At 53.1% G+C, this 43,282-nt stretch carries 33 protein-coding genes and 4 pseudogenes; 21 read left to right on the top strand and 16 right to left on the bottom strand.

Annotated features, from left to right (window positions below):
• The coding region (locus NP603_RS17870; protein ID WP_305891470.1) for a calcium-binding protein at nucleotides 1-585 on the top strand (585 nt) is incomplete at its 5' end.
• A gap of 153 nt (nucleotides 586-738) precedes the next feature.
• On the opposite strand, the gene NP603_RS17865 is transcribed toward NP603_RS17870, so the two are convergent.
• The 4 genes and pseudogenes from NP603_RS17865 to NP603_RS17850 form a co-directional block, all read right to left on the bottom strand.
• Nucleotides 739-2,289, bottom strand: a complete 1,551-nt coding sequence (locus NP603_RS17865) for a TolC family protein (RefSeq protein ID WP_256612239.1) — start codon at nucleotides 2,287-2,289, stop codon at nucleotides 739-741.
• A complete protein-coding gene (locus NP603_RS17860) occupies nucleotides 2,279-3,622 on the bottom strand; it encodes an HlyD family type I secretion periplasmic adaptor subunit (RefSeq protein WP_256612238.1) in 1,344 nt (447 codons plus the stop codon). The genes NP603_RS17865 and NP603_RS17860 overlap by 11 nt, the downstream gene beginning before the upstream one ends.
• The gene (locus NP603_RS17855; RefSeq protein WP_256612237.1) at nucleotides 3,619-5,844 is read right to left on the bottom strand and encodes a type I secretion system permease/ATPase; all 2,226 of its coding nucleotides are present in this window, start codon (nucleotides 5,842-5,844) and stop codon (nucleotides 3,619-3,621) included. Before NP603_RS17855 ends, NP603_RS17860 begins: the two co-directional genes overlap by 4 nt.
• Nucleotides 5,845-6,217: 373 nt before the next feature.
• Nucleotides 6,218-6,492, bottom strand: a pseudogene (locus tag NP603_RS17850) (transposase); the annotation flags it as partial.
• A gap of 377 nt (nucleotides 6,493-6,869) precedes the next feature.
• Between NP603_RS17850 and NP603_RS17845 the strand changes: the two are divergent.
• From NP603_RS17845 to NP603_RS17825, 5 genes are all read left to right on the top strand, one after another.
• Nucleotides 6,870-7,490 (top strand): recombinase family protein, encoded by a 621-nt coding sequence (locus tag NP603_RS17845; RefSeq protein WP_054761719.1) that lies wholly within the window; start codon nucleotides 6,870-6,872, stop codon nucleotides 7,488-7,490.
• Between the two features lie 44 nt (nucleotides 7,491-7,534).
• Nucleotides 7,535-7,735, top strand: coding sequence for a WGR domain-containing protein (locus tag NP603_RS17840; RefSeq protein WP_064023704.1), 201 nt, complete (start codon nucleotides 7,535-7,537; stop codon nucleotides 7,733-7,735).
• Between the two features lie 142 nt (nucleotides 7,736-7,877).
• Nucleotides 7,878-8,264, top strand: a complete 387-nt coding sequence (locus NP603_RS17835) for a type II toxin-antitoxin system RelE/ParE family toxin (RefSeq protein WP_054761721.1) — start codon at nucleotides 7,878-7,880, stop codon at nucleotides 8,262-8,264.
• A complete protein-coding gene (locus NP603_RS17830) occupies nucleotides 8,245-8,562 on the top strand; it encodes a helix-turn-helix domain-containing protein (RefSeq protein WP_054761722.1) in 318 nt (105 codons plus the stop codon). The genes NP603_RS17835 and NP603_RS17830 overlap by 20 nt, the downstream gene beginning before the upstream one ends.
• Nucleotides 8,563-8,642: 80 nt before the next feature.
• A complete protein-coding gene (locus NP603_RS17825) occupies nucleotides 8,643-10,022 on the top strand; it encodes a hypothetical protein (RefSeq protein ID WP_064023703.1) in 1,380 nt (459 codons plus the stop codon).
• A 7-nt stretch (nucleotides 10,023-10,029) separates the two neighbouring features.
• Here NP603_RS17825 and NP603_RS17820 read toward each other — a convergent pair whose 3' ends face one another.
• The 7 genes from NP603_RS17820 to NP603_RS17790 all read right to left on the bottom strand — a co-directional run bounded on the left by NP603_RS17820 (nucleotide 10,030) and on the right by NP603_RS17790 (nucleotide 18,900).
• Nucleotides 10,030-10,656 carry a PIN domain-containing protein gene (locus NP603_RS17820; RefSeq protein ID WP_064023702.1) on the bottom strand — a complete coding sequence of 209 codons (627 nt, stop codon included), beginning with the start codon at nucleotides 10,654-10,656 and terminating at the stop codon, nucleotides 10,030-10,032.
• Nucleotides 10,653-10,991, bottom strand: a complete 339-nt coding sequence (locus NP603_RS17815) for a CopG family ribbon-helix-helix protein (protein WP_082409821.1) — start codon at nucleotides 10,989-10,991, stop codon at nucleotides 10,653-10,655. Before NP603_RS17815 ends, NP603_RS17820 begins: the two co-directional genes overlap by 4 nt.
• Nucleotides 10,992-11,446: 455 nt before the next feature.
• Nucleotides 11,447-14,533 (bottom strand): efflux RND transporter permease subunit, encoded by a 3,087-nt coding sequence (locus tag NP603_RS17810; RefSeq protein WP_231879489.1) that lies wholly within the window; start codon nucleotides 14,531-14,533, stop codon nucleotides 11,447-11,449.
• Entirely contained in the window at nucleotides 14,530-15,474 is a 945-nt protein-coding gene (locus NP603_RS17805; RefSeq protein ID WP_231914933.1) for an efflux RND transporter periplasmic adaptor subunit, read from the bottom strand. The genes NP603_RS17810 and NP603_RS17805 overlap by 4 nt, the downstream gene beginning before the upstream one ends.
• Nucleotides 15,475-15,593: 119 nt before the next feature.
• Nucleotides 15,594-16,916 (bottom strand): TolC family protein, encoded by a 1,323-nt coding sequence (locus NP603_RS17800; RefSeq protein WP_064023700.1) that lies wholly within the window; start codon nucleotides 16,914-16,916, stop codon nucleotides 15,594-15,596.
• On the bottom strand, nucleotides 16,913-18,238 hold the full coding sequence (locus tag NP603_RS17795) for an ATP-binding protein (RefSeq protein ID WP_064023699.1): 1,326 nt from the start codon (nucleotides 18,236-18,238) through the stop codon (nucleotides 16,913-16,915). The genes NP603_RS17800 and NP603_RS17795 overlap by 4 nt, the downstream gene beginning before the upstream one ends.
• Nucleotides 18,235-18,900 carry a response regulator transcription factor gene (locus NP603_RS17790; RefSeq protein ID WP_064023698.1) on the bottom strand — a complete coding sequence of 222 codons (666 nt, stop codon included), beginning with the start codon at nucleotides 18,898-18,900 and terminating at the stop codon, nucleotides 18,235-18,237. The genes NP603_RS17795 and NP603_RS17790 overlap by 4 nt, the downstream gene beginning before the upstream one ends.
• 269 nt (nucleotides 18,901-19,169) lie before the next feature.
• Between NP603_RS17790 and NP603_RS17785 the strand changes: the two genes are divergently transcribed.
• From NP603_RS17785 to NP603_RS17775, 3 genes and pseudogenes are all read left to right on the top strand, one after another.
• On the top strand, nucleotides 19,170-19,355 hold the full coding sequence (locus NP603_RS17785) for a hypothetical protein (RefSeq protein ID WP_054761739.1): 186 nt from the start codon (nucleotides 19,170-19,172) through the stop codon (nucleotides 19,353-19,355).
• A gap of 50 nt (nucleotides 19,356-19,405) precedes the next feature.
• On the top strand, nucleotides 19,406-19,585 hold the full coding sequence (locus tag NP603_RS17780; RefSeq protein ID WP_140911825.1) for a hypothetical protein: 180 nt from the start codon (nucleotides 19,406-19,408) through the stop codon (nucleotides 19,583-19,585).
• A 327-nt stretch (nucleotides 19,586-19,912) separates the two neighbouring features.
• Nucleotides 19,913-20,226 (top strand): annotated as a pseudogene (locus tag NP603_RS17775) (transposase); the annotation flags it as partial.
• A gap of 321 nt (nucleotides 20,227-20,547) precedes the next feature.
• On the opposite strand, the pseudogene NP603_RS17770 reads toward NP603_RS17775, so the two are convergent.
• Nucleotides 20,548-21,226 (bottom strand): annotated as a pseudogene (locus tag NP603_RS17770) (IS5 family transposase); the annotation flags it as partial.
• 63 nt (nucleotides 21,227-21,289) lie between these two features.
• Between NP603_RS17770 and NP603_RS17765 the strand changes: the two are divergent.
• From NP603_RS17765 to NP603_RS17735, 7 genes are all read left to right on the top strand, one after another.
• Nucleotides 21,290-22,087, top strand: a complete 798-nt coding sequence (locus NP603_RS17765; protein ID WP_157198338.1) for a hypothetical protein — start codon at nucleotides 21,290-21,292, stop codon at nucleotides 22,085-22,087.
• A 275-nt stretch (nucleotides 22,088-22,362) separates the two neighbouring features.
• Complete coding sequence (locus tag NP603_RS17760) at nucleotides 22,363-22,614, top strand: type II toxin-antitoxin system Phd/YefM family antitoxin (RefSeq protein ID WP_064023694.1); 252 nt, start codon at nucleotides 22,363-22,365, stop codon at nucleotides 22,612-22,614.
• On the top strand, nucleotides 22,604-23,092 hold the full coding sequence (locus NP603_RS17755; protein WP_064023693.1) for a putative toxin-antitoxin system toxin component, PIN family: 489 nt from the start codon (nucleotides 22,604-22,606) through the stop codon (nucleotides 23,090-23,092). Before NP603_RS17760 ends, NP603_RS17755 begins: the two co-directional genes overlap by 11 nt.
• 439 nt (nucleotides 23,093-23,531) lie before the next feature.
• Nucleotides 23,532-23,786, top strand: a complete 255-nt coding sequence (locus NP603_RS17750; RefSeq protein ID WP_064023692.1) for a hypothetical protein — start codon at nucleotides 23,532-23,534, stop codon at nucleotides 23,784-23,786.
• 228 nt (nucleotides 23,787-24,014) lie between these two features.
• Entirely contained in the window at nucleotides 24,015-24,425 is a 411-nt protein-coding gene (locus NP603_RS17745) for an alkaline phosphatase family protein (protein ID WP_064023691.1), read from the top strand.
• 19 nt (nucleotides 24,426-24,444) lie between these two features.
• Entirely contained in the window at nucleotides 24,445-25,101 is a 657-nt protein-coding gene (locus NP603_RS17740) for a DUF1614 domain-containing protein (RefSeq protein WP_064023690.1), read from the top strand.
• Nucleotide 25,102: 1 nt separating this feature from the next.
• A complete protein-coding gene (locus NP603_RS17735) occupies nucleotides 25,103-25,882 on the top strand; it encodes a M90 family metallopeptidase (protein ID WP_064023689.1) in 780 nt (259 codons plus the stop codon).
• Nucleotides 25,883-25,972: 90 nt separating this feature from the next.
• Here NP603_RS17735 and NP603_RS17730 read toward each other — a convergent pair.
• Nucleotides 25,973-26,206 (bottom strand): annotated as a pseudogene (locus tag NP603_RS17730) (integrase core domain-containing protein); the annotation flags it as partial.
• The gene (locus NP603_RS17725) at nucleotides 26,167-27,288 is read right to left on the bottom strand and encodes an NAD(P)H-dependent oxidoreductase (RefSeq protein ID WP_082881127.1); all 1,122 of its coding nucleotides are present in this window, start codon (nucleotides 27,286-27,288) and stop codon (nucleotides 26,167-26,169) included. The pseudogene NP603_RS17730 and the gene NP603_RS17725, both read right to left, overlap by 40 nt.
• A 687-nt stretch (nucleotides 27,289-27,975) precedes the next feature.
• On the opposite strand from NP603_RS17725, the gene NP603_RS17720 reads away from it, so the two are divergent.
• The 5 genes from NP603_RS17720 to NP603_RS17700 all read left to right on the top strand — a co-directional run bounded on the left by NP603_RS17720 (nucleotide 27,976) and on the right by NP603_RS17700 (nucleotide 39,353).
• Entirely contained in the window at nucleotides 27,976-28,878 is a 903-nt protein-coding gene (locus tag NP603_RS17720; RefSeq protein WP_064023687.1) for a WYL domain-containing protein, read from the top strand.
• Between the two features lie 121 nt (nucleotides 28,879-28,999).
• Nucleotides 29,000-32,560: an exodeoxyribonuclease V subunit gamma gene (gene recC / locus NP603_RS17715; protein WP_064023686.1), complete on the top strand. Its 3,561-nt coding sequence runs from the start codon at nucleotides 29,000-29,002 to the stop codon at nucleotides 32,558-32,560.
• A complete protein-coding gene (gene recB, locus NP603_RS17710; protein ID WP_064023685.1) occupies nucleotides 32,557-36,270 on the top strand; it encodes an exodeoxyribonuclease V subunit beta in 3,714 nt (1,237 codons plus the stop codon). Before recC ends, recB begins: the two co-directional genes overlap by 4 nt.
• Nucleotides 36,267-38,273 carry an exodeoxyribonuclease V subunit alpha gene (gene recD, locus NP603_RS17705; protein ID WP_064023684.1) on the top strand — a complete coding sequence of 669 codons (2,007 nt, stop codon included), beginning with the start codon at nucleotides 36,267-36,269 and terminating at the stop codon, nucleotides 38,271-38,273. The genes recB and recD overlap by 4 nt, the downstream gene beginning before the upstream one ends.
• Before the next feature lie 333 nt (nucleotides 38,274-38,606).
• Nucleotides 38,607-39,353: a sensor histidine kinase gene (locus NP603_RS17700; RefSeq protein WP_256612234.1), complete on the top strand. Its 747-nt coding sequence runs from the start codon at nucleotides 38,607-38,609 to the stop codon at nucleotides 39,351-39,353.
• On the opposite strand, the gene NP603_RS17695 is transcribed toward NP603_RS17700, so the two are convergent.
• A complete protein-coding gene (locus NP603_RS17695) occupies nucleotides 39,284-42,313 on the bottom strand; it encodes a Tn3 family transposase (protein WP_256612233.1) in 3,030 nt (1,009 codons plus the stop codon). The genes NP603_RS17700 and NP603_RS17695 overlap by 70 nt on opposite strands.
• Nucleotides 42,310-42,903: a recombinase family protein gene (locus tag NP603_RS17690; protein ID WP_256612232.1), complete on the bottom strand. Its 594-nt coding sequence runs from the start codon at nucleotides 42,901-42,903 to the stop codon at nucleotides 42,310-42,312. The genes NP603_RS17695 and NP603_RS17690 overlap by 4 nt, the downstream gene beginning before the upstream one ends.
• Nucleotides 42,904-43,282: the final 379 nt, after the last annotated feature.

Genomic DNA, 43,282 nt, shown 5'->3' with positions numbered 1-43,282 from the left:
TTGCTGAACACCAAGGGGGTTGTAAAGGGCGGTACAGATGGTAACGATACTCTAAATGGCGGAGAATTCATTCATTATCTCTATGGCGGTTCGGGCAACGACACCATCAGCGCGGGTTCAGGGGATGACTATTTGAATGGGGGGACAGGTAACGATACCTTGAACGGATTCACTGGTACCGATTTGCTAGAAGGAGGTACCGGTAACGACACTTACATTCAGGGTCGCGGTTACGGCGCCGACACGGTGGTCGAGAACGACGCGACGGCGGGTAATACCGATGTAGCCCTATTCCTCAGCGGCGTAAGTGCCGACCAATTGTGGTTTAGCCATGTGGGCAACAACCTGGAAGTCAGCATCGTTGGCACCTCGGACAAGTTGATCGTACAAAACTGGTATAGCGGCAACGCGAATCACGTCGAGCAATTCAAGACCACGGATGGCAATTTGACCTTGCTGGACAGTCAAGTCGAGAGTCTGGTGTCTGCGATGGCGGCCTTCGCGCCGCCGGCGTCGGGCCAGACCACCTTGCCGACCGATTATCAAGCCGCGCTAGCGCCGGTGATTGCGGCCAATTGGCGCTAATAGACGGTATCGCGAGTCTGTCCCCGAGGCGTTTTGCCTTGGGGACGATTAGGTTTCGGGCATCGATATTGTTACCAATTATCAGATTTCGTCTTTGTTTGGCTTATTCGACAAGCTTTAGTCGTCGAATACGCGAACTCCGATCCTTTGAGTTCATCTTTCTGGAGTGACGATGGCCGGCTGACCTTTTGCCTTTGGCCCTTCGGCCTGTTCGATCATGTCTCGGCCCAGAAGGCCAGCGCTGGTGAACAAGCGCAAGCGGGCCGCTCGCCAGTCGGCCAGGGTGCGCAGGCGCTCCTGGCGGGCGTCGGCCAGTGCGGTCTGGGTATTCAGCAGTTCCAGGATGTCGGCGGCGCCTTTGTCGTAACGCCGCTGCGAGCTGGCGACGGCAGTTTGCGCGCTGGCCAGCCAAGTTGCCGAATAGCTCAGATTACGCAGCGCGGCTTCGGCTTCGGCGTGGGCCTTGACCACGTCCAGCAGGGTTTGTCGCTCGGTGTCGGCCAGTTCGGCCGCGCGTTGTTCGGCTTGGGCTTGCGCGCCGCGGATTTTGTAGGTACGGGCAAAGCCTTCGAACAGCGGGATGGTCAGGTTGATGCCGATGGTTTCCACCCGGGTTTGGCTTTGCGACAGGGCTTGATTGGGGTAGCCGTTTTGGTAGGCGTTCAGGCTAAAGTCCAGCGTCGGCAGGCCTTCGGACCGGGCTTGCACGATGCGCTGCTTGGCGGCTTCCCATTGGGCCTGGGCCGCGACGATGGCCGGATGGCGACGTTTGGCTTCGGCCAGCCAGATTTGCAGGTCGCGGCCGTCTTGGGCCAGCGTTTCGCCGGTTTGCTCAGGCTCGGCATTCTCCGGCAGGGTCAATACCGTTTCCGGGGCGATCCCCATGGCCTGGCGCAGTACCGCCAAGGCTTTGCGGTAATCGCCGTCGGCCCGGCTGCGCCCCAATGCCGCCTTGGCCAGGGCGGTTTCGGCTTGCAGAGTATCGCTGCGGCTGCTGGCCCCGCTGGCCTCGCGGCGGCGGGCGCTGGCCAGGGTTTGGCTGGCCAACGCTTCGCTGTCGGTCTTGGCTTGTCGTTGGGCGTTGGCGGTTTGGGCGTCGAAATAGGCTTGAATCACGCCGTCCAGCAGGCGTTGAAACACCGCGTCCTGGTTGGCCAAGGCCTGGGTCAACAGCCAGTTGGCGGCGGCCAGATTGGCGGCACGGCCGCCGAAGTCGAACAAGCGCCAACTCAGATTGCCGTACAAGGTAAAGCCGTCGGTTTCGCTCGAAGGGAGGGGCGAGTCCGGATATTGGTAATAGCTGTTCAGATGGTTAACCGCCGCGTTCACGGTCGGCCAATAGCCGGCCTTGGCCACACCGAGATTGGCGGCCTGGATCTTGAGCTCGGCCCAGGCGGCTTGGGCTTGCGGATGGTGGCACAAGGCCAGATCCACCGCCTCGTCCAACAGCAACGGCACGGTAAAATCCTTTTCGACCGGGCAAAGGATACCGCGCCGGTCGCCCGGCAATACCGCGCCTTGCTCCAGCACCGGCGGCCGGGTATCGAGCGGATCGTCGAGTAGGTCGGGGATGTTGGGTACGGCGGCTAAATCAAAACTCAGCGCCGGTACCGGTAACAGACTCAGCGCCAAACCCAGCGTGATGACTTTGCTCGAACGGCGGGGGTGGCACGCGGTTCGCGCCGTTCCGGACTTAACGCTCACGCAAGCTTTCCCGGCCGTGCTGCAACAGTGGCGTCAGTACGTATTCGATGACCCTGCGCCGGCCAGTTTTGATGTCGGCCTGGATCGACAAGCCGGGCGACAGCGCCGCATCGTGGCCGTCGACCGCCAGCGTCGCCTGGTCGAGGGCAATACGCACGCTGTAGATCAAGCCTTTTTTCTCGTCTTGAATCGCATCGCGCGAGACATGGGCCACCCGGCCGGTGACGGTGCCGTATTTGGTATAGGGGAAGGCGTCGATCTTGACTTCGGCGCTTTGCCCTTCCTGGACGAAGCCGATGTCCTTGTTTTCCAGGCTGGCTTCCACTTCGACCGTGCTGTCTTGCGGCACGATCTGCAACAAGGGTTGGGCCGCCGCGACCACGCCGCCGACGGTGTGGGCCGCGAGTTGCAGTACGGTGCCGGCCACCGGCGCGCTCAGTTTGAGCAAACGGCCATGGGCGTCGGCGCGCGCGGCGTCCTGTTCGGCGTCGCTGGCCAGTTTGCCGGCTTGGGTGTGTTCGTCGAAGGCCAGTTTGCGGGTTTCGGCGATCAGCGCCGCGCGTTGGTTTTTGGCGCTGTCGAGTTGGCCTTGCAGTTCGATGCGGGCCTGTTCCTTTTCTAGATAAGCGTGCGGGGCGACATCGTGGGCCTGGGCCAGGGCTTGGAAGTCGCGGGCTTGTTGCGCGACCAGCGGCAGTGCCGAGGCGTAGCGGGCGATATCGCCATCCAGGCGTTGCCGCTTGGCGGTGAACTCGCGGTACTGGCCCTCCAGATGCGCCAATGCGGCTTGGTATTTGGCCTCGACTACTTGTTCGGGCCGAATCAAAACCGGCGGCCTGCCGCGGTCGATGGCGTCGATCAACGCTTGGGCTCTGGCCTGTTGCAAGCGGGCTTCGACGACATTGGCCCTGGCCTTGTCGCGTTCGGCATCGAAGGCGCTGCTGTCCAGATCCAATAGCGGCTCGCTTTGGCGGACGAATTGGCCTTCGCGGACGTAAATCGCCGCGACGCTGGCGGTATCGACCGAGGCGATGGTTTTGGTGCGGGCGCTGGGGATGATTTTGCCGGCGGCGTTGACGATGATGTCCACTTCGCCGAACCAGGCCCAGGCCAGCGTCGCGGCGACCAGTGCCATCAACAACCAGGCCACGCCGCGGCCCAGTGGCGAAACCGGTTGGGCCTGCAAGGCCAGGGCGGCCGGCAGAAATTCGGCTTCGTCGTGCGAACGTGGCGGACTATCCAGTTCCCGCCGTTGCCGCCAAAAGTAACGGAAGGTGTCGCGGTAACGGCCCCACAGTTCGGCGTAGGCTTGCCAGCGGTAGCGCAGACTCATGCGCCGGCCTGCTGCAATTGGTAAAGGTGGGCGTAGATGCCGTTCGGCACTTGCAATAATTCCTGATGCCGGCCGGTCTCGGCGATCTGGCCGCGCTCCATGACCACGATACGGTTGGCATCGCGCACCGCCGACAAACGGTGGGCGATGATCAATACGGTGCGGCCTTGGCAGATGCGGCGCATATTGTCCTGAATGACTTTTTCAGACTCGTAGTCCAAGGCGCTAGTGGCTTCGTCGAAGATCAGGATGCGCGGGTTGCTGATCAACGCCCGGGCGATGGCGATGCGTTGGCGCTGGCCGCCGGATAAACCGGTGCCGTGTTCGCCGACCAGCGTGTCGTAACCTTCCGGCAATTCGCAGATGAACTCGTGGGCGCCGGCCAGTTTGGCGGCTTCGATCACGGCTTCGAACGGCAAGGCCGGGTTGACCAAGGCGATGTTGTCGCGAATCGAACGGTTGAACAGAGTATTTTCCTGCAACACCACGCCGATTTGTTGGCGTAGCGAAGCGGTGTCAATGATGCCGATGTCGTGGCCGTCGATCAACACCCGGCCGCGGTCCGGTACGAACAAGCGCTGCACCAGCTTGGTCAAGGTGCTTTTGCCGGAGCCGGAGCGACCGACGATGCCGATCACTTCGCCCGGCGCGATGCGTAAGTCGACCCCGCGAATCACGTCCGGCGCATCCGGCCGGTAACGGAACGACACCTGGTCGAACTCGATCGCGCCGGCAATCCGCGGTAGCCGGGTCTTTTGGCCCATGACTTCGCTGCGGGTATTGAGAATGTCGCCCAAGCGGCGCATCGAGATGCCGACTTGCTGAAAGTCGTTCCACAGCTGCGCCAGCCGCAAAATCGGGGCCGAGACTTGGCCGGACAACATGTTGAAGGCCACCAGTTCGCCGACGGTCAACTGACCGTCGACTACCAGCGTGGCGCCTAGCCACATGATCGCGGCGGTCACCAGTTTGCTGATCAGATTGACGCCGCCGCCGGCCAAGGTGGCGGCTTGGGTGACCGACAGGCCGGCGGTAACGTAAGCGGCCAGTTGCTTCTCCCAGTGTTGGGTCCAACGCGGTTCGACCGCCATGGCCTTGACCGTGTCGATGCCGCTGATGGTCTCCACCAAAAAAGCCTGGCTTTCGGCGCTACGGTTAAATTTCTCGTCCAATCGAGCCCGAATCACCGGGGTGAACACGACCGACAACAGGATATACAGCGGTATCGATACTACGACGATCAGGGTCAGCCAGGCGCTGTAATACAGCATCACGCCGATGAAGATCACCGAGAACAGCAAATCCAGCAACAAGGTGATGGCATTACCGGTCAGAAACGAACGGATATTCTCCAACTCGCGGACTCGGGCGACCGAATCGCCGACCCGGCGGGCTTGAAAATAGGCGGTGGGCAAGGCCAACAAATGCTTGAACAAGCGGGCGCCCAACTCCACGTCGATCTTGCTGCTGGTATGAGCGAACACCCAAGTGCGGATACCGGACAAGGCGGCTTCGAACAGCATCGCCCCGATCAGGCCGATCGCGATCACATTCAAGGTCTTCATCGCGTGGTTGACCAGCACCTTGTCCATCACCACCTGAAAAAACAACGGCGTGACCAGGCCGATCAGCTGCAACACCAGCGAAATCAACAAGACTTCGCCGAACAGTTTGCGGTACTTGATCAAGGCGGGAATGAACCAGGTAAAGTCGAACTGGGCCGCCTCGCCGGCATAGCTGGCCTTGGAGGTGAAAAACAACAATTCGCCGGTCCAACTCGCCAGCAATTCGGCCAGTGTCATCACCGCCGGCGGCTCGCCGGGGCGCTGGATCAAGACTTTGCCAGCGGCGTTGGGTGAGCCGCCATGGGTGGGCGGAGGCCCGCCTTGGTCCGGGCCGGCAGGTGCGGGCGACCCGGCATCGTATTTGGCCAGGATGAAATAACGGCCGTCCTTGCCCAACGCGATCGCCGGCAACGGCGCTAACGCCAAACGTTTCGGCTCCTGCCGGCGCGGCTTGGCGGTCAAGCCCAAGCGTTGCGCGGCCAATTGCAGTGTCCGGTTATCGAAGCGGCAGCGCCCCTCGTGATCCGGCACCAACGCCGGCCCAAACTCGTGGCGCAAGGCGGCTTCGTCGGCGGCCACGCCGTGAAAGGCGGCCATCATCAACAACGCGGCCAGACCGGTATCCAGGTCGGCGGAGGGTGGGGCGGTGGAGTTCATTTAGAACGGCTGTTCGAAGCTAAAAAGACTTGAGAGTGAAAACAATGTCAACCCACCGTTTAAGCGGGGAAATCGCGAATCGAGCACGGGCATCCTTGGCAAATGGCGTATAGGGGTATGGTTATGTAAATTCGATTCTCGCTGCTAACGGCAAACCCGATCGGCGAAAAGACCGGGCAAATCTAGCTTGCGATGCCGCATTTGTCTAGTGGAACCGGTGGGTAATGCGCGCGAACGCTAAGATTGAAACATCGTCAACATTTGCGCCGTGAAATAGACCATCGGCGCCAACGGCTGTTTTGGTATCGGAATGCGTGGCGGCTTTGAAGTCGGAATCGGTGGCGGGTTTGATCGGAATATGCACCATCCAGGCAAACACGTGCTCGACCCGACAACTGGTTTTGGATCGGGTGCTGTTGCCTTGTTTTTCCCGGTCGGTCAGCGGTTTGCCGCGCACCCCTTTGCGGTGAATCCGGCTTCGGTCGCTTCGGATCGATAGGCACTGTCGGCCCAGACGTCGCGGCTGGTGTTGCCGCTATCGAGCAAGCCGTTCAGGGCTTGGGAGTCGTGGACGCTGGCATCGGTGGCGGCGTATTTGCGCACCAGCTTGTGGTCATTATCAACGTTGACGTGGTTCTTGTATGCGAACGGCTATAGTCGCTCGAAAAAACACGAAGGTATGGCTTTCGCTCATATTACTGGGTGCACACCGATACTGCCCATGATTATTTGTTGGGCATAAAAGAGCCGCATGGAGTATGTCTGTCATTGTTGGGCCTTAGAAGGTCAGGGCAATGAGTCTGGGATTGGCATGGTCGTGTCTGCGGGCTTGATGTTTGAAGCCAGACTCTGAAATGACACCCTATAGATTTTAATGGTAACAAAAGGAGTGTAGTCATCTTCTGGCATAAATGTCCAAAATCGACCGGTTTCGGACAGTCCTCACAGGGTATGTACTAAAGTAGGCCACTTGAATTACGGACATGTGTTATAATTCGTACATCCCTTTCGGACGGAATTAGCGCATGTCACGCGTCTTTGCTTACTGTCGAGTGTCGACCACGGACCAGATGACCCAAAATCAAAGCCGGGAAATTCAGTCTGCCGGTTTCGCCATTCAGCCGCATCGTTTGATTGAAGAAAGTATCAGCGGTTCAGTCGCGGCGAAAGAACGACCTGGCTTTAATAAATTGATCGAGCGACTGGAAGCGGGCGATGTGTTGGTGGTGACCAAACTGGATCGGCTCGGTCGCAACGCCATGGATGTCAGGGCCACGGTCGAGCACCTTTCTGAGTCCGGGGTGCGCGTTCATTGTCTGGCGTTAGGCGGGGTTGATCTAACCAGTTCTGCCGGCAAGATGACCATGCAGGTTATCGCAGCAGTTGCTGAGTTTGAGCGTGACTTGCTGATTGAGCGAACCCAAGCGGGCATTAGTCGCGCGAAGGCAGCGGGGAAACAGTTCGGTCGGCCGCCGGCACTCAATGCGGAAGCTCGTGCTGACGTTGTCAAACGCTTGGCCGCAGGCGCCAACGTTTCGGAGTTAGCTCGGGAATTCAAGACCACCCGGCAAACCATTATGCGGATTCGGGAAGCGGCGTTGAAATCACCGCAAAGTGAAAAGTCGGTCAACTCTTCTGGGGAGTAAGTGATGAACCACGTCTATTTGGAACGGCTGATGACAAAGACAACATGCATCGTTTTTATCAGATGTTTGTAACGCCTGGTCTATTCAATGATTGGTCGTTGATCAAGGAATGGGGCGGGGTAGGTTCTCCAGGCACAGTCAGGAAGGAGTGGTTCGAGACCCAGGAAGAAGCCATTGTCGCCGGGAATAAGATATGCACGGCCAAATGTAAAAAAGGCTATCGAGCCCTTCGCGCAGAAAACTGATGCGGAGCATTGAATATACTCCAGTCCGTATTCTATGCGCTGCGAAATTAATACAGGGCTCGCGGTCAACAACTTGGTCTTTTCTTGCAAACTATAACACTAAGCGCTATATTCAAAAGACGAAAATGGCAACAGAGCAGGCGTGCGAATATTCAAAAACAAGGCGTTCACACGATTTGCCAAAAAATCAGGAATAGACGATTCAAGCCTCTGTAAGGCAGTCAGTGATGCCGAAAAGGGATTCCTGGATGCTGATTTAGGCGGCGGCGTCATTAAACAACGTGTCGCCCGTAGCGGTGGTGGCAAATCGGGCGGGTTCCGCACCCTGATCTTGTTCCGCATAGGTTCGTTGGCGTTCTTTGTACACGGTTTCGCCAAAAATGAGCAAGCCAACATAGATGACGATGAATTGGTCGCTTTGCGGAAATTAGCGGCTGTCATGCTGGAGTATGACGAAGTAGCACTAAACTGCGCATTGGCAAATAAGACATTGATAGAGGTAATCTGCAATGAAAAAACAATACCGTAGCCGTTTGATGGCCTCCGTGCATGAAACCGCCGAGGGTCTGCATGAGGCGGGCGTCATGGATAAGCGTACTATGCGCAAATTCGATGAATTGTGCCTAACGCCAATCAACCCCTTGCAACCAGAAGAAATCCGAGCGCTTCGGTTGCGTGAACGCGCAAGCCAAGCCGTTTTTGCACGGCATTTGAACGTCACGACCGGCCTGGTCAGCCAATGGGAGCGAGGTGAGAAGCACCCCAAAGGCGCATCATTGAAGCTTCTGTCTCTGGTCGCCAAAAACGGGCTGGAAGCGATTGCTTAAAACCAAAGCCTGGCTTAACCAAGAAGAATAGCCCCCTTAACTCGCGATGCCATTGTGCTGGTGTGCGCCCACTTATCATCATGACTTTAACGGCTTACACTCGCGAACACCATTTCTATGTCGCAATCGCAAAACACGTTTTTCTACACGCCGATAAAGGTATTGTTTTTGTTAACGATCCGATTCGATTAAAAGATGCGGAAAAATTCGATTTGAAGCCGCTGGTTCTATACGGGCTTACTGTCCCTGGAACCCAAATTGAATGGCAGACATTTTCTCTACTCGATGAGCCAAGATCATTATCTGGCGTTTTGCTGGAAGGCTGGGAAAAGGCGTCTGGCCTCCGTGGATACCCCGATAAGCTGAAGATCAATCGTCACATTGCCAATGCATGCCCTCAATTGCAAAAATCGCTCGACCATATTGGCGGCATATCGCTTGAAATCGCTGATGGGAGGGATAAGCAATTCTCGGCCTCATTGCGTGTTGCTCAACAACGCGGACTGGAACTTGGTTGGTACAACCGTGATGGCCATGTCATCAACGATGTTAAAGAGTTGAATGATCATGCCTTGAATATTCACAACGGGCACGTCAATGGTCGCAGGTGGGAATGGATCGGAAACAACGCAGTCAAAGAACAGGCCTCAAAATGGATGGCGTTGCCTTTTAAGACCAGAAATACGGTTTTGAGCCCCTCAAAATTGGATTGGGTTAGCGGCTCCTGGCTTTCCTCATGGGAAACAACTGTCCCACAAAATCAGAAAATGCATTTCTGGCGGCATGAGACAAAACCTGGCTGTTACTGGCTGCTGAGTGGCGAGGATGAAAATATTGATGACATAACCGACGAGGATTGGGACCGACGTTGTGCGCTCAAAGCAAAAATACTGGTGGATTGTTGGCCTAATAAACCGGGCGACATTGCTAAGGCTATCGGCATTACAGTAAAACAACTGCTTTGGTTCCTTAATGGCCAGATGGCATTACCTGAGACTGAAAGGGAAGATTTGTCAAAACTGCTAGGAATTGAAGCAAGTGCTAGATTTGTTGATTACGATGCAATCGGCCCCTGTGTGTTAATTGCAGAAGGTCCGAAAAAGTGCTCTATTGCTTATGAAGAACTGAGTAATGGCGGGGACCTGGAGTATTCGGTGGAGGTACTTCCTGAAAAGGGAACTCCAGACCCGAGTTGGCGTTATGTTGTTTTTTCTGCCTATGGCAGACTCCCCAATATATTCATGTTCCAAAGGGGAAGTAAAACAACTGATCAATTAGGCGGAAAGCTCTTAATGAATTATCAGGGAGAAAGAAAGGTTCCGGCATCAATCTATAGAGATGTTGTTTCTACATGCGCACAGTGCAGCACACATCCGTTGTTAAACCGGAAGCTAATGACTGAATTCGGCGAACGGTATAAACATTTCTTCCAGGAAATGGGGACGAAGTTCTACACATAGCGATAAATTACACCAAATCTTGAATCTGCTGCCTAACGTCTCGGCCTTGATTATCTTGCTCGACAGCCATGATAAATAAACAACGCCCTTGGCTGGATTTCGCCCACAACTCGCCTACCGCACGTTTTTCGGCTGAATCGTCGTTACTGGCATAGGCTTCGCCCTTGTACTCGACGACCAACATCCGGCCGTCCGTCAGTTCGCAGACAAAATCAGGGTAAAAGCGGTTATGAGCCAACGGCAGCCAAAACGAGGCATGATCCCGGCGAACCAGGTTCCGAATCCAATATTTCACTTCCGGTAAACTATCAATCGCCTTGGCACACTCATACTCTTCACCTTGGGCCTTCAAATCCTCGATGATAGGGAAAAAGTGCTTTTGAAATTTGTAACGGCCGGCGTAATACGGCGGTCGTGCCGGGTAGTGTTCCGGCGAGAAGCCGTAGCAATGGCACAACCCTAAATGGCGTTCGATTTTGGCCAGTTCTTGTTTGTCTCTAGCGCCGTAAAACAGTTCGGCTTTGGTGATGACGCTGACGGCGATATTAGCCGATCCTATGGCTCTGAGAGTTTGGATGATAGCTGGATTGCCTTTGTAGAATTCAATCAAGATATTGGTGTCGCAGAGAATCATCCACGCTGATCCGGCCAGGCTTTTACACGAATGGTAGTTTGGTCGATTTCTCGTGATTCCCAGATGCCGGCACAGTCAAAGAAATCGTCGCCGCTTGTAGGTTGTGCGATGACTTCCAATTCCTTGATCACGTCTTCATGCTCGATGACTTCGCCACGGTCAGCAGCGGCTATGCCCTGGGTAATTTTCTCAATTTTCCGGGCATGAGTTTTCAGGTATTCGCGCAAGGCTTGATTGACAAGGTAGTTACGCGAACGATCCAACGCCCCGGCCATGCTATCAAGCTGATGCACGATGTCTGATTCGGTTCTAACGGTAAATGCTTCTGTGGCCATGGCTACGCTCTGGTTATTTGTGGTTCACGTGTAATCATAAAGCAGATTGATCACGTGGGGGTAGAGTTTAAATCGGGAATGATCGATATTTGGTCAAGGGCTTGTTGGAGGAATACCGCGCGAAAATCCGCAAAGTTATGGACGGCCCCGCAGTCCCCGCCGAGGATGTTTTATTGTGAGCCAGGGGGACCCGCGACGACAACCACCATATGACCATGGGTGTGAAGTGATTCGTGTTCTTGGCCTTTAAAATCGGCCGGCACCAATTTACTCTCACTCGCCCATGGGGCGCTGGTAATCCCATTGGTGGTAATTGTTGAATAAAACCTGAAATCTCGTTGGTATCCCCTTGTAAATTGGCACCAAGTTCGTGAACAACAGATTTGACAAGGCCACTGCAGTCCGATTTATACACTTGTCAATGGGCGCACGTCACCCGTGTCCTGACACTCAATTCACATAACCTCCTTTAACTTTTGTACTGTAGTGTTGCCATACCTGCAATACAGGGAAGGCATCAAAAACAGATTCAACAAGGTCGAGGTCATCAAGCCACCGAGTATCACTACCGCCATGGGGTATTCGATTTCGTGGCCGGGTACGTTGCCTTTCAGGATCAACGGCAGCAAGGCCAATCCGGCGCAAGCCGCTGTCATCAGGATGGGTGCCAGACGTTCTTCGGCGCCGCGCTGCGCTAAGTCAGGTCCGAATAGGACAGCTTCTTCCTGTTCCAAATGTCGGTAATGGCTCAACAACATGATGCCGTTCCGCGCGGCGATACCCAGCACGGTGATAAAGCCGACCAGCGAGCCGAGCGACAGCACGCCGCCACTTAAAAACGCCCCCACAACGCCCCCGATCAACGCGAACGGCAAGGTTAATGCCACCAGACAGACCAAGCGTAGTGAGCGAAAATCGACCTGCAATAACACCAGGATACCCAGCAATGAAGCCAAACTCAGCCAGGTCAGCCGTTCGCTGGATGCTTGTCGTGCCGCGTATTCGCCTAGAAACTCCGGGTGATAGCCTTGCGCGAACGTTAGCCTCTTCACGCGATTTTCTATTTCCCGCGCCACGCCGCCTAAATCGTTGCCACTGACGTTGCAGGTGACGTCGATTCGGCGCGAGGCGTTTTCCCGTTTGATCTCGTTAGGTGTGGGCACCATATCGATGTCGGCCACATCGCCCAACGGCACGCGCGCCCCGGATGGCGTATCGATAGTAAGCGATCTGAGCGCGGCAAGGTCATGGCGCACTCGTTCATGACCCCAAACCGTGACATCGACGATTTTTTGGTCACGGTAAATTTCGCCGACCTTGCTGCCTTTGATCAAGGTAGCAGCGGCCCGCCTCACGTGCCCGGCTGTCAAGCCGAAGTTGGCCGCCACGTCCGGCTTGAGCCGTATCTGTATCTGCGGCACCACTATTTGCGGTTCCACCTTCAGGTTGGCGATGCCGGGTACATCAGCGATGGATTGACTGACTTCTGCGGCCTTATCTCGCAGGATTCCCAAATCTGGGCCATACAGCCTCACCACCACGGTCGCACTGGCACCGGTCAGCACTTCTTTGATCCGTTCGCGCAGGTACGTCAGCACATCCCGGTAAAGCCCCGGATAACCGTCGACGACGGCTTGGATTTTTGCCACGGTACTGTCGTAATCAACCACCGTGTCTAAACTAATCCATAACTCGGTAAAGTTCGGCCCTACCACTTCGTCGGCAACTTCGGCCCGGCCAATGTGGGAACCGAAATTGCGCACACCGGGGATCGCCCGCAGTTCCTTACTAACTTGTACCGTAATACGGCGCATGGCTTCCAGCGAGGTGCCAGGCTTTTCAACCCAATGCATCAAAAAATCGGTTTCCTTAAAGTTGGGTAGAAACGATTCGCCAAGTCGCGGTAACGCGATAGCTGTCGATACAAACGCCACTAACAGAAAACCCGTCGCCCATTGCGGACGGCTGACGATTGCCGGTAACAGCTTGCGATAATGCCGTTTCAAAACCCGTGTCAGCGGTGCATCCCCCTGGCGCTGCTTCGCATTGGGTAACAGCATCAGGCACAAGGCGGGGGTCACCGTCAACGCGACCAGTAGCGAGGCCAAAATCGCCAACAGGTAGGAAAATGCCAACGGCCTGAAAAAGGTACCGGCCAAGCCGTCGAGGAAGAATACCGGCACGAACACCAGCGCCACGATCAGGCTGGCGAACACCACAGCGCTGCGCACTTCCAACGACGCCTTCAACACGACGCGGAAAGGCGACCACGGACTGCCCGCCTCGCGATTAAGGCGCAGACGGCGCATGATATTCTCGACATCAATGATTGCGTCATCCACCACTTCACCAACCGCAATCACCAGACCGGCTAGCACCATGGTGTTAAGGGTGCCGCCACGCAGATACAGCACTAAGGCAGCTGCCAACAGCGACAGCGGAATCGCCGACAGGCTGATCAAGGCGGTACGCCACTCGAACAAAAAAGCGATCAGAATCACTGCGACCAGTATGCAGCCCAAGATCAACGCGTCGCTTAAATTTTGCAGCGAGCGTTCGATGAAGGTTGCCGGACGGAAGATGGTTGGATCGATGTCGACGTCGTGCAGGCCAGGTTTTAGAGCTTCCAGGGTCGCTTCCACCTTGCGCGTCACATCCAAGGTGTTACCCCAGGGTTGTTTTTCGACAATCAGCAGTAATCCCGGACCATCATTGATCACTGCATCGCCAATCGGCGGCGGGTGGCTTTCGAAAATGTCCGCCACATCGCCCAAGCGCAGTGGAACACCGCCGGTGAATTGCACCACGGTTCGCGCCAGATCGTCCGGTGTTTGCAGCGGCGACACATGCGTCACTGGTAAACGCTGATTAGGCAAATCAACAAAGCCGCCAGCCGTTACGGTGGCCGCATCGCCCGCCGCACGCACTACCGCATCCAGCGTCACGCCGTTGGCGGCCAGCCGGTCCGGATCGACCAGCACTTGTAACTGCCGATCACGTTGCCCCCAAATGGCTACGTTGGCCACACCCGGCACCGCCATCAACCTTGGGCGAATGGTCCATAACGCCAATTCGGACACTTCCATCTGCGACAGTTTTTTCGATGAAATACCAATCTTCAGCGCCCGACTGGTGGACGATAACGGCGACAGCATCACCGGTGCGCGGGCCACAACCGGTAGGCGCGGCGCGATGGTGGCAACCCGTTCCTGCACCAGTTGCCTGGCTTGCATCAAATCCGTGCCTTCCTGGAAAATACACACCACAGAAGACAGGCCCAGCACCGACTTGGAACGCAAGGTTTTCAACCAGGCCGTGCCATTGACTGCATTTTCCAGTGGCACGGTGATTAGGTTTTCCACTTCCTCAGTCGATAGTCCGGGTGCTTCCGTCTGGATTTCCACCAGCGGCGGCGCAAATTCCGGGAACACATCCAACGGCATTTGCCGGGCGGCTTGCACGCCGAAAACCACCAACACCACAGCCAAAGCCAACACCAATAGTCGTTGGCGTAATGCAACGGAAATCAGCCAACGCATCATTTGCCGACACCGAATTCAGTACCGAACAATTCGGCCACGCCGGCGGTGACCACCTCGATACCGGCCGCGATGTCGCCCATCACGGCGGCTTGATCTTCAACCACCCGTAGTACCTGTACCCGCCGGCGCTGGTAGACATTGGCTTGCAGTGCTTGATAAATCCAGCATCCGCCATTTACGTCATACACAAGCGCCGACCACGGCACGACCAGATTCTCGTCTTCCCCACGCAGCGGGATAGACACGCCAACGCGCTGACCGGGACGTAGTGATGCATCCGAATTCTTGACTTCATAGAATAAGTCGACCGTGGCGGCAGCCGGATTAGCGGAAGGCGGCGCCGCCACCGGCAAGGCAAGACGAGTGGCATTCTCGGACGAATTTGTCAGCCCACCGACACGCGCCTGGGCGGCGGTATTCAATCCGGCTATATCATCGACATAGACCGGCACCCGCACCCAAAACCTGCTGCGGTTGTTGACGTCCAACAGCGCGGGGCCGAGCAAATCGCGGCGTTCGTGCGCGGTTTTCAGATTGGCCTCGGCCAAGCCTAGCTGCATTCGCGCATCATCGACCGAGCGTTCGGTGCCCACCTTGTCGCGGCGCATCTGTTCGGCGCGATTCAAGGCTATTTGCGCGGCTTGCACTTGTACTTTGGCTTGTTCCACTTGGCCGTCGGCGTCGATTTGCGATTGCGCCAAACGCACCAATTCCGCCGGTGCCAGCGAAGGCAGGATGGTATAAACCGATTGCTTGTTCGCTTTTCCTGAACCGTTCAAGGCAGGTAGCGTGATCTCGCCCCCGAACAAGCGGGTGCGCGTCAGCGGTCGTTTTTCAACTTTAGTGGTGACGATGCTCAGCCGCTTCGCGGCTTCGGGTGCCAAAACGACTTGGGTCAAATTGCTTTCCTTGACCGGGTTTTCGATTTTGGCAGGCGGCACAGTTGCTTCGGCAGCCAATAGGTTACCAATAACAAGCACTATAGCCGACAACAACAGTTTGTGGTTTGGAGACACGCGGTTCATACAGATTCTAGTCTTGAATTCCGGGAAATAATGAGTCAAGCAGGCTTTAGACGCTGGCCCACGCTGCGTTCCAGTTCCGCACGGGCGCGGCGCAAATCGGCGGCGGCTTGCGCGGTTTTTAATTGCGCGTCCAGCCAGCGGCGTTGAGTTTCTAGTACGAACAGATAGGTGACATTACCGGCCGCATAAGCGTTTTCAGCGTCTTGTATGGCGGCTTGCAGCGGCGGCAAAATAGTTTGTTGCCACTGTTGCAGGCTTTGGCCGGCCTGTTGCAATCGGGCATGGGCTTCGCGGACATCCAGCGCAATCCGTTGCCGGGTGGCGACATATTGCCTGGCGGCCTTGTCGAAGCGCGCCTGGGCTTGCGCGATGCCACCTTGATTCTGATTGACGATAGGTAACGTCAGGTCCAAGCCCGGTCCTGCCAGCAAAGGCCCATTGATTTGTTTGGCGTTGAGGCTGGCGGTGATATTAAAGATTTCGGCTCGCGCCAAGCCAAAGCGTTCGCCCGCGCCTTGTACATTGATTTCTGCGGCACGTAGATCGGGACGTGCCAGTAGCGCCTGTTCGACCAGCTTTTCGGTATCGAACCGGTCATCATGGGCTATCAGTTCCGCACTAACGTTTGTCGGCCACTGCTCCAGGCTCAATCCGACCAGGTGCCGCAAGCGCTCGTCGGCAATCTCGCAATCGCGTTGCAGGCGGCCTTTTTGTTCCAGGGCTTGCAGCGCATCGACTCGAGCATTGGTCACTTCCAGTTCGCTGGCATCGCCAGCTTTCAATCGGGCTTGCGTGAGTTCGGCGATAGCATGACTCAATGTGACAGCAGATTCAGCCAATTCCACGCGTCGCTTGGCTAAGCTTAATTCGGCGTGGGCGATGCGAACATCGCGAATCAAGTCCAATCCGGTTTGCACCAAACGTTGTGCAGTTTGTTCGACATCCAATTTTGCCAACTCGACCCGTTGCGGACGCAGCCAGAAAATTTCCAACGGGTAGCGCAGCGTCAGTTCCAAGGGTTTTGCGCCCCATGGCACCAACATCGAGAAGGTAGGGTTGGGCAGCATACCCGCCTGCACGAGATCGGCCCGGAACAAGCCCAAATCGGCCAAGGTCGCGCGAAAGGCCGCATTGTTCCACAGTGCCAAGCTGACTAATTCGTCTTCGGACAAGCCGGCATCCAAAGTTACATTGGCGGGCCATGCGGTTTCGTCGGCACGCGTTTCGGCAAAACGCTGTCCCGTGCGCTGTTCCAGATCGTTGGCAACGTCGATTAAACCCACGCCTTGCGGGGTACAGGCCGCCAGCGACAAAGCGAGAAGCGTTAACGGGAAACGACCGGAAACAAACGGTGTCATGCTCTGATCTCCGGGAATGTGACGATCACTTTCAAGCCCATCCCGCCATCCCCATCGCTCAGCGTAATATCAGCCTGATGTTGCTCGGCAATCCTCTTGGCAATAGCCAAGCCAAGACCACTGCCGGATTCGGCGTTATTCAAAACTCTATAAAATCGGTCAAACACGCGATCGCGTTCATTCAAGGCAATGCCGGGGCCGGTATCATTGACTTCCAGGCGAACCGTCTTGGCATCGTTAATGACACTGACGTCAATCCGTGCGTTTGCCGGTGAATAGCGGATGGCGTTATCGATTAGATTGCCAAGCAGAATCCGCAGCGATTCGTCAATACCGGTAACCCTGACCCGATCTGCTCGTGAAAGGCCAAGATCGATATGGCGGTTGGCGGCGAGCGGGGCAAAGTCGGCCACTACGTTCCGTGCCAGATCATCCAGAAATAACGGTATAAGCGGAGAATCGTCGGCTTTCGGATCAAGGCGAGCCAGTGTCAGTAATTGCTGCACCAAATGACCGGCACGGGCTATACCTTGCCGCAAGGTTTGCAACGCCTGAGCACGCCGATCCGAGTCAGTGGCACGCTCGGCCAGTTGTACCTGCAAAGACAGTGCGGTGAGCGGACTACGCAATTCGTGGGCGGCATCGGCGGTGAATTGTCGCTGCGTAGCCAGTGCCTGATCCAATTGGCTCAGTAACCCGTTCAATGCGCCGACTAGAATGCTGACTTCTGCGGGCAAACCATTGTCTGGGATGGGGTCTAACGAATGAGGATTGCGATGCGCCACAGCAGCGGCGACTTGAGCCAGCGGCGCTAAACCGCGACCAATCGCCCAACCGAGCCATAAGGTCAGTGCCGGCAGCAAAATCAGCAGCGGCGTCAATAAATGCAGGGTGATTTCATTGGCGGTTTCACGGCGCTCTTGCAGCGCTTGCGCGACCTGAACCAAACCCTTATCAGTTGTTAAAGTCACGACGCGCCAAGCTTGGTTTTGCCAGTTCACGGTGTCGTAGCCCGGCTTTCCGCCTTGTGGAATGGGCGAGAACGGATGAGATTGAAATAGAATTCGCCCCTCTGGATCGCGAATCTGACTGACCAAATCAATACCATCACCGTGCAATGCGAGGCCGTTCGAATCCGGTTTGGCACCTTGCGCGTGGTTTGCATGAGACAGGGAATAAGCCGCCTCACGCAACACCTTGTCGAACAGTTCATCAATTTCTTCGTGAACGTTCAGCCAAGTCGGTACGGCAAACGCGGTGCCGGAAAGCAGCAAAACAGGCATTAACCAATAAGTTAGCCGTTGGCGGATAGAGGTGCTCATGGCTTCACCACTTTGAAGCCAACGCCACGCACATTAAATATGATGTCCGCACCGAGTTTGCGGCGCAGGTTGTGTAGGTGCACATCGATCGCATTGCTGGCCACTTCCTGCCCCCACCCATAGAGACGCTCTTCCAATTGCGCGCGGGACAGCACAGCCCCTGGTTGCTCCAGCAAGGCATGCAGCAAGGCAAATTCACGCGGGGATAAATCAATCAGGGCATTGCGCAACCAAATTTCGTGGTTCAACGGATTGATGCGCAACGCACCGTATTCAATGTCGGATGATCCGCGTCCGGTACTCCGGCGTACCAGCGCATGAATACGGGCAACGAGTTCTTCCAAGGCAAACGGTTTGACCAGATAGTCGTCGGCACCGCTATTGAGGCCAGCGACTCGATCACTTAGTGCATCGCGCGCCGTTAAAATCAATACCGGAATGGTGTTGCCGGATTTGCGAAGTTCGACCAGTAGCTGCTGGCCGGATAGGCGGGGAAGCCCTAAGTCAAGCAGCAATAAAGCGTACTCGCTCGCCGCATGAGATAGGGCTTGTTTGGCTTGTTCCCCGTCTTGTACCCAATCGACCACGAAGCCATCCATCTGCAATCCATCCCGGATCGACTGGCCGATCATCGGATCGTCTTCCGCTAATATCAAACGCATGTTGACCTTTTAGTTTCTTCATCTGGCCAACAGTGTAAATGATTAAGATTTAAGTAATAGTTAAGGCTCTTCGGAATGTTCGGGAAGGTATCAATTCCGGTGATTAACCAGCAGCTATTCGGAATTCATCACTATTGCTTTGGATATGAGAATTGCGCTGCATTTCCGCAGTTGTTCTGGGTCATTGATGCCAAAACTGCGAAGCTTTATGCAGCAATTAATTTGGGTATTCGGATAATGGATCCAAGAAAAATTGGATGGGGTGGGTTATGAATTGGCAATATTTATTAAGTGGCGGATTGGCGCTTTATATAGTTGAGACTGCCGGTAGCAACCATTCGGATGTGGCTGTTGCTATCGTGGCGTTTTTGGTTTGTCTAATTCCTGATATTATTTACGGGCTCTTATCGCTGGCCCGGCACGAATACAAACCTGCGAAGCACTTCTTTAACTGACACCAATACGAAATAATGGACCGATGGTATTTTACATATAAGGAAAAATCATGACCTATATGAATATTGGTTCTGCAACCACAAATCACGTACGGAGTAATGGGATGGTCAATACTCCTACAATTGCAAAACCGCAACAGCAGCAGGCTCAAGTCCAGCAGATAACACAGGTTGTGCATAGCCCATCATCTGATGGTGGAAAAGGTCGTATCATTGATGTTCATGCTTAGTTTAATTTCCGACCTCGATAGTGGTAAATTAGGCTCAGACTCGATCTGATTGCCAAAACTCAAACGGCATTTAGCGAGCCAGTTCGGCTTTTTTGCATAAATCGTATTTTGTGCAAGGAAAATCCACTGATCGTGAACAGGTATGCCCAAACCTAAGAAATATTGGCCTAAAACGGCACGACTTGCTTAGAGCCACTTACGCTGGCGGATGAAATGGCATTTGTCGCTGTAATTCCTAAGAGCTAGCCCCGAAAAATTGACCAGTCGATTAAGTGAAAAACCCTGCTACTTGTGACCGTCCGCGAGGACAAAGCAATGGAGCAGAAGATGTCCAAAAAACCGAGAAGAAAACATTCGCCGGCCTTCAAAGCCAATGTTGCCCTGGCGGCCTTGGCGGGCGATAAAATTCTGGCCCAGTTGACCCTGGAATTCGAGGTTCATCAAAATCAAATTGTCGATTGGAAAAAGCAACTGGCCTAGCGGGCGGCCGATGTGTTTGGGAGGCCAACGGAGCCCGAATCACCGCCGGTCGATCTGCAAGCCCTGCATGCGAAAATCGGCCAACTGACCCTGGAAAACGATTTTTTAGAGGGCGCGCTCAACAAGGCGGGATGGATGAGCGCACAGCGACGATCGACCGTCAATCGAAGTTACCCAGCCGTAGTTCGGAACAGTTACCAGCCGGAGCGCGAAATTCAGACCGGCATCGGGCCGGTGTCGGTGAAAATACCCAAGAACGAAAGATGGCAAGACCTCGACATCCGTTTCTATGGCTGTCGTCCCAATCCGCATATCAATATGCTCTTAAAAATGCATTCCCAACCAACAATGGAAATTGGATTTATATAGAAATCAAATGGATATTCGAGCAAGCAGAAAAATGTCTATTGAATTTTGACGTAGCGTCAAAAAATTCAAAGGCTGTTTTTCAGGGTATCGTGAGAGGGTGTAGACAAAATAAATCACCTGGCTAATCGGCAGGCCAGCATTCTAGCCTCCGCCAGCCAAACCCAGGCTTCAGATACTTTGGTCAAGCGATCATGGTGCATGACCAGGCGTCTGGCACGTTCGTTCCAGGCGTGGGTACGCTCGACGACCCAACGCTTCGGCAATACGGTGAAGCCGGTTGCCAATGTTTCGGGAAACAAGTCCTGTTGCCCAGCGTTCACCCAACGGCCGACATTCCGATTCGCCGGATGGCGCACCACTTCGACCGTCAGCCCGTGTTTCGCCTCAGTGGCGGCCGCCCATTGTCCGGCATAAGCACTGTCGACGTACAACCGTTGCACGGTGGGGTACTTTTTCCACCGCACTGGCTACGGCATCGGTGCCCGCATCGCGGTCTTGCAGGTTGGCCGCACACACGCTGACGGCCAGCAGTAAACCCAAGGTATCCACAATGAGGTTGCGCTTGCGACCTTTGACCTTCTTGCCGGCGTCGTAACCGACTGGCCCACCCTGCGGCGAACTCCGCGTGCTTTGCGCATCCAACACCGCCGCGCTGGGCATGGCATCGCGCTCTTCCCGGGCTCGCCACATCTGTCGCAAGCGGTCATGCATCGCTTCAAACCGGCCCTGGGCACTCCAACGGCGAAAGGTTTTGTAGACGTTATCCCAGTGCGGGAAGTCTTTCGGCAATACCAGTTACAGTGAACCGTGGGAATAACGGGAACTCTCAATGGTGCAAGTGCATTGGGAGATGTTTTGAACCTGGGGAGTACGGGGAGCTTTACCGATCGGCCGACGATCACCTACACCCCTCTGACAGGTGCTCATTTTCTGCAAGTCATGATGACGCCGATTCCGCCTCCGGCCCTATTCAGGCTCATTGAGGAGGGCTGGCCCGCGGACATGTTGCTGCAGATTGGGGTGCAAAGCATCAATGGGATATCGAACCGTAAAGGCGGCGCGCGAGGGCGTGCAGCGGATTCCGATTTTGGCGTGCTGTTGGCGGCCCTGGAACGTCTCCAGGCTTCCGGTGTGCTGGGGTTACGGGTGGAATTGTCCAAGGATACGAAGCAGGAAGGGACAATTCTGGTGATCAGTCAAACGGCTCTTCCTGCAGAGGTCGAGGCCGATAGATTGCTGGTCAGAAAACAGTTGGGTCTGCGGCCCGAGCTAAAAGAATTTAAAGTTGTTTATGGGGCGGTGGCTGAGAAAGATGACGTTATCGCCGTGCAGACGCGTTCCGGTTTCCAGATCATGAATCTACTGGGTACCAATGTCGAAGTGCCATCTGAGCATATTGCCGAACAAAGGACTTATCCGCCGTTTCAGGAGCCGGAAGGTGCCCAGGCGCTACCGCCTCTGATCAGGATTCATGCGGAAAAGTCGCTGCCGTCAGATGTCTTTGCAGCGGTGAAATATCGCGACTATTGGTATTGGATAGATGATCGCGACTTCAGGTCGAAGGCCATCTTTACCTTCCTGATGATCATCATGACACTAGCGGAGAATGACGAGAAAGTCCAACCGCCGATCGTCACGATACAGGGGAATTAAACAGCGGCGCATGCAAGGTTGGGCATGCTATTCGCGCGGATTTTTTCCTGGGTTAATAGGATTTTTTCCCTACATTACATATGGCAACTAGGGTAAGCGCCTCGAATCCATCTACCAACAAAAAATCGCCGCACTCGACGACCTGAAAAATCCCTGCTTCACTAGGCTTTCAGCGGCCAGCTTTAAGGTGGCGGGAACCGTTAACGCTCAAGTTGACCTAATCGAACGATTTGGACTAAATTATCGGAACAAACTTCCCGTCTTAGGAGGGTGCCATGCAAACTTTCACCGCCAACGAAGCCAAAACCCATTTTGGCGAATTCCTCGACATCGTTCAGCGCGAACCGGTGCGGGTGACACGTCACGACCGCGTGGTTGGTGTAATGGTCAGCGCGGAAGACTACGAAGCCATGCGGGCCTTTTATGCCGACCGCTTGCGTAAAACCATGGACGAAACCGCCGATGCAGCCGAGAATGCCGGTATGACACCGGAAATCCTCGAACAATTGCTGGCGGATGAAAGCTGAAAACTCAGGACTCATCGCTGTCGTCGACACCAACGTCTGGATCAGCAGTTTCCTGAGCAAAACCGGCGCACCGGCGTCAGTGATTCGCCAACTGGTCAGCCAAGGCAAGCCGGTGTTTTCAGTGGCCACTTATGCCGAGTTGCAGGATCGTTTGTGGCGACCCAAGTTCGATCGCTACCTGAGCATTGAACACCGCAAGCAATTGCTGCGCGATGTTGATGCGGTAGCGCACTGGGTAAGTGTTCCTCCTGAGATCGAACAACAAACCTTTTCCCGTGATCCGGACGACAACAAATTCATTCACACGGCTCTGGCCGCCAATGCGCCTTGGCTGGTGACGGGCGATCAGGATTTATTGGTGTTGGCCGAGGAATTGAAGCTCTTGGGTGTAACCATCCTGTCACCCGCCGATGCTTTGATACAGGCCGATTTTTTAACCCGGCGGATTCTAAAGCGAAGTGCAATACCTCGATTTTAAAGAATACGAACGCCCGCAAAGATTACTTAAAGCGCGCCTTTGGAATGTTTCGACAAGCTATTGGCGAAGCTGAGCCGGAAGAGGAATTGACAGGCAAGATGCGGCTAAATCAAAGAGGCTACACCATGCCACCAGAGCGCGAATTCGAGTGGTAAAAATACCATGAAAACCATCGACATCAGTGATTTCCCGGTGATGGCTGGTAGATGCCCAACTTGCCCATTTCACGAGCAAAATGAGGGGCAGAGGGAAATTGCAAACATGGTTAGGGAGCGCTGTGTTACTGCTGCATCGCAAATTTGCCATCACCCGCGATTGCACGGAAAGGAGGAGACTCATTTATGCCGCGGTGCCAGAGATTTTCAATTGCAAATTTTCCATCGATTGGGGGTGATCGATGAACCGACCGATCAAGCCTGGGACAGAGCGAAGCCGGTCGATGTTCTTCAGCGAAGAGGAGATGACTGCGGCCGTATCTGACCTTAGAGCGATGGGATCAGCGGCGATCAAAATATTGGCCGAGTCCGTTGAGCGTGGGGAGATCAAAAGAAAATCACTATCTCAGGCAGTGAAAAAGTTGGAGTTGGAGGGATTTGTGAGGGTTTTTAGCGAAGGCCCATTTTCTGAGGAATTCATAATTCGACCGACCCTTATCGGCGAGGATGCGGTTGCGGAGGTGCTGGGATATGACTAATGCAGGCCGCGGAAGAAAATTGGTCACCTGTTTGGTAAACTAGGGAAACGCTGAACAAATCTTAATGAGATGAATCTATCAGGCTTACTTGTTCATAGCCAGCTATTTAGCTTCCAGCCGCGCGAAAACATCCTCGGCGGGGACTGCGGGGCTTTCCATACCTTTGCGGATTTTCGCGCGGTATTCCTCCAGTTCGATTTCGCGTAATCGCTCGATAAAACCAATCTATTGGCTGATCTGAAGGGCAACTTTCCACAAGTGGCATTCTTCAAGCCGGTTGGCAGTAAAAACCAGCATCCAGGGTATTCCACCATTCAGGATGCCGATGCAGAAGTGCGGGAGGTTGTTGAAGTCATTCGCAACAGCAGCATCTGGCCTAGCACTGCCATCATTATCACCTATGACGAATACGGTGGCCTTTGGGATCACGTCGCGCCGCCGGTGATAGATCATTGGGGACCGGGCACGAGAATCCCAGCGATTGTTGTTTCGCCGTTTGCCAAGAAAGGCTATGTGGATCACATTGTCTATGACACCACCTCAATCCTCAAACTGATTGAGACTCGGTTTGATCTGGAGTCCTTGACGGATCGTGACGCTAAAGCCGATGATCTACGCAACGCCTTTAATTTTAAATAACCCACATTAGGAGTCACCGATGCCCATCTTTCCATTGATAGTGTTATTGGTTTTATCGATGCTGATGGTTGCCATGATTCAGGTGGAGTTTTTTGAAATCGCATTCGCCAAGCTGGGATTGACCCCACAGGGTACGCTGATGGTGTTGGTCGGAACTTTAATTGGCAGCGGGATCAATTTGCCAATCTTCAAGATAAGGACTCAGGAAAGTGGACATTTGGTCGAATTACCAGGCCGAAAACCAGTCTGGGAGTTATTCCAGCCAGCCAGAGAGGGCAATACTGTTATTGCGGTCAATGTCGGCGGCTGCGTAATTCCGGTTGGATTATGTCTCTACTTCATCTCATTGCAATTGATTGATCCTATCAAGCTGGGTATTGCATTTGCTGCTGTGACAGCATTGAGTTATCGAATGAGCCGGCCTGAGCCGGGCATTGGCTTTGGGATGCCTGTTTTTGTGGCGCCATTAGTTTCGGTCGCCATAGCGTTGATATTGGACTCAGAACATGCCGCACATCTGGCCTACATCAGCGGCGTGCTGGGCGTATTGATTGGTGCCGATGTCCTGCATCTCAAAAATGTTGGCAGCCTAGGTGTGCCCGTTGCGTCCATTGGCGGGGCCGGAACGTTTGACGGCATCTTCATGACTGGCATCATTGCGGCGCTTTTAGCCTAACTTGAATTTCTTCAAACGCTTTCGTATTCGCTATATCCTGCATCAACATGCGATTCCACATGCGCTATGGCAACAGACGACTGAAAAATTATCGGTACTGCAAAGACTGAGCGCGGTCGAAACAGCGCATCTGCGAGAATTAGCAACCCTGTTTGTGCGCGAAAAAAACATTGTCGGCGCCCATGAGTTTTTAGTGACCGATATCATGCGCGTCAACATCGCCAGTCAAGCCTGTTTGCCTATATTACATTTAGGCTTGAACTGCTTATCAGGGTGGACGGATGTTATTGTCTATCCTGGTGCTTTTCGAGTCCGTCGCGATTCCGTCGATAGTGCTGGTGTTATACATCAGCAGGAAAGGATTTTAAGTGGCGAATGCTGGTCGCGTGGCCCAGTAATACTATCCTGGGCTGATGTCGAACAGGATATGCAAGAAAGCCATTCCGGTCGGAATGTCGTCATCCATGAGATTGCCCACAAGCTCGATGCACTGAATGGTAGTAACAATGGCTATCCCCCTTTGCATTATGAAATGCGCGTACCAGAGTGGACAGCAGCTTTAACGACTGCATATGAAGGATTGATTGAACGCCTTCAACATCACCAGTACAGTTACATCAATTCATATGCCGCAACAAGTCCTGCTGAATTTTTTGCGGTCGTCAGTGAATATTTCTTCTCCCTTCCAGAGGTATTGCAAGCACATTACCCTGACGTCTATCGGCAATTGAAGCTCTATTACCGACAGGACCCTTTAGAACGGCAGCGGTCAATTTCTTGAAGGGGTGGTGATCAAATTTCTGATGTTGAGAAGTGACCCCATTCGTTTGAACAGCAAAACCGGAATTTAAAGTGAAATCCCTACCATGGTTTAGGCAGCCAACTTGAGGATTAGCAAGCCATCGTTATACGCCTGTTGTGGCGTTTTTCGTTCCAAACTGGAATGCGGTCGTTCGTGGTTGTACCACTTGAAATAATCAAAAATTGAGGCGCGGGCTTGACCGACTGAATCCTAAACGTGCTGGTAGACTCGTTCGTATTTGACGGATCGCCATAGCCTTTCCACTAAGACATTATCCCGCCAGGCGCCGCGACCGTGTTTTGAGGATCGACGTCCGGCAAATTGTCGTAAACCTGCTCGACGGTTTGGTTTTCGGTTAAGGCTTTGACAACGGCCGGCAAGGGCTCAGCCCGGATACCGGGCAAATCTTGTTCCAAAGGATTCACAATCGGGAACGCCAATTTCTCCAGCGGCGGGCAAAACTCCGCGTTCACGCCGCGCTTATTGCCACGCGCGTCGATCCGGTACCAGCCGTATTGCTGCAAGTAGACCGCATTCAATCCGTGCAGACAAAAAGAGGGTTGGTCGCCGTCTATCGTCAATCGCTGGTAACACAACCCGGCGGGAATGCCGTTGGCGCGTAGCAACGCGGCCAGCAAATGGCTTTTGGCATAACAATAGCCGGTGCCGTGGATTAACACCTCGGAGGCTTTGCAGGTCAAGGGATTCTGCTGGTAGTCCCAACTATGTTTGATCTGGTCGCGGACGAATTCGAAACAGCGCTTGGCGATCTCTTCCTCATCGGCGCAGCCCTCCGCAAATTTTGCCGCTTTCGCTACGATCAGCGGATGTTGGCTGTCGATATAGTGGCTACTGTCGAGGTAGGGATTCATTACCTCGCGTTGGATTTGTGCCAATACTCCGTTCAATAAAGCCGAGATCTCCGGCAAAGCCAACAAGTTCTCCTCTGTGACATTCGCGCTCGGCAACGGTAAAGTGATCGATGCCGCTTCGATCAGGTTGGCCGACATGGTGGTCAAGGTTTCCCGGAGCGCGGCGTCGGCGTGATGGGCCCGCGGCGTCGCGTTCAATACCACCACCGGTTTGTTAACAAAGCCTTCGAAGCCCACCAGCCAATCCAGTGCGTTTTTGATGGTACCGGTAACGCCGTGGGCATATTCCGGGCTTGCGATCAGCAAGGCATCCGCCGAGGCGACTTCGTTGCGTAATAGCTGTGCGGCGGCCGGAGGCGCGTTTTCCAAGTCCGGATTGTACAAGGGCAAATCGCCAAGTCTCGCGAACAAATAGACTTCCATAGAGACCGGCGCCAGAAGCCTCACCGTGCGCAACACGGCCGAATTGATGGACGCTGCCCGCAAGCTGCCGGATAAAGCCAGTATTTTCATTGCAGAGTTACGAGTTGCATGTCAGGGAAAAGTGGTGGCGGCTCAATTGAAAGCCCCGGTTAAGATACCATTGATGCGCATGATGGCGCCGATAAACGGAATCCAAAGTTACGCCACGGCAACCGTGCGCTTAACGCATGCTGGATCAGCCAATCGAACAAGGCGCTGGCAGAATCTTGCGAAGTATCGCCGCTTAACGTGGCCAAATCGTCGATATACAGTATTTTGCCCCAGGCCAAAAACTCGGAGAAACGAAAACCCGCCACGCTTTTAACGGCACCTTGTTGTCTAACAGCCAGAATTTGGTAGGACTGCGTTTGTTGGCGGCGAACCTAGGCTAAAAGCTGTTCCTGCGAAAGATGCGGGCGCAACTCGCTGAACACAGGAAAACAGGCTTCGAAAGTCATGGCTAGGGTTTAACAAATAAATCAAAAGGCCGCTTGGGCGACTTTCTTGAATCGGCCAGTATCCGTGTCACGTTTGACCCAGTGTCCTGATGGAGTTTGAGTTTGTGAACGATCTCGTACTGCGCCATTGCGATGCCCATCGCCTTTCGGTGGATTTGTAGCCATGCGACCTCCTTTGGGTATAAGTAATGATCTACAGATTTATAAAACATACTCATTATGATCATGTCAAATATCCAATAAGTTGCTTTACCCTGCCAGATCTATAGAATACCCCTCCATGAATACCATTGCCCCTTATCCAGACATCATTGATACGCTTAGTCATGCCCAACGGGAGCGGCTCATCTTCATTGAGTTTCGGTTGTATTTTCTCGGGGATGCACGGCGACAGGATTTGATTCAGAGATTCGGAGTTGCTCCAGCAGTTGCGACAAGGGATTTTGCCCAATACCGAGAAATCTTTCCTGACAACATTAGCTTTGATAACAAAGCAAAATACTATGTGATAGGGGAGGGCTTCGTACCAGCCTTTAATCATGTACCCGAGCGGGTCTTGACAGCACTTTCTCAGGGATTCGGTGACGGCATTAGTGGCGGCGGCAGTTCTCTGCTGTCCTGTGAATTACCCAGAATCTTAAACCAGCCAACCATGGCGATTCTTGCGCCTATTACTCGAGCCATTCATCAACAAAAAATAGTCAACATCGAGTACGTATCGCATTCAAGCGGAGCATCAACCCGTGAAATTGCCCCATTTGCCTTGGTAAACGATGGGCTGCGTTGGCACGTTCGTGCTTTTGACCGAAAATCCAAGGAATTTCGTGATTTCGTTTTTACTCGGGTCCGGAAAAGCCAGTTCATTGAAGACAGCACCATTCAGAGTGATGAGCTACCCTCTGCCGATATCCAGTGGAATCGCATTGTTGAATTAGATTTGGTACCACACCCCAATCAGGAATACCCTGAAATTATTGAGTGCGATTACGGCATGACAAACGGTGTATTGCACCTTAAATTGCGAGCGGCAGTCGCCGGGTATGTACTTCGCCAATGGATCGTCGATTGTTCAGCCGATCATAAGCTAAAAGGAAAGGAATACCGACTTTGGCTTAAAAATTATCTCGCGTTATATGGCGTTTCCACTGCACTACTGGCGCCAGGCTATGAAGTGCCGGATTAAAGTCAACCCAAAAACGCTAGACGCACCGATCCACAGGTTAGGGGGAGGGGTGTGACAGTAGCCAAGCTGATCCTTGGCGAGATGCACCGAGTCGATCACTAAAATCATAGGGCAACATATAATGACCGCATCAAATCACACCAGCCCACTGGATAGCGGTATTGCCGTGATTCATTCCAATCAACTGGAAGAACTCCGGGATGTCCTAGAATATTGGCTACGCCAACACCCGCTAGCCCCCTTGGAAAACGAGATTTTCCTGGTGCAGAGCAATGGCATGGGGCAGTGGTTGAAACAAAACTTGGCCCAAAACGCCTTATTAGGCATTGTTGCCGCGACTAAAGTGCAATTGCCCTCGTTGTTCATCTGGAGTGCCTATCGTGCGGTATTGGGCGAGCAAATTCCCAAAGAGCAACTCCTGGCCAAAGCCCCGCTGATTTGGCGTTTGTATCGTTTGTTGCCCAAGCTGATCACTCAATCTGGTTTTGAAACCCTGGCCGGCTTTTTGGCGGATGACAGCAACAGCCGTAAACGCTATCAATTGGCCGAACAACTCGCAGATCTGTTCGACCAATATCAGGTGTACCGTTCGGACTGGATTTCGGATTGGGCCGATGGGAATGATGTGTTGCGCAACGCCCACGGTGAGATCAAGCCTCTGCCCGAACAACAGCACTGGCAAGCCCTTTTATGGCGGGCGGTGCTTGAGGATTTGGGCGAGGCGTCGATGCAGTTCGCCAGTCGAGCATCGGTGCATGCCCAGTTTATGACGCATATCGACACGCTGGATCAGCGTCCAGCGGGGATTCCTCGGCGGATTATTTTGTTTGGGTTGTCGTCCCTGCCGCAACAATCGCTTGAAGTGTTGGCCAAGCTGGGCAAGTTTTGTCAGATTGTCTTATTTGTCCATAACCCTTGCCAGCACTACTGGGCCGATATTATCGAAGACAAGGAACTTCTCAAAGCCGAGCGGCGGCGGCAGTCCTATAAAGCGGGGATGACCTCCTCATTGACCGCCGAAGAACTGCACCTTCATGCGTCGCCGTTATTGGCCGCCTGGGGTAAACAGGGCCGTGATTACATTCGCTTGCTGGACCATTTTGATGAAACCCAGCACTATGAGCACTGGCATTGGCCGCAGAACAAAATCGATCTATTCAAAGACTATGGGGAACTCGGTCAACGCAGTTTATTGCAACATCTCCAGCAGTCCATTCTTGATCTGGAGCCTTTGCCGGAAGAGCCCATGCTCCTACCCGCAGCGGATGATTCCATCGCCTTTCATATTGCCCATAGCGCGCAGCGGGAAGTCGAAATTTTGCACGATCAATTGCTCGCCCGTTTTGCCGCCGCCAAACAAAACCGGGAACCGCTTTACCCGCGCGATGTGATTGTGATGGTGCCGGACATCAATCAATATGCGCCGCATATCCGCGCGGTGTTTGGCCAGATTCAAGCGGATGATCCGCGCTATATTCCCTACAGTTTGGCCGACCAACAGCAACGCGGTCAAAACCCCATGCTGGTGGCCGTCGAGGCCTTACTGAATTTGCCGGAATCGCGTTTTGCCGTCAGCGAGTTTCTGGGCTTACTGGAAGTGCCGGCACTGCGGGCACGTTTTACTATCGATGAAGCGGCTATTCCCAAATTACACCAATGGATTGAAGAAGCCGGCATTCGTTGGGGCTTAAATGCCGAACAACGTACCCAGACGGTGAGTATGCCGTCCCATCTGGAGGCCAATACCTGGCAGTTTGGTTTACGCCGAATGTTATTAGGTTATGCGGTGGGTGCCGGCGAAGCCTTTGCACAGATCGAGCCTTATCCCGAAATTGGCGGGCTGGAGGCGCAATGGGTGGGCGATTTGTCCTTTCTGTTGGAGACGCTTGAGAAATTCGCCTTGTTACTCAAGCGTGAACAAAATACCAAAGATTGGCAACGGACCCTGTTAGCGCTGCTGGACGACTTTTTTAGCGTCAGCAACGACCAGGAACGAAAAACCCTGGAAACGCTGACCAGTTCCTTAGCTAAGTGGGGCCAGTCCTGCGAGCAAGCAGGTTTAACGGAAACGGATACGATGCCGATTAATGTGGTGCGTGAGGCCTGGCTCTCCAGCGTGGATGAACCGTCCTTGCAGCAACGTTTCCTCAGCGGCCGCGTCAATTTCTGTACCTTGATGCCGATGCGCGCCATTCCATTCCGGGTGATTTGCCTGTTAGGCATGAACGACGGCGACTATCCGCGCAATCAACAAGCACCCAGCTTTGATCTGATGAGCCAACGAGGCCAATATCGTCCCGGCGACCGTTCGCGCCGGCAGGACGATCAGTACCTGTTTCTGGAGGCCTTATTGTCGGCGAGACAGCAGTTGTATATCAGCTGGGTAGGGCGCAGCATCCGCGATAACAGCGAGCGACCGCCTTCGGTGTTGATCAGTCAATTACGCGAAGTGTTAGCTCAGGGATGGCGGCTTGCGGATGAGGTTTCCTTACTGGCGTCCTTGACCGTCGAACATCCACTGCAACCGTTTAGTTTGGCCTATGTGCTGCAAAATCGTGATCCGCGGCTGTTTACCTATGCGCGGGAATGGTATGAGCCGGCAACGGATAGCCATTTATCCGAGCGATCTGTACCCAATCTGGAAGCAAAAGGGTTCACGCTTTCTCTGGAGTCGCTGGCCCGCTTTTTAAAAGCCCCAGTCAAAGCCTTCTGCAATCATACCCTGAAGTTTGGCTTCGATGAGGAAACGGTCACCAGCGAAGATCATGAACCGTTTGGCTTTGACGCGTTGCAAGCCTATGTATTGAGTGAAGCCTTGCTGCAACGCTTAAACAGCGAACAGGCGAACGGCGCCGATCTCGATGACACCGCGGCGTTTTTTACCCAGCAACAATCCGCCATGGCCCAGCAGGGCCTGCTGCCTTTAGGCGGATTTGCTCAGGCCACCTATGACGCCATCAGCGAACCGGTCAAATTGGCCTGGCAGCAGTACCAAGCAATACTGCCCATCTGGTCCAGCGAACTCGAAGCTCATGCCACCCATTTGCCGCCCTTTACCCTGACCGATGGGGTGACGGTACATTTGACGGGTGATTTGAGCCAGTTACGGCGTAGCAGCGATCAGCAGGGGGATGGCTTGATTTATTTGACCGCTCAGCGCTTGATCAATAAAGACAAGACCCTCAAATACCCCAATTTGTTATTACATTGGGTGCAGCATCTGGCGGCGTGTGCCGATCATTTACCGGTACAGACGCTGGTGATTGCCGCCGATACGGTGATTGAAATCCCCGCCATCGATCAAGCCGAGGCTTATGCGCACCTGCAATCCCTGGTCGAAGCGTATCACCAAGGGATGCAAGCCCCGTTGCCGGTGGCCTGCAAAACCGCTTTTGCCTGGCTGGCCGCCGCTGCCAACAGTGATCAGGATAAAGCCCTGGAAAAAGCCATCAGCCGATACCAAGGGGATGATTGGACGCCAGGGGAGGTAGATTACGATGCCTATCTGACACGATTCTTTCCGGATTTTGCCAGTTTAAACCAAAGCCCTCAGGAAACCGCTCAAAAGTCGGGTCAAAACAACTATCAAGATAAGGCTTTTCAATATTGGGTGGAAACGCTGTATCAACCGGCCTTTAATCAAATCCAGCAAACCGAAATCGCACAGGGAGTGTCAGAATGAGTACGGCTATTGCGTTAAATCCGGTGACGTTTCCCTTGTCCGGGACCCGCTTGATTGAGGCCAGCGCCGGGACGGGTAAGACTTATACCATTGCGGCACTCTATGTGCGCTTGATACTGGGGCATCAACCCGACGACTCACTTCCGAGGCGTGAGTTATTGCCACCGGAAATTCTGGTGGTCACGTTTACTGAAGCTTCGACTAAAGAGTTGCGCGAACGGATTCGAGAGCGTCTTAGCCAGGTCGCGCGTTTTTTCCGTGAGAAACCGGTGAAAAGCGATGCCTTTCTGGAAGCCATCCGCGCGGATTATGATCCGGCTCTCTGGCCAGCCTGTGCCCGGCGTCTGGAACTGGCCGCCAACTGGATGGACGAAGCGGCTGTCTATACCATCCATAGCTGGTGTAATCGCATGTTGCAACAACATGCGTTCGATAGTGGCAGCCTGTTTCATCAGGAGGTCAATACCGACGATACCGAACTGTTGAACGAAGTGGTTAGAGATTATTGGCGCACGTTCTATTACGAAATGGCGCACGACGACCCGGACTTTCTGGCGCTCTATGGCCTTTTTCAGCAACCGGATAACTTACTCGGGGAAATTCGATCGCTGTTAAATAACGCCGATCCAATTCCAGACTGCCTGACGCCCGATCAAGACATCAAAACCTTGATGACCGCAGTCAATACCGCCAAACAAGAGGCTTTGCAATTACTCAAGCAGCCCTGGGGAGTATGGGCAGATGAAATTAAAGCGTTAGTGGAAACAGCAGTTAAAAACAAAGTACTGCCTGGCGTAAACTATAAGTCCAATTCCATTCAGAGCTGGATCGGTAAAATAGCAACCTGGAGTTCTGATCCAAATCAGGAATCGCTTGATCTTCTAACGGGTTTTAAAAGCCTTTCGCCGGCCGGTATGGCAAACCTCGCCAAATCGGGTCAAACGCCACCCGTGCATCCCGGCTTTGAGGCGATTAGCCGATTACCGGGGCAACTCGCGGCATTACCGAATTTAAAAATCGAACTGATCAAACACGCCATCCACTGGATTCGCAACCGTTACGACAGTGAAAAGCAACGTGTGGCGCGGATGACGTTCGATGACATGCTGACCCGCCTTGATCAAGCCCTGCAAGGCAACAACGGTCAGCGCTTGGCAAGCGTGATTCGGCAGCAATACCCCATCGCCTTAATCGATGAGTTTCAGGATACCGACCCGGTTCAATACCGTATTTTTTCCACCCTGTATCCGGCAGAGGGCAATGCTGAGTTGGGCTGCTTGATGATAGGCGATCCTAAACAAGCGATCTACTCGTTCCGGGGGGCCGATATTTATACCTATCTCAGGGCGCATCAAGATACGGAGGGGAAGCATTACACGCTAGGCACTAACTACCGCTCTACCCAACATCTGGTGGACGCGGTGAATCAGGTCTTTCTATATGCCGATCAGCAGCCCAACGGGGCTTTTCGGTTCAAACGCGAGAATGATAATCCCTTGCCGTTCATTGCTGTGGCCGCCCAGGGCCGTGAGGATGAATGGGTCATCAACGATCTGGCGGCGCCGGCCTTAACGCTCTGGCATTGGGATATCACCGATGCCGATGGCCAGCTAAAGCCCGTGGGACTGCCGGAATATCGGCAAACCATGGCCGAGGTGACGGCCAGCGAGATTGTGGGCTTGCTGAATTTGGCGACGCAAGGCCGTACCGGTTTTAAATCATCAAAAAAGTTAAAGTCCTTACAACCTTCGGATATTGCGATTTTAGTCAGAAGCGGCGCCGAAGCCAAAGTGATGCGAAACGCACTGGCCAGACGCCAATTGCGTAGTGTTTATCTGTCCGAGCGCGACTCGATCTTTGCCAGCCGTGAGGCGAAAGACCTGTTGCTGTGGCTGAAAGCGCTCGCCGAACCGCGTAATGAACGCAAGGTGCGCACCGCGTTAAGTACCGCCACCTTTGGTTGGTCTTATCAAGCGCTGCAGCAACTGGCGATAGATGAGCCAGGTTGGGAAGAGCAATTGGAACGTTTCCTGGGTTATCAGGCGCGCTGGCAACAGGATGGTATTTTGCCGACCTTGCGGCAACTGATGAGCGATTATGGCTTGCATGCGCGGCTCACCGCGGACAGTGAAGGCGAACGCTGCATCACTAATCTATTGCATCTGGCGGAGCTTCTGCAACAAGCCAGCGGCCAGCTCGAAGGCGAGCAGGCTTTAATCCGTTATCTGGCGGAGGCTATCGAAGCCGAGAGTAGTCAATCCGGCGACGAAGGTATTATCCGTCTGGAAAGCGATGCCAATCTGATCAAAATCGTCACCATCCATAAATCCAAGGGCCTTGAGTATCCCTTGGTGTTTCTGCCTTTTATATGCAGCTTTCGGGAAATCAACAGCCGATTCAATACCCACTACCGCTATCACGATGAACAGCAAATCCTCAACATCGATTTGACGAAGGCGGATGACATTAGGGCGTTAAGCGATGAAGAACGCCTGCAGGAAGACTTGCGCTTACTGTATGTCGCCATGACTCGAGCGCAACATGCCTGCTGGTTAGGGATAGCGCCGATTAAATTCGGCAATACCAAGGAATGCCAGCTGGAAAAATCCGCCATGGGTTCGCTGTTGAACTGGCAAGCCGGACTGTCCGTCGGCGCGTTGGGTTCACAACTGACGCACCTGAAAGGCCATTGCGAGTCCATCCTGCTGACCGGCTTACCCACCATCAACGATGAGCTTTACCTTGCCCCGCAACAAACGGAGCAATTGGAATCCACGCGCACTGCCGCCGCCAGAATTGCCAATAATTGGTGGGTGGCAAGCTATAGCGCCCTGCAAATTGAAGAGACTCAGTTGATCCAGGAGGAGCAACCGCCTCTGCCGCAAGAACTGGAAACCGCCCGGGACGATAAACAAAATGATGAAGCGGACCTGAATCTCGCGCCGACGCTAAAGCCACTGGCCGGCATTCACGGTTTAGCCCGAGGCTCAGGGCCTGGGGTGTTGATTCATGACCTGCTGGAGCAATGCGCACAATTAGGTTTTTCGACTGTGCAGGCCAATCCGGCGCTAGGCCAACAATTAATCCAAAAGGGCTTTACCGCCAGTGAATGGACTCACAAACAAGAGATTATTGCCTCGGCATTATCGGTCTGGTTAAGCATGCCCTTGTTGGAAGGTGAAAATCTGAGTTTGGCTCAACTGGGTGCCGATGACTATCAGGCTGAAATGGAGTTTCTGCTGGGGGCGGACGCCGTCAATGTTCAAGCCTTAGACCAGCTGGTGACCCGACATACCTTTGCAGGGCTTCCCCGGCCGAGTTTGCTGCCGAGATTCGTCAACGGCTTATTAAAAGGCTTTATGGATTTGGTGTTTGTGTATCAGCAGCAATATTACGTGGTGGATTACAAGTTTAATAGCCTGGGCAATGATGATGCGAGTTATACGCAGGAGGCTCTTGAACAGGCGATGCTGTCAAAACGCTACGATTTGCAATATTCACTCTATTTACTGGCGTTGCATCGTTTGCTGAAGGTTCGGCTGGGTGAACAGTACGATTACGATACGCATATCGGCGGCGGACTGTACTTATTTCTGCGTGGATCGCAAAGCCCAAGCGGTGGCCGGCTGTTGACTAAACCGCCGCGTGAACTCATCGAGGGCCTGGATAAACTGTTTTCGGCATCGACGCTGAATGGAGACACACTATGACGCAGGGATTATCCGTACTTGAAAACATGGATCAATGGATAGTGCGGGGTTGGTTAAGCCAGTTGAACAGAGCTTTCGTCCGTTTTCTGCTCGATCAGGATCAGAATGCGAGCGATGCCGTCCTGTGGGCCGGGGCTCTGGTCAGTCACCAGCTGGATCGAGGTGAAGTGTATCTGGATTTAGAAAAACTCTGTCAACAGCCTGGCTTAACGCTGGCCATTCCGACCGATGATGCCTGGAAAGTCGAGCATGAATTGGCAAACCGCGAGTTATCGGCGCTGCAAGCATTTAATTTGGAACATTGGCTATCGGCGCTGAAACAATCGAAGCTGGTTGCGTTGGGGCAGGGCAGCACACCTTTGGTTTTGGAAGGGGGGCGTTTATATTTACGGCGTTACTGGCACTATCAACAAACCCTGAATACGAGTATCCAACAACGCTTGCGGCCAATCCGAGAGCATTTGCCCGTCGCGTTGCGCGATCAATTAACAGACTTGTTTCCTGCTATCCCTGAAACAGCTGAAAACTCAAAGATCCCAGATTGGCAAAAAATCGCCTGTGTGTTGGCTTTGCGTTCGCGGTTTACCATCGTTACCGGAGGACCGGGTACCGGTAAAACCACGACGTTGACGAAGCTCTTAGCACTATTGATTAACCTAACCCAATACGAATCAAACCATACGAAAAAGCTGAATATTTTATTAGCCGCACCCACCGGCAAAGCGGCCGCTAGGGTCAGTGAATCCATTGGCAAGGCGCTGGATCATCTAAACGTCAGTGAGGACATCAAACAAGCCATCCCCAAGAAAGCCAGCACGTTGCATCGCTTGCTAGGAAGCCGGCACGACTCTCGGCGATTTATTCATCATCGAGATAATCCCATCGTCGCGGATATTGTGGTTGTCGATGAGGGCTCGATGATAGATCTGGAAATGATGGCCTCGTTGCTGGATGCGCTACCGGATACTGCCCAATTAATATTGCTGGGCGACAAGGATCAATTGGCGTCGGTCGAAGCCGGTTCTGTGATGGGGGATTTATGCTTTGGCGCCGAAAACAGTGCCTACGACGAGTCGACACGGGCATGGATTAACCAGTATGCAGGTGAGCTGTTAGATGCGCCCACAGTTACCGGTTCGGCGATCAACCAACAAACCATCATGCTTCGGTATAGCCACCGGTTTAATGAACTCAGTGGTATTGGCCAGCTGGCCAAAGCGGTGAATCTAGGGAATGCCGAGCAAGCCCAAGCCGTCTTAAATAATCTAAGTACCTATGCGGATTTAATACCTGAACCGCGTACAGAGTATTTAAAGCTGAGAGAACAGCCTAATCCGGATGCGGCAAACCGCTTGTTAAAAAAACTGGTGACCTTGAATGCCGGCGTCAATGACAACGGCAAACCCAATGATCGTCAAGGCTATGGCTATTATCTGGCAGTGATCGAGGAAAATCGTCCTGCCGATAACACCCAATACGATGACTGGGCTAAACAAGTGCTGGTAGCCTTTGATACCTTTCAGGTGCTCTGCGCTCTGCGCCGTGGCGTGTGGGGAATAGAAGAGCTCAATCAGCGCATCGAAGACTGGTTGTTTCCACAACAAAAAACCAGCCTTTGGTATGAAGGCCGTCCCGTCATGGTGACTCGGAATGATTACAATTTGGGCCTGATGAACGGCGATATCGGCATTGCCCTTAAAGACAGCAACGGGAAACTGAGGGTGGCATTTCCAAACGACGATCCCTTGGCTGACATCAAGATACGCTGGATATCGCCGATGCGGCTGCCGGATGTGGAAACCGCTTTTGCCATCACGGTTCATAAATCCCAAGGCTCGGAGTTTAGTCACGTTGCCTTGGTGCTGCCTGAAAACAGAAGTCCTGTTATTACCCGTGAACTGATCTATACGGGCATCACCCGAGCGAAAGAAAACTTCACCTTGCTGGAAAGTAGTAGGGATGTGTTTAATCAAGCAATTTTGGCATCTTGCATTTTTATGTAACTGTTTTTAATACGATTAAAAAATTGCGCAGGTTTGAGCTGAGCCCCCTAGCCCAGTTATGATATTACTTCGCATAATATAGGTTCTGACAAAAACGTATTGGGCGCATCGATCTACAATAATCATGGTGAACCGTTGGCATCTTATGGATCACGGTATTCCTGCAATGTAGTGCAGTTGATTAGTATAGACGAACTTCGTTATGTGGATAACAGAGATTCATGGTGCTTCTATTCCCCTATATACCAAGACATTTATTTAGGATATGTCGAACTTGTAATATCCAAGGCCGAGTATGACCTAGTAATGAGGAAGCTTTTACTAGGATCAATATTGATTACTTTGATTTTCTCTTTATTCTTTATTGTTATCGTCCGGAGGCTGTCTCGATTGTTTACTTCCACTTTGATGGAAATGGCAACGGTTCTTAATAAGGTAAGTATTGGTGAGCGCGGAAATCGCGTTCACTTCTCTGGCTCACCGGAAATCAATAACATGAGAATTACGCTAAATGAAATGTTGGCTAACATAGAAGTAACCGAAACCGAATTAGAGAAAAGTGTTGAGGAACGAACAAGTGCTTTGAAAATCGCACTTGAAAGCAGTAAAACGGCTAACGTTTACAAGGCGCAGATCATGTCAATGGTAAGTCATGAGATGAAAACCCCTTTACACGCAATCGGCGGGTATTTGCAGCTACTGGCTGAGCGTCTACCGGACGATCCAATGTATTCAGAAAACCGGGCTTTACATACTAAGGCATTGATTCGCGTTAATGACTTGAATAGTTTGATCGACAATATTTTGTTACATGCACAGCTTGAGGCTGATCGTTATGAAGTTGCGCTTAGCCCTGTTGCCGTCGCCCAACTGATGCATAATTGTGTGGAGAATGTTGCTCCTTTGCTTACCCGTAATCGTAACCGAATTGAGGTAATTGGCGCTGAAGCAATGTTTGTGTCCGATAGCGAAGTATTGGGGGTTGTAAGCCGGAACCGCCGAAAATTCCGTCATCCCAATTCTAACCCCGCCACAAGGGTATCCAAGTCTATGAGTTTTCCGTCGCCTTGGAAGGTATAGTGCCCATTCAATAAGATGTGCCGCCAAGCCGTAGGCGACATCTGTGTAATTAACGCTAATGCCTTAGCATTCCCATTCGCTTCGAACTTAGTCAATAGCTTCGACAATATCGCCGAGTTGTAGTAGATGATTGCATTGGCAATCAACCTTGCACACTGGTTACTGATCTCGATTTCTATGTCGGTGCGTCCGGTCAATTCCTTCTTTCCGCCAACTTTTGAGATGGCTGCGCGTAGCTGGTGATAGGATTCAATACGGTTTTGTGAGCGATGAACATTGCGCTCCAGTTGCGGATCGCGCAGATAACGTAATGTGTAAATGCTGCGTATGAGTTTATCGAAGTCAAAGATCGCGCGGCGTGTCGGATTCGGCGCGGTATAGGTGCATAACTTGCGGATCAGCGTACCTTGCGTCATTTCTTTCAGACCAAGCGTAGCGACAATCTGATCGAAGTTCGGTTTTTCTTTGGCAATGGCTTCACTATCGATCTGGCCGACCGGTTTGATTAGAAAATCATCGTACAACGCAGGATCGTCGGCGCAATAAAGTTCTTGCAATTGGTCATTTAGGTCGGTAAATCGAGGTTCAAAGCGCAAGCCGAACCAATGCAAAATAGCAAAGTTTGCCTTGTTAACGCTGTGCATGTCACCCGTGATCGCGGTCGGCACAATATCGGATGTGTTGCGATACCAGATATCGAAAACATGATGGGCTTCGTATTCATGCGCGCCGATTAGATAACCATTTAGCGGTATGTGGTTGCACAACAGCGTATAGGCCACTATGCCTTTGCCGCGTCCAAAGTATTTCCGCGAATGTCGGGCCTTTACGGTTGGCCGCTCAACACCTAATTTTTGACCATCGACAGCGGCGTACAGCGTTTCCAAGTCGAACGAGTAATAGGGGAAGATCGGAAGTTCCGCGATAGCGTTGCTGATGCGGTCATTAGCGGCCTGAAGGGATGCTTGCCGAAGGTACTGCTGGTAGCTTGTCTCCAGAACGTGGTACGGAATATCGCTAGTACGAGCCATAACCAGATTGCCGTGATTCATTGCCTGAGCGATGATGACAGCCATCAGGCTGTCACTGTCGGCTACCTTCTTTGCATATCGCGGTTGCAAGGGCTTCAGCGCAGACAAAAACGGGGTCTGGCTATTGACGAAACGGAATACATCGGCAACATCGCAAAATGGCAATTTTTCATAAAATGTTCGCTCGGATGCCTTGTGTTTATCAGCCTTTGGCTTACGCCAGGACAGTTTCTGCGTATTTTTATCGTATTCCAGGTGCGTCAATTTTCCCTGTTTCAGTTCGCGATTGAAGGCTACCCATTGCTCTCGTAATTCGGCCGCAAGTGCATCAAGCTGGGTATTGATCGGCTTGCGCAAAAATGGGATGTCCATCTGTGCCAACATATCGGCCTTGTCTTCCATTGATACCAGCTCATCAGAGAAATGGCGGTGTTGCAAGCTATCGTCAATGTAGATTTCGCCAGACTTCAGGCGTTTCCTGATTTGACGATATAACCAGAATTCATAGCGGTCGGCATGTAGACTAGTCGGCTTGCCGTCGGCATCGAAGATCAATAGATACTGTCGCAATCGCTTCGGCAGCGTGGTTGGCGGGAATTCATCAAGCGGTCTTTGTGAAAGGCGTTGCTGCTTGGCGAATACGCCTTGGGTCCAAATAAGCGCGGCAAGCCAGGGACTGTCGGGGGTGACGCTGGAGAAATCTAGCGCGACGTATAACGGCCTTAAATGGCGGCGAATACGTTCGGCCATGCCGTCAACCGCTTGCCAATGCAGGGCCAATTTGCTCGCTGGTTTGACACTCATGCGCTGACCTGTGTCCTGAAGCGTGTCTTTCGGCATGATCTTGTATGCGCGCTGCCGCACATTGCCGAATGGCGTGGCATCGGCTACCGTGTCATCCACATAGAGCAGCAACAGGCGCCCAACCTGCTGGGTTTCCTGACGGCGCTGTACTTGAACGGCAACAAACGATTGCTTTGCGACTGCACTACTTTCATCTTCCAACTGCTTCATGTGGAAAGCCATCGCATCGACCAGATTATCGGTAAACTGCCGGTAGCGTTGCCAGGCATAGCACAACAAGTAGAGATAGGTTTGCTCCGGCTTGAGGTGTCGCAAGTCGTGAACGGTATAAAAATTGGCCAAACTCGCATAGTAGAGCAAGTTCTGCTGTGAAACGCCCAACTTGGGCAGCAAGGCTTTTGCAATCCTGTGCAGTGATGCCAGCATGGTGCGCTTCTCGCGTTCACGGGTCATCTGACGCCAGCCGAAATTCTTGGCATCTTGCTTTAGCGCCGCTAATTGAGACAGGGTATCATCACGCACCAGGAGCTGGGTCAGTGTGGCTTTGGCCTCGTCATCGAGTATTTCCGCAAGCAGGCCGCCCAACCGCCGGCGTTCGGCAGATAGGGTTTCGCTGATCAATTCTTGCAGAGTGGTATAGCCAGGCCGAATGATTTTGTGTTCGTTAAGCCATATGAGCAATTCGGCAGCGATAAATCCTGGGGAGACATCGCGCCGTACAATAGACTCGACTTGATGTGCAAGCTGCGGCAGGAAGTCGGACGTCCACAGGCGATAGCCGAACAATTCGGCGATTCGCCCTCGCTGGGTGTAATACTCATGGTTGGTTATCGGCTTTCGTTCGAACACATCGCCGATGAAATAACGGCTCAACACAAAAGCGCAATCGTCTTCGACTTCGTTCCAGTCAAAACGGAAAAAGCTGTGCTTGGCCTTGAAATAACCGATTTGCAAAATGCAATAAACCTGCGCATGAAGACCGGGGCGACTGGCCGCAAGCTCCAATTCTGTTTCAGATAGAGCCAAGTATTCCAACCGCTGATCATCATCGAAATCCGGCAGCCCGTACAGGGCGACCTGCTCAGCTTCCGAGAGGACGGTTAATCGCTCGCTTTTGGCGATCATGGTGACGATGTTCCACTCGAACCCGTCCAACCAATGCGCGCAAGGGTTTCGATCAAGGTAGTCCGTTTGACGCCGAAGTTGCGGCAAACTGCCGCTTTGGACATGCCGCCATTCAGTGCGGCAATAATCGCGTCCAGTTTTTCGCCGGTAATGGCTTGCGGGCGACCGCCTATCCGTCCACGCCGCCTAGCGGCGGATAATCCCGCAACGACCCGTTCTTGAATCAAGGCCCGTTCGTACTGAGCAAGTGCGCCGAATACATGGAACAGAAGTTCGCCGGATGCGGTGGTGGTGTCCATGCCCTCGGTTAGAGACCGGAAGGCAACTTGTTTACTCTTAAGCGTGTTTACGATTTCCAGCAGATGCGACAACGACCGGCCCAGCCGATCCAGTTTCCATACCACAAGCACATCTCCAGGGTGGACAAATTCAAGTACCTTTGCCAGACCTGTTCGGTCATCTTTTGCTCCGGAAGCACGGTCTTCAAACAAGTGCCGGGCATCTACCCCGGCGGCAAGCAGTGCATCACGTTGCAAATCGGTACTTTGCCGATCCGATTCCGATGAAACACGCATGTAGCCTACCAACATAACCGAAAAACCTATCAAATTTAGTTTCCGTATAGTATCTCATTCCGACAGGGTTTTTCGCGTATTTTTAAGGCTTTTTCAACTTGCGATTTTTGGATCGGCTATACACTGTCGGAAAACATGTGTTTTACGACACGTCACTTATGCTAGTGATAGCAACATGTGATTTTTCAAAGACACTGTCAGCAGATTGTCAAAGCCGACACCATCAGAAAGTTGGCAGTCATCGATATTGGCTCGAATGAATACTGATGGTTCTGATCTTGATAGTATCGGAAATGGTAAAAATCGCTTATTTTACTATCGCAATTTTACTCACATTCTAACAACGAACTCGTAATCCCCTCCTCTCGGTTATGCCATATATCGTTTGCCATAG

This window comes from Methylomonas aurea (genome assembly GCF_024505045.1).
Lineage (GTDB): Bacteria > Pseudomonadota > Gammaproteobacteria > Methylococcales > Methylomonadaceae > Methylomonas > Methylomonas aurea.
This window is presented reverse-complemented; position numbering and strand designations above follow the sequence as displayed.

Coding starts and splice junctions, on each gene's coding strand:
- NP603_RS17740 (WP_064023690.1), top strand. CDS start 24,445: ATGCCCATCTTTCCATTGATAGTGTTATTGGTTTTATCGATGCTGATG.
- NP603_RS17785 (WP_054761739.1), top strand. CDS start 19,170: ATGAATTGGCAATATTTATTAAGTGGCGGATTGGCGCTTTATATAGTT.
- recC (WP_064023686.1), top strand. CDS start 29,000: ATGACCGCATCAAATCACACCAGCCCACTGGATAGCGGTATTGCCGTG.
- NP603_RS17840 (WP_064023704.1), top strand. CDS start 7,535: ATGCATCGTTTTTATCAGATGTTTGTAACGCCTGGTCTATTCAATGAT.
- NP603_RS17690 (WP_256612232.1), bottom strand. CDS start 42,903: ATGTTGGTAGGCTACATGCGTGTTTCATCGGAATCGGATCGGCAAAGT.
- NP603_RS17695 (WP_256612233.1), bottom strand. CDS start 42,313: ATGATCGCCAAAAGCGAGCGATTAACCGTCCTCTCGGAAGCTGAGCAG.
- NP603_RS17855 (WP_256612237.1), bottom strand. CDS start 5,844: ATGAACTCCACCGCCCCACCCTCCGCCGACCTGGATACCGGTCTGGCC.
- NP603_RS17800 (WP_064023700.1), bottom strand. CDS start 16,916: ATGACACCGTTTGTTTCCGGTCGTTTCCCGTTAACGCTTCTCGCTTTG.
- NP603_RS17720 (WP_064023687.1), top strand. CDS start 27,976: ATGAATACCATTGCCCCTTATCCAGACATCATTGATACGCTTAGTCAT.
- NP603_RS17815 (WP_082409821.1), bottom strand. CDS start 10,991: ATGGCCACAGAAGCATTTACCGTTAGAACCGAATCAGACATCGTGCAT.
- NP603_RS17725 (WP_082881127.1), bottom strand. CDS start 27,288: ATGAAAATACTGGCTTTATCCGGCAGCTTGCGGGCAGCGTCCATCAAT.
- NP603_RS17830 (WP_054761722.1), top strand. CDS start 8,245: ATGAAAAAACAATACCGTAGCCGTTTGATGGCCTCCGTGCATGAAACC.
- NP603_RS17780 (WP_140911825.1), top strand. CDS start 19,406: ATGACCTATATGAATATTGGTTCTGCAACCACAAATCACGTACGGAGT.
- NP603_RS17790 (WP_064023698.1), bottom strand. CDS start 18,900: ATGCGTTTGATATTAGCGGAAGACGATCCGATGATCGGCCAGTCGATC.
- NP603_RS17845 (WP_054761719.1), top strand. CDS start 6,870: ATGTCACGCGTCTTTGCTTACTGTCGAGTGTCGACCACGGACCAGATG.
- NP603_RS17755 (WP_064023693.1), top strand. CDS start 22,604: ATGAAAGCTGAAAACTCAGGACTCATCGCTGTCGTCGACACCAACGTC.
- NP603_RS17825 (WP_064023703.1), top strand. CDS start 8,643: ATGACTTTAACGGCTTACACTCGCGAACACCATTTCTATGTCGCAATC.
- NP603_RS17795 (WP_064023699.1), bottom strand. CDS start 18,238: ATGAGCACCTCTATCCGCCAACGGCTAACTTATTGGTTAATGCCTGTT.
- NP603_RS17760 (WP_064023694.1), top strand. CDS start 22,363: ATGCAAACTTTCACCGCCAACGAAGCCAAAACCCATTTTGGCGAATTC.
- recB (WP_064023685.1), top strand. CDS start 32,557: ATGAGTACGGCTATTGCGTTAAATCCGGTGACGTTTCCCTTGTCCGGG.
- NP603_RS17750 (WP_064023692.1), top strand. CDS start 23,532: ATGTTCTTCAGCGAAGAGGAGATGACTGCGGCCGTATCTGACCTTAGA.
- NP603_RS17820 (WP_064023702.1), bottom strand. CDS start 10,656: ATGATTCTCTGCGACACCAATATCTTGATTGAATTCTACAAAGGCAAT.
- NP603_RS17810 (WP_231879489.1), bottom strand. CDS start 14,533: ATGATGCGTTGGCTGATTTCCGTTGCATTACGCCAACGACTATTGGTG.
- recD (WP_064023684.1), top strand. CDS start 36,267: ATGACGCAGGGATTATCCGTACTTGAAAACATGGATCAATGGATAGTG.
- NP603_RS17860 (WP_256612238.1), bottom strand. CDS start 3,622: ATGAGTCTGCGCTACCGCTGGCAAGCCTACGCCGAACTGTGGGGCCGT.